Origin of the sequence: Neorhizobium sp. NPDC001467 (assembly GCF_050275975.1) — a bacterium.
GTDB lineage: Bacteria > Pseudomonadota > Alphaproteobacteria > Rhizobiales > Rhizobiaceae > Neorhizobium.
The window spans coordinates 1-57,671 of the sequence record NZ_JBNNPS010000009.1; the positions used below are offsets into that span (position 1 = coordinate 1).

Here is a 57,671-nt window from a genome sequence, read left to right on the forward strand (position 1 = left end):
CGCACGGCCGGGCCGCCACTCATCCGCACCGTGGCGGGGCGGCTCAGCACCGCGGCGCAGGGCATCAGCGGCATGCTGGCCGGCGACGAGGTCATGCCGGTGATGCCGTTGAAGGCGAGTGCGCCCAGAACCAGGTGACGCGGCGGCGCGTCGCTTTCGACCACCGCGATCATCTCCTCGCCGGCCCGTACCGGATCGCCGGGCTGCTGGCCGCTGTAGCCGGCGGTCGTTGTCATGCGCTCACCGGCGGTCTGCTGATAATCGGCGATTGCGACCGGGGTCTGCTTCAAGGACCGGCCCGCCCAATCGGTCCTGAACGGACCCGGCGCCACGCAGGTGACATGGATACCGAGTGGCGCAGCCTCTGCGGCCAGCGCATCGGAAAACCCTTCAACCGCATGTTTGCTGGCCGCGTAGTAGCCGGAACCCGGAAAGCCGATGAAACCGGCCTGCGAGGTGATGTTGAGCACATGGCCCTTCCGACGCGCGCGCATGCCCGGCAGCACCGCCCGCGTCATCGCGAACAGGCCGAACACATTAGCATCGAACATGGCGCGGATTTCCGCATCCTCGCCTTCCTCGATCGAGGCCTGGTAACCATAGCCGGCATTGTTGACGAGAACATCGATCCGGCCAAAGCGGTCTTCGGCCGCCTTCACCGCGGCATCGATCTGCCCCTGATCGGTGACATCGAGATCGAGCGCCAGAACATTGTCCTTGTCCTTCGCCAGGTCACCGAGACGGGACTTGTCACGAGCGGTGACCACGGTCGGCCAGCCGCGAGCGATGGTGAGCTTGGCCAGTTCGTGGCCGAAACCGGTCGAGCAGCCGGTGATGAACCAGACGGGTTGGGAAAGTGCGGTCATGAAAAACTCCGTGTGAAACCAATGGCGGCGATCGCCAATGTCGACAGCAGAACACTGCCGGCACGATGGAGAGGTCGTTCGAAGGGAACACGAAACAGATAGGGTCAACGAAAACGGGCGGCAAGGAAAACCCCGCCGCCCGTTTCAAAATGTCCCGGATGGGGCGAAAGCTTATTCGCTGACGCGCTCGACCACCGCGCCGCAGCGGGTGAGCTTTTCTTCCAGACGCTCGAAACCGCGATCGAGATGGTAGACGCGGTTGACCATGGTTTCGCCTTCGGCGGCCAGACCCGCGATGACCAGCGACACCGACGCGCGCAGGTCGGTCGCCATGACCGGAGCGCCCTTCAGCTTGGACACGCCTTCGATGCGTGCCATCTGGCCCGACAGCGAGATCTTCGCACCCAGACGCGCCAGCTCCTGCACGTGCATGAAGCGGTTTTCAAAAATGGTCTCGGTGATATGCGCCACGCCCGAGGAACGCGTCATTAGCGCCATGAACTGTGCCTGAAGGTCGGTCGGGAAACCGGGGAAAGGTTCGGTAACGACATCGACCGGCTGGATGCCGTTGCCATTGCGCACGACGCGCAGGCCGGTCTCCGTTTCGGTGATCGTCGCGCCGGCCTGACGAAGGGCGTCGAGCGCGTTTTCGAGCAGCGCGCCATTGGTGCCTTCGAGCGTGACGTCGCCACCGGTCATGGCAACGGCCATGGCATAGGTGCCGGTCTCGATGCGGTCGGGCAGGACGCGGTGACGGGCGCCATGTAGCGAATCCACGCCTTCGATGGTGATGGTCTTCGTGCCGGCGCCTTCGATCTTGGCACCCATGGCCGTGAGGCAGGCGGCGAGATCGACGACTTCAGGCTCGCGCGCAGCGTTTTCGATGACCGTCGTGCCCTTGGCGAGCGTTGCCGCCATCAGCATGACATGGGTGGCGCCGACCGACACTTTCGGGAACGTATAATGCGCGCCGACCAGGCCGCCCTGCGGTGCCGTCACCTCGACATAACCGCCATCGATCTCGATCGTGGCGCCGAGCGCCTGCAGGCTTTCGAGAAAGAGATCGACCGGACGCGTGCCGATGGCGCATCCGCCCGGCAGCGAAACGCGAGCCTTGCCTTCACGCGCCAGAAGCGGGCCGATGACCCAGAACGAGGCGCGCATCTTCGAGACCAGCTCATAAGGCGCCACCGTATCGACGATGGTGCGGCAGGTGAACTGGATGGTGCGGGCATAGGTCTCGGCCTGGCCTTCGCGGCGGCCATTGACGGAAAGATCAACGCCGTGATTGCCGAGAATGCGCATGAGCTGCTCGACATCGGCAAGATGCGGCACGTTTTCGAGCGTCAGCGTATCGCTGGTCAGGAGCGATGCGATCATCAGCGGCAGCGCCGCATTCTTGGCGCCCGAAATCGGGATGATGCCGTTAAGCTGATTGCCGCCGATAACTCTGATGCGATCCATCTTTTATAACGGGCCGGGCCCGCCTTTCTTTTAATGCGCGAAAGCGGGCGTCTTAGACGATATCCCGCGCGGCTTCAATTCGGTTGCAAGAAGTGCCGGAGAACCCGGCAAATGAGAACGATCGACACAATCACGACGATTCGTCCGTTTTTGCGGCAGGCAGGCCGATCGTCGCATCTTCCTCGCCGGCACGCCTTGCGCGCGCCTGCTGCTTGCGGCGCTGCAGATTTTCACGCAGTTTCGCCGCCGCACGCATTTTGCGCTCTGCCTCGCTTTTTTCGCCCCGCTTGATGCGCGGCTCCCGCGCCTCCTGCGCAAGGCCTTGGGGGCGGTCCGTCTCGTCGTTTTCATTCATGTCAATCGACATAGAACAAAAGCCGCCCGACCGGAAGCCACCCGAACTTTTCCATGCAAATGTCACGAAGACGTTTTTTGCGGCTTGCGCTTGCGAAAAACCTATGGCAATAGGCCGCCATCCCAACGCGCCGGGGACATCGCCCGGCTGCCAGATGCTGCTATAGCTCAGGGGTAGAGCACTCCCTTGGTAAGGGAGAGGCCGAGAGTTCAAATCTCTCTAGCAGCACCATTTTTCCCTTCCGATCGACAAACGACACGCCGCCTGAGGCTAAGTCCGGTTTTCGGCCATGCCGGCATTTGGCCCCTGTGTCGGTTCCTTCGGAACCTTGGGGTCGCCTTGCGCATTATCGGGTCCGCCAACCATAACGCATTCCCGAGGATCCATGAAAAATCTCGTTTTCGCCGCTGCCATCGCGGTGTCTTCCATCCTGCCGTTCGCAACGGTTTCCGAGGCCGCGAACGTCGCCGTGCGGACGGTCGAGCGTATCGATCACCGTCACGGCCATCATGCAGGTCCGCGTCACCACCGTGAAAAATGCTTCACGAAAAAGGTACGCACCACGCATCACGGTCGCACCGTGGTGCGCACGACGCGCGTCTGCCGTTGATGCCATGAATGACGCGGTCGCGCGCTCCGGCGTTGCGGCCGCCTCCTGCTCTGCCGGACACGTCACGGTCAGCCGGTCAGGGTGAGGCACCGCCCGTTTGTTTACGGTCCTCCCTGTCCGGCTCGGTTCCAGCTTCGCCCGAGATTTCCGACCTGACCGCGATGAAATTGAAACGTGTTTCGTCATTGCCTTCGGCGCGAAACGTCATGTGGTAATCGCCGATATTGGTGCGGAACGGCTGCCGCTCAGCCATCCTCGTCCGCAAATAGCGCGCCTCGTCTTCGCTGATCGGTGTCAGTATCTCTCGCGCGATGGCGGCGGCGTCGGCTGCCAGCGCCGCCTCCCTGCCGTCCTTGCCGACATTGAGTTTCATGCGCAGACTGGAAATCAGGCCGCCCGATGACCGGATCTGCAGAAACAGGGCGCTTGCGGTTGTCTCCTGGCCATATGCGATCAGTATCGTGCATTCCGCGCGGCCATCCGGCGTGGCAAGGAAAACCGGTTTCTCGCCCGTTGCGCCCGGTTTCAAAGCCTCGCAGCCCTGCTGCGGCAGCCAGGCCGGCACCGGTGGGGCAAGACGGGTCGCAGGGCTGGAAAGGGCTGGCATCGGGATAGGCCGATGCCGCGCCTGCGCCGCCCGCTCCGACACGTCCGTGCCCGAAGGTCGTGACGGCTGCGGGAGGGGCACACGCTCGGTTCTTCCGCCCGCTCCGGCCTGCGTTTTCTGGCCGGCAGGGTTGCCGAGCCAGTCGACGACGACGTCCAGATTGCGACCGTTATTGGCCAGCAGTACCGGCGCAAGGACACCGGCCACGGCCACGCCCAGGAAAAGCATCATTACTACAGGATGCGCCCGACGGCGCTGCGGATAGCGCTCTGCCCCACCGTTGACGACCGGGCTGTCCTGTTGTTCGTTCTTGCGGATGGGAGCCATGATGGGCCTATCCTGCCGATCGCGGATAACGGGCCGCCGGCGTGCTTTGCTCGCTGCAGGCGGCCCGCCTCAAGCGGGGATCACTTGTTGTCCTGATAATATTCGGAATAGCGCGAATAATAATATTCGCTCGATCCATAGGTCCGGTAGAGTTTCATCTTCTCGTGGTCCACCTTGTTGAGGATCACGCCCAAGGTCTTTTCCCGCACCTGCGGTTCGTTCCCGATCGTTTGGCGCACGGCGCGCCGCGCCGTCTTTCCCCATTCCACCACGTAGAAGAAACCGTCGATGCGGTTGGCGGCGGCGCGGGCATCCACGACCGCGCCCAGCGGCGGCAGGTCGACGACGATGTAATCGGCCTCGGCGGACAGGCTGGTGAGAATATCACGCATGGCAAGCGAGCCGATCAGTTCGGCCGAATGCGGCACCCGCCGCTTGATCACGGCCGGCAGGAAGGCGAGCTTGGTCTGCGGATTGTAGAGAAGCAGGTCGCCGACCGGCTTCTTCTCGAGAATGGCTTCGAGAATGCCCTCTTCGGCATGCAGGGCGATGGCGCGCGTGGCGCCGGGATTGCGCAGGTCGCCGTCGATCAGAACCGTACGCGCCCCCTGGCTGGCCAGAAGCTCGGCGAAATTGATCGCGGTCGTGGATTTCCCCTCGCCCGGCAAGGTCGAGACGATCCCGATCACCTTGCAGTCCTTGCCGGCCAGCGTCAGGTCGGCGGCGATCTTGGCGCTGCGCAACGTTTCGGCAAAGGACGACAGCGGGTGGTCGATGACGTAATTGGAAGCGACATTGCTCTTGCGCAGGGCCCGCGGGCTCTGGCCGGGCGCGACTTCCGGCACCTTGCCGGCCTTTTCGTCGATCATCGGCGCGGTTCCGATGAATTCGAGGTCGAGCACGTCGCGCACCTGGTCGCCGGTGCGGAAGAAGCGGTCGCGGAACTCGCGAAAGGCACCGATACCGGCTCCGGCAAAGCCGCCGAGAAAGCAGAAGGCCAGAAGCATGATCAGCTTTTTCGGATGGCTGGCGCTGTCCGGCTCGGTCGCCTTGGTGATGACGCGGGCTTCGGTGAGCGGAAAGCTCTGCTGCTGCAGGGCTTCCTGATGCTTCTGCAGAAAATTCTGGTAGAGGTTCTTGTAGGTGTCGGCTTCGCGTTCGAGCTCGCGCAGCTGCACCTGCGTTTCGTTGGCGCTGAACGTGACGTTCATGGCCTTGTCGACGCTTTCCTGCAGGCTTTTTTCCCGCGCCTGCGCGACCTCGAGTTCGCTCTGATAGCTCTGGGCGATGCGGCTCAATTCCTCGAACATCTGGCGGCGATATTCGGCCATCTCACCGCGCAGGCGCACCGCCTGCACGTGATCGGCGCCGAGACGGGCGGAAATGTCGGCTTCGGTCTTGGCAGCCTCGAGATATTTCTGGCGCAGATCGTTGGAGATCGAACTGTCGAGCACGTCGTTGACGATCGCATCGCCCTGCCCGGCATCGAGGATCTTCTGGATACGCTCGTGTTTGGCACGCGCCTGCGCCGTTTCGGACTGGGCGACGATGAGGGCACTGTTGAGCTCGGTCAGCTGCTGGTCGGACATCAGCGTCTGTCCGGCGGAAACCAGGCCGTGCTCGGCGCGGAATTTCTGAACCGCGAGATCGGCCTCAAGCGCCTTTTGCCGCAGTTCGGCGATGCGTCCCTCGAGCCAGTTGCCGGCGCGGCGCGTCGCCTCGTAGCGCGATTCCAGCTTGTCGTCGAGATAGGCATCGCCGACGGCGTTGGCGACGCGGGCCGAAAGGGCGGCGGAGGGCGAGGTATAGGCGACACCGATGACGTAGCTGCGCCCGGCGCGCGCGACCGTCATGCCGCGGCCGACCTGCTCGATCGCGGCCTGCCGGCGGGCCGCGCTGTCTTCTTGGATGTCCTCCCGCGAAGAGAGGCCGGCCAGACCGAGCACGGACTTGATGCCGCTCTTGATCTTTGAAACCGCCGAAGCCTGACCGACGAATTCCGGATCATTGGTCAGATCGAGCTTGTCCACGACCGCGCCGATGACGGCCTGCGATTGCAGAAGCGCGATCTGGCTGACGATCATCGCCTCCTCCTCGCCCGGCGCGGGGCCGGCGGTGGAAAGCTGGGCAACGACCTGGCTGGTATCGCCGCGATCGATCATCACGCTGGTGCCGGCCGTATAAAGCGGCGTCGCGGTCATCACATAGGCGATGCCGAGCATGGCCCCGATTGTGGCGCACAGGACAACGACGAGCCATTGACGCCGCACGATGCCCATGATGGCCTCGACATCGATCAACTGGCGTCGGGCTGCGGGCGCACTGAGCTTTTCCAGCAAGGCACCGCTCGGCAAATCCCTATTATACAGCTGCAAATCCATACCTCGACGTCGGGAGCGAAACGTTAAGCACTTCGGGTGCCCGCAGCACAGATAGCGCGGGGCATAGGGCTGTCGAGTATCGGGCAAGCGCCCGATGATCGTCTCAACCTCCTCCCAAGGCATGATATGAAACGGCAAGGTTTCGACCTGCCGCCAAGACGTGGCACATTATCGGACAATGTTCAAGTTCAACGCGTCGAGAGGCGCAGGCCGCACCTCTCGACGCAAGCGCCCTTACAGGTCGCGGATCGCGTTGCGCGTATCGAGAACGTCGTTGCTGACGCCCGAGGCGGTCGAGGTCACGTTGTTGAGGATATCCAGGAACTTGGTCAGTTCGACGGACTTGGAATTCGTCACGTAGAGAATGTCCTTGTCCTGCATCGGGAATTTCTGGACTGCGAAGAACATCGCCGGATCACGCAGGTTGGCGCGGAAGATCACGGGGACATTCTGGCCCTTGAAGCGGGATGTATCGACGCCGAGCTTGACCAGAAGATCGCGGCTGACGGTGCGATAGAGCAGCACCTGCTGCGGATCGGCCTTGCCGTCGAGCAGGCCACCGGCCTGACCCAGCGCTTCACCCAGTGTCAGCGAGGATTCCTCGAAGTTGAAGCGGCCATTGAGGCCCGATGCGCCGAAGGCCAGATAGGTCCGGCGCTCGCGCTTGACGACGACGGTATCACCGGGTGCCACGAAGATGTTTTCCCGCGGGTTCTTGATCAGATCCTCGTAATACACCTTGCCGGTGCGGCTGCCGCGCTGGAGCGTGATATAGGTCTCCTCGCCCGGCACGCTGAGGCCGCCGGCCTGCGACACGACATCGAGGATGCGGTCGCCGGCTTCGGTGAGCTCGATCTTGGTCGGTTCGTTGACGTCGCCGAGGACCGCCACCTGGGCAGAGCGGCTGTTGATCTTGGTGATGATCGCCTGCGGCTCGATGGCGCGGTTGGCAAGCTTTTCCTCGATTTCGCGCTGGACCTGTTCGACCGTGCGGCCATTGGCACGGATACGGCCGGCATAAGGCACGCTGATCATGCCGTCGCGGCCGATCGTGTAATTGGGCAGGGACACGAAATTACCGGAACGGCTGCCGGCATCGGCCGGAATGAACAGACCGCCGGACTGTGATTCAAAGACCGTGACCTGCACGACATCGCCGACGCCCAGCGGCAGGCTTGGTGCGCCGCCCCGGCCTGTGCCGAAACCGCTGGCGAAGGACGGCGTGACCGTATCCCCAACGTAGGCGAGCAGTGTCTTGTTGAGATCCACCAGGGCATAATCGATCCCGGCCGTCTTGGTCGCGGACGCTGAGGTGACCTTGACCGCCGCCTGGGATTCGACCGCCTCCGACAACGGGCCGGAATTGGGAAGCGCCGTGCAACCAGCCAAGCCCAGGGCGGTTACTGTCAGCAGCATTACGGAGCAACGCATGATCACTCGGATCTCCTTCAGTCGTGCAGACATATGCTGCAATGCGATAGACAAAAAATGCCGGGCGTTCCACCCACTGTATCAGAAACGCTACTCCCGCGAGTCATCTGGCCCGCCATGTGTTGCGTTTCTAGCACAAGCTCGCAACCGGCCTGAACCACCACTGATTGCATTGCATTTTTTCGGCCATTCGCACAAAAACATGGTAAACATGCCCTTAAAGTCAACGGAAACCGAAACCTGACGGGACTTTGTTAAAATTGATTCTTTTTCAGTTTTTGGCGGGCTCTTCGGTCGCGCTGCGAGGGACGGAAGCGCCGTTTACGCAAATACAATCCCGGCGCGAGTATGGCGACACCATGGCGGACGCGTCCATATTCCCTCTTTGGTTGAAAGTCTGCCGAATTTAAGTGGCTACAGTTCTCGCTGCGGCGCGATACGAGAAATTGTCGAGGAACAGCCTCACATGGCCCGCCGACAGCAGCGAACCGTAATTTGTCCGACTGCTATTACGCATTTCGGCCGATGACGACTTATTGCGTGGATCACGCCAAGATGCCGGTAGACTGGAAACCATGAAAGCCCCATTCTTGGCCCCGTTCTCGGCCTCAGGCGCGCGGGCTCTCCCGCACCCGGCAGGCTCATTTTGAAAAGCATGACCGCATGAAATCTATCCTGCAACGGTTGTTCCGGCAGGGCGGGGCCAGGCCAGCGTCGCCGCCGCGCCGCCGGTTCAGGCTCGGCGAGCCGGGATCGGACTACCCGCTCTATGCGATCGGAGACGTTCACGGCTGTCTGGACCAGTTGCTGGATGCGGAGCGGCGCATCCGCGCCGATGCCCGCCAGTATGAAAAGCAGGGACTGACGATCCTTCTGGGCGATTATGTCGACCGGGGTCCGCGCTCGGCCGCTGTGCTGGAACATCTGGCGCGCCCGGCCGATAAGACACTCAAACGCGTGCCGCTCTGCGGCAATCATGACGATGTCTTCCTGCAGTTCCTGCGCAATCCCGGCCAGATCGACAAATGGCTGGAATTCGGCGGTCGGCAGACCTTGCTGTCTTATGGCATGGACGCCGAACATCTGGTCAGCCGCAGTGGTGGCGATGCCACGCTGATGCGTACAATGCTCAGGGAAATCGTGCCGGCGCACCATGTCGAATTTCTGGAAAGCCTGCCGGTTCTTCTGGAAGTGGGGGACTATGTGTTCGTCCATGCAGGCCTGCGGCCGGAAATCCCCATGGAAGAGCAGCGGGACGAGGATCTGATGTGGATCCGCCAGCCCTTTCTCTCAAAAGGACCGATGCTGCCGAAAATCGTCATCCATGGGCATACGCCGGTGGACAAACCGCAATTTATGGCAGGCCGTATCGGCATCGATACCGGAGCCTATTACAGCGGCCATCTGGCCGTGTTGAAGATCATCGATGGCAAGGCGAGCATTCTCTAGTCCGGAAAGCCTGGCTCAAAACCCCTTGCCGCCGCGCAGTTCGGATACGACCGTGCCGACCATGATGCGCAGATCGAACCAGACGGAAAAATTGTCTATATAATGCAGGTCGCAGGCGATGCGGGCGCGGGCCTTGCCGGGGCGATCAGTCGGACCGCGCAGGCCGCGCATCTGGGCCAGGCCCGTCATGCCCGGCTTGACCAGGTGGCGGCGATGATAATCGGGCACCAGATCCTCGTAAGGAATGCCGGCCGCCAGCATGCCGATCGCGTGGCAGCGCGGGCCGACCAGCGACATGTCGCCTTTGAGCACGTTAAGGAGCTGCGGCAATTCATCGATATTGGTCTTGCGCAGGATGGCGCCGATTTTTGTGATCCGCGGATCGTTCCTGATGGTCTGGGCCACACCGGTGGCATCGCCCAAATCGGTGCGCATCGATCGGAACTTGTAGACCTTGATCTTGCTGCAATCCTTGCCCCAGCGGGTCTGTCGGAACAGGACCGGACCGGGACTGTCGAGCCGGATCAAAAGCGCAACCGCAAGAAGCAGCGGCGCCAGCGCAATCAGCGCCATCAGCGAGACCGAGATATCGACCGCGCGCTTGGCGGCGAGATGTCCCTTTGCATGCCGCACGTTCGGCATGGCGGGATGGGCACCGGCGGGGTCGACCGCGAACGGGAACGGCATCTGCCCGCTTGCCACTTCCTGCAATGCGTCGAACTGGCGTCCGGATCCCGTCATGTCATCACCCGCATCTGTTCAAGACATGCCACGCATTGACCAGCTGCGACCGGCGCAGCATGCGCTCGACCGCGATCCGCATCGTCAACGGTGCGTTAACGACCAGAGCGGATGATCAGGGATGATACATGTTGCAGTGCGGGAGCTTGTCAAGGCTCGACAAGCACCGCTGCTTTTACCACGCGACGGGAGCATGCCGCCCGCCGCGTGTCGATCCCAGCTTACAGCTTGAGAATATATTCGGCCAGGCGACCGGCTGCCTCGCGCACCTGAATGGGGTCGCGCAGGAAACAGGCGCGCAGAAAGGGTGCTCCGCCCACACCGAATGCGGTGCCTGGCGCAAGTCCCACCAGCGTCTTGTCGACGATATCGAAGGCGGCGGCGCGACTGTCCCTGATGCCGTCTACTTTCAGGAAGGCATAGAGCGCGCCATCCGGCTTGCGTGTTTCGACGCGGTTGGTGGCAATCAGCGTGTCGCAGAGAATGTCACGCGAGATGGTGGCACGCTCGATATTCTGCCGTACGAAATCATCCCCCTCGTTCAACGCCACGACCGCGCCGCGCTGCATGAACTGCGCGAGACCGGAACTGGAATACTGGATGAGATTGCCGATGACGTTGCCGATCTCGGCAGGCGCCACGATCCAGCCAACGCGCCAGCCGGTCATCGACCAGTTTTTCGAAAAGGAATTGGCAAACAGGATGCGATCGCCCGCCTCCATCGCATCGAAGAAGGACGGCGCCCGCCCACCCGGATAATGGTAAAGGGCATAGATCTCGTCGGCGATGATCCACAGATCGTGCTTGCGCGCCAGCGAAAGGATATCGGCGAGATCCTGCCTGGTGGCGACCCAGCCTGTCGGGTTGGAGGGCGTGTTGATAAACAGCGCCCGGGTGCGCGGCGTGATCAGCGCTTCCAGCTTGTTGATATCGACCTTGAAGCCGCCATCGACGAAATCGAGCGGCAGGCCGATCGGGGTGGCCCCGCCTATGCCGGCGGCCGAGACGATATTGGGCCATGTCGGTGTCAGGTAGATCAGTTCGTCGCCCGGCGCCGTCACCGCCTGAACGCAGAGCGTGATGGCGTGCATGCCGGAACTGGTGACGGAGAAATGGTCGATCGGCAACGAGACCTGGAAATGACGGCGGTAGAAATCGGCAAGCGCCTCGCGCAGTTCAGGGATGCCGCGCTGCCAGGTATAGAAGGTTTCGCCGGCGATCAACGCGTCGCTGGCCGCCTTGTTGATGAAATCGGGGCTGGGCAGATCGCCCTCGCCCGCCCAAAGCGGGATCAGGCCCTCGCGACCACGCGCGTACTGAACGACTTCGATAATGCCGCTCGCGGGAGCGGAAAGAGCCCGACTGCTGAGGCTTTCAAGAACCGACATGCGAAATGATTTCCCTCGTTTTTTGAGAGTCATATCGCAGTTGCGCCGACGAATCCCACCAGAATCCGCCGGCTTTCGAGCGAATTTCCTGACGCGTTGCCGATCAGCGGCTTTTCAGAAGATCGCGGATTTCGGCAAGCAGCTGGACATCGGCCGGCGGCGGCGCCGGCGCGGCGGATGCGGGCTTCTTCTCCTCAACCGCGCGCATCCTGTTTACGCCCTTGACCATCAGGAAGATGATCCAGGCGAGGATGAGAAAATTGATGATGACGGTGAGAAACTTGCCATAGGCGAAGACGGCTCCCTGTTCCTTGGCGGCATCCAGCGTCGTGGCGGTGACGGCGGAGTTCAGCGGCAGGAAGTAGTTGGAAAAGTCGATGCCGCCGATGACGACGCTCACCACCGGCATGACGACGTCGTTGACAAGCGAGTTGACGATACCGGTAAAGGCGCCGCCAATAATGATGCCTACCGCCAGATCCACGACATTGCCCTTGGCAATGAAGGAGCGGAATTCGCTGAAAAACGACATGGTTACCCTCTGTAAATATCTCACCGTGACGGGCAACATAGTGCATTCGCAAACACTGAAAAGGTGCGGCGAACTATTCCTCGCTTCGCCGCAGATCTTCAACTTTTTGACGAGACGCCGCTGATTTTCAAGCCTCGGTTTTTGCTCTAGACTTGCCCGCAAAGGACGGCCGGTCTGCCGGTCGCGGAGACGAGATGCTTCCAGGCTGGGCCATTTTGCTGGCGGCATGCGCCTATATTCTGTTGCTGTTTGCGGTCGCGACCTATGGCGACCGCCGCAGCGGCGGCGTGGGCCGGAACGGACGACCCATCGTCTACGGCCTCAGCCTTGCCGTCTACTGTACGTCATGGACCTATTTCGGCGGCGTCGGGCTCGCCTCCAGCCATGGCCTCGAATTTGCCGGCATCTATGTCGGCCCGATCATCGCCTTTACCTTCGGCCTGCCGATCATCCGCCGCATTATCGAGATCGCAAAGGCGGAACGGCTGGTCTCGGTCGCCGATTTCGTCGCCGCCCGCTACGGCAAGAACCAGACGGTGGCGCTGATCGTGGCGATCATCTCGCTTGTCGGCGTCATTCCCTATATCGCGCTGCAACTGCGCGCGGTCTCCGGGTCCGTCGCCGCCATGCTCGATCCCGGGCGCTTCGGCGGCATCGGCTTCGACGGCAATGCCTTCATCGGCGGCGCGATCCTGCCAGGACCGATCGACCTGGCGCTGATCGTGACGCTGATGATGGCATGTTTTTCGGTGATGTTCGGGACCCGCCACACCGATGCCACCGAGCATCAGGACGGGCTGATCCTGGCGATCGGGGCGGAATCGCTGGTCAAGCTGGTGGCCTTCTGTACCGCCGGCATCGCCGTTCTGTTCTTCCTGTTCGACGGACCGGCCGATCTGTGGGTGCAGGCAAGCGCCCACCCCGATGTTACCGCCGCGATGCAACACCGCACGCCCGCCAGCCGCTGGGCGGTCCTGGTGCTGTTGTCGGCATTCGCCATCATTCTCCTGCCGCGACAGTTCCATGTGACGGTGGTCGAGAACCGCACGATGCGGGAATTGCGCATGGCCGGCTGGCTGTTGCCGCTTTACCTGATCGCCATCAACCTCTTCGTGCTGCCGGTCGCGGCTGCCGGCGTCATCCTGCTCGGCGGTGCCGGCGAACCAGACCTCTATCTGCTGCTGTTGCCGCTTACCCAGCAATTGCCGGTGGTTTCGCTGATCGTTTTCATCGGCGGCTTTTCTGCAGCGACCGCCATGGTGATCGTCGAATCCGTCGCGCTGTCGATCATGGTTTCGAACGATATCCTGATGCCGGTCCTGCTGCGGCGCAGGTTGACGGGCCCGCATGACCAGCGTGCCGATTTCGCACCGGTTCTGCTGCGCATCCGGCGCCTGGCGATCTTTGCCGTGCTGATCTGCGGTTACGGATATTACCGCCTTTCGGACGGTCAATCCGGCCTTGCCTCGATCGGCCTTCTGTCCTTTGCCGCGATCGCCCAGATGGCACCATCGGTGATGGGCGGGCTGTGGTGGCATCGCGCCAATGCGCGCGGCGCCATTGCCGGCATGACGGTCGGCTTCCTGTCATGGGCCTATCTTCTGTTCGTACCCAGTCTCGGAGGGCCGGACAATGCGCAGCTGGCGTCCGCCGTGCTGGACTTTCTGGTTCCCGGGACGAGCATCTTTTCCGGGCCGCGCGCCGATCCGCTGGTCAATGCCGTCGCACTGAGCCTGCTGCTCAATCTCGCGGCCTTCGTGCTGGGTTCGCTGTCGCGCAATCCCCGCCCGCTCGAGCGGGTGCAGGCGGGAGTCTTCGTGCGGCGCCAGCCGCGTTCGCAACTGGTCAGCCGCGGCTGGAAGACCGCCGTGACGATCGGCATGCTCAAGACCACGATCGGACGCTATCTCGGCGAGGAACGCATGCGCCGTTCCTTTGCCAGCCACGAGCGCGTGACCGGTCGCAAGCTTTCCGATGCGGACGCAGCCGACATGGCGGTCATCCATTTTTCCGAACAGTTGCTCGGCAGCGCCATCGGCTCGGCGTCCGCCCGTCTGGTTCTGTCGCTGGTCCTGCAAAAGGCCGAGGACGCGGGGCCGGACACCGCCTGGCTGCTCGACCAGGCCAGCGAAGCGTTGCAGCACAATCAGGATATGTTGCAGACCGCTCTTTCCAAGATGGATCAGGGCATTGCCGTGTTCGACAGCGACGGCCGGCTGACCGTCTGGAACAGACGGTTCCGCACCCTGCTCGATCTGCCGGAAGAGGTGGGACAGGTCGGTTATCCGCTGGCAAGCGCGATCTCCATTCTCGTCGACCGCGGCGATCTCGATCCGGGCGAGCACGCGGCGCTGATCGCCCGCTTCAAGACGCTCGACATCCCATTCTCGCTGGCGCTCGGCAAGACGCGGCGCATCGTCGAGATACGATCCAACGCCATGCCGGATCATGGTTTCGTCGCGACCTTCACCGACATGACCGACCGGGTATCGGCGGCACGGGCCCTGCAGGAGGCCAACGAGACGCTGGAGCTGCGCGTGAGCCAGCGCACCGCCGAACTGACCCATGTCAACGACGCGCTGACAGCGGCCCGTGCCGCCGCCGACGACGCCAATCTCGGCAAGACCCGTTTCTTTGCCGCAGCCGGTCACGATATCCTTCAGCCCCTCAACGCGGCGCGGCTTTATGCTTCCGCGCTGGTCGGACGGCTTGGACAAACGGAAAACAGCGAGCTGGCGGGCAATATCGATTCCGCGCTGGAATCGGTGGAAACCATTTTGGGTGCCGTCCTCGACATTTCGCGGCTCGATACCGGTGCCATGAAACCGCAACTGGCCCCGGTCGCGCTGGGGGATCTCCTGCACCGGATCGAAACCGATTTTGCGCCGCTGGCGCGCGAGAAGAACCTAACCTTCACGGTGATGCCAACGACCCTTTGCGTCCGTTCCGACGCCAATCTGTTGCGGCGTCTGGTGCAGAACCTCGTATCCAACGCGATCAAGTATACCGTTACCGGCAAGGTTCTGGTGGGTGTGCGCCGACGCGGCGGCGACGTGGTGATCGAGGTGGCCGACAGCGGCATCGGCATCCCGCAAGGCAGTTTCGAGATGATCTTTCAGGAGTTCACAAGGCTGGACGAAGGCGCGCGCACGGCAAGCGGCCTGGGCCTTGGCCTTTCGATCGTCGAGCGCATATCGAAGGTCCTTGCGCATCCGGTCGAGATCGTTTCCTCGCCCGGCCGCGGAACGGTTTTCCGGGTACGCGTGCCGAAGACGGATGCGGCCACTTCCGCCGCGCCGGCGCCCGTCGTCGCCTCACCGCAATCGCTTGGCGGCATCACCGTCCTGTGCATCGACAACGATCCACGCATTCTCGCGGGCATGAATATCCTGATTTCCAGCTGGGGCTGCACCGTAATTCAGGCAGGTTCCGTCGCACAGGCGATGGCGCTTGTGGATGATGTACACAGCGCCGCCGGCGCGCCCGTTCCCGATCTCGTGATCGCGGATTATCACCTTGACGACGGAACCGGGATTGCGGCAATTCTCGGGCTGAGGGCACGATTCGACCGCGACATCCCCGCCCTCGTCCTTACCGCCGACCGCAGCCAAGAGGTTCGTGACGAGACAAAAACACACGGCCTGGGATTGCAGAACAAGCCCGTCAAACCGGCGGCGCTACGTGCCTACATCGCCCAGATTGCCAGTCATCGTCGCGCGGCCGCCGAGTAGGTTCCCGTTTCGGCAAGCACGTTTTCTTGATCGCATCTTGATCGCGCGTGGGTTGCAAAAACCGACCGACTTCGGAACCGCACGCCTTTTTGCCGCGTTTAGGCGCGTATCTTCCACCGGCCCGCAGAGGCAGCAAGGCATCGATCGCGCCCGCGTTCGGCACCTGAAAGACGGAGAACGCGACCGATGAAACGCTTTGAAATCATTGATGGATTGCGGGGATACTTCCTCGTCTTCATGCTCATCAACCACCTGGTTTTCGCCGGCGGCTACTGGTTGGTGAAGGTTAACCACAACCAGCTCGCCTTCGTCGAGGACGCGCAAGGGTTCGTTTTCCTATCCGGCCTGCTGATCGGCATGGTCTATGTGCGCAAGATGGCCAAGAACGGCTATGAGGCCGGACGCGCGGCGATCTATTCGCGCGCCTTCGAACTCTACCGCTACGCCATTGGCATCGTCATCGTCGCGCTCGCCGCGCAGATGGTCCTGCCGGGCGCCTATTACATCTGGTATAACTGGCTGGGCTATACGACGTTCGACGATCCGATCCGTCTGGCAGCCATCGCGACCTTCTTCTTCCAGCCGACTTTCATGGACATCCTGCCGCAATATATCGTCTACATGATCTTTGCGCCGATGCTGGTGAAGCTCGTGATCGACGGCAAATGGGCCTATGTGATGATCGGTTCGCTGATCGTCTGGATGGCCGGCCAGGTCGGTGTGCAGAAGATGATTACGGACCCGATCAACGCCCTCCTGATGCGCCCGGATGATCAGGGCATGCGCACATCCTTCAACCTGTTCGGCTGGCAGATCGTGTTCTACTCTGCCCTGGTTCTCGGCGCACTGACCTCGCTCAACCGCATTCCGTGGGGAAAAATCTTTTCGCCGGAAAACAGCTTCATTCCGCTGGCTGCCGCCTCGGTCTGCCTGTTCTTCCTGCCGCTGCGCATCATGACCGCCTATGGTCTCATGCCGCCGGAACTGGCTGCCAAGTTCGCGACGCTGGAAATCCGTACCGACTTCAGCGTTGTCTACCTGCTGAACTTCCTGGCCGCCGCCTCACTGACGACCTGGATGCTGATCGCCGGCCCGAAACATCCGGCCGCCTGGGTGCGCAAGATCGCCAATGCCCTGGTCTGGGTGTTCTCCATCCGCTTCCTGCAGTTGCTTGGCCGCCATTCGCTGCACGTCTATGTCTGGCATGTGGCCATCGTGTATGCCGTCTATTATTTCGACGGCCGTTCGCCGGAACTGTCGCAGTTCACCAAGGCGATGATTGCGGTGGTCGGCGTGGCGCTTCTGGCCCTTCCCGCACTGTGGCGCGAACGCGACAAGTTCTTCGGCACCGCTGAGGACAATGCACCGGCACCACGCGGCCCGAACGGCCAGGCCGCCGTACCAGCCAAGGCGGCCGCCAAGGCCAGCGTCCCGGCAACGCGTCCGCGCACCGCCTGAACGAACTCAGTCCGACATCCGAGAGGGCGGCTCCAGAGCGGGCCGCCCTTTCTGCTTTCCGGGACCCTGTCCGGCCCTCTTGGCGGCACGAAAGCCGGCCTTATCTTCTGCTCCATCGTGAAGACAGGAGCAGGTCGATGACCAAGCCGCATCCCTCCAGAACGCATATAGGCAACCACGCGCTTCACCCGGAAACGCAGATGCTCAACTACGGGTACGATCCCGAATTGTCCGAGGGTGCTGTCAAACCGCCGGTGTTCCTCACCTCCACCTTCGTTTTCAAATCGGCCGAGGAAGGCCGCGATTTCTTCGATTACGTCTCCGGGCGCAAGGAGCCGCCGGAGGGAAGCGGCGCCGGTCTCGTCTATTCCCGCTTCAACCATCCCAATAGCGAGATCGTCGAGGACCGACTGGCGATTTACGAGCGCGCGGAAAGCGGCGTGCTGTTCTCCTCCGGCATGGCGGCGATTGCCACGGTGCTGCTGTCCTTTGTCAGACCCGGCGACAGCATTTTGCATTCGCAACCCCTTTACGGCGGCACCGAAACCTTGCTTTCGAAAAAGTTCGCGGATCTCGATGTCGCCGCGATCGGCTTTTCTGATGCGGTGGACGAAGCCTCGGTCACCGAGGCCGCCAAGGCGGCTATGGCGAAGGGCCGGGTGTCGGTGATCCTCGTCGAGACGCCGGCCAATCCCACCAACAGCCTTGTGGATCTCGACCTGATGCGCCGCACGGCCAACGCGATCGGCAGCCAGCAGGGCCATACGCCGATCGTGGTGTGCGACAATACGCTGCTCGGTCCCGTCTTCCAGCGGCCGATAGAGCACGGTGCCAACATCTCGCTTTATTCGCTGACGAAATATGTTGGTGGCCATTCGGACCTGATCGCCGGTGCAGCGCTTGGCGCGAAAGCAGTAATGCGCCCCGTCAAGGCTCTGCGCGGCGCGATCGGAACCCAACTCGACCCGCACTCCTGCTGGATGCTCGGACGATCGCTCGAAACCCTGTCGATCCGCATGGAAAAGGCAAATGCCAACGCCCGCGTCGTCGCGGATTTCCTCAAAGACCATCCGGCCGTCGAAAGCCTTCATTACCTGCCCTATCACGACCCGCAATCGCCGACCGGCAAGGTGTTTGCGCGGCAATGCAGCGGCGCGGGCTCGACCTTCTCCTTCGACATCCGGGGCGGTCAACCCGCCTCCTTCCGGTTTCTCAACGCCCTGTCGATCTTCAAACTGGCGGTAAGCCTCGGCGGCACGGAATCGCTTGCCAGCCATCCGGCATCGATGACGCATTCCGGCGTGCCGGCCGATGTGCGCCAACGGATCGGCGTCCTGGAAAGCACGATCCGCCTTTCGATCGGCATCGAGCACCCGGACGATCTGATTGCCGATCTCGATGCAGCACTCGAAAAGGCCGTCACGCACGCCTGAACAAGGACTGATGCGGGGCCGATATCCGCGCGCGCTTGGATTTGGGTCCGAACCCAGGCGCGAGAATGACCGGCCCACGCCTCGCCGAGCGCTTGAACAGACGCGAACGCAATTCGCAAGCGCGCCATGCGAGACCTGCCTGCGGAGACGGGCAGCCCTGCGCCGGTGCGCTTTGACATTTGCGGTCGAAGCCAGTAGAGACGCGCCCATGTTCGGCTGCGAGCCTTGCAGCCAGGGCGCCCCGGAAACGTGGGCGCGTTTGATCCGAAAGACAGACATTCATGACCGCATATGACGGCGCGATCCCGCCGATCGCCAAGGCGTTGGAAAAACGCGGCTACACGACGCTGACCCCGGTTCAGCAGGCCATGCTCGACCCTGCCCTTATCCATTCCGACGCGCTGGTATCCGCGCAGACCGGTTCCGGCAAGACTGTCGCTTTCGGCATAGCCATGGCGCCGACGCTTCTTGAGGAAGCCGAGCGTTTTGACCAGGCGCAAGCGCCACTGGCGCTGGTGATCGCCCCCACCCGCGAACTTGCCCTGCAGGTGAAGCGCGAGCTGGACTGGCTCTATGCCGAGGCCGGGGCCGTCATCACGTCCTGCGTCGGCGGCATGGATATCCGTTCCGAGCGCCGGGCGCTGGAACGCGGCGCCCATATCGTCGTCGGCACGCCGGGTCGTATCTGCGACCATATCCGCCGTAACGCGCTCGACATGTCGGAGCTGCGCGTCGCCGTGCTGGACGAAGCCGACGAAATGCTCGATCTCGGTTTCCGCGAGGACCTCGAGTTCATTCTCGAAAGTGCGCCGGATGACCGCCGCACGCTGATGTTTTCCGCCACCGTGCCGGCCGCGATTGCCAAGCTCGCCAAGAGCTACCAGCGCGATGCAGTGCGTATCGCCACCGCCGCCGAGCAGAAGCAGCATGTCGATATCGAGCAGCGCGCCCTTCTGGTTACCCCGCAGGACCGCGAAAACGCCATCGTCAACGTGCTGCGTTACTACGAGGCACCCAATGCGATCGTGTTCTGCTCGACCCGCGCGGCCGTCAACCACCTCACCGCCCGCCTTTCCAACCGCGGCTTTTCGGTCGTGGCCCTGTCGGGCGAACTGACCCAGAACGAGCGCACCCACGCGCTGCAGGCCATGCGTGACGGCCGGGCGCGCGTCTGCATTGCCACCGACGTCGCTGCCCGCGGCATCGACCTGCCGGGTCTCGAACTGGTCATCCATGCCGACCTGCCGACCAATTCGGAAACCCTTCTGCACCGTTCGGGCCGCACGGGCCGCGCCGGCCGCAAGGGTATCAGCGCCCTGATCGTGCCGGTGAACCAGCGCCGCAAGGCCGAGCGCCTTCTGTTCGGTGCCAAGATCGAGCCGACCTGGGCGAACCCACCCTCTGCCGAAGCCGTGACCGAGCGCGACGAGGAAAGGCTGTTTGCCGATCCCATCTTCGTCGAACCGGCCCGCGATGAGGACGAACAGGCGCTGATCGCCAAGCTCATCGAGCGGTTCGACGCACAGAAGCTCGCGACCGCATTCGTCTCGATCTATCGCGGCAAAAATTCCGCGCCGGAAGAGATCACCGAGGTTTCGCTGCAGCCGGGTGCGCGCAAAGTCCGCGACGGCCAGGGCGGCGATCCGGCCTCACGTCCGCTGACCCCGCGCGGCGATTTCGGCCCGGCCGTATGGTTCTCGCTGTCGGTTGGCCGCAAGCAGCGCGCCGAACCGCGCTGGCTGATCCCCACCCTGTGCCGCAGCGGCGATCTGACCAAGAACCAGATTGGCGCCATCAAGATGCAGGCGGACGAGACTTTTGTCGAAATCGCCGCCGACCATGCCGATGCTTTCCTGGGGAAACTGGGCAAGGACAGGATGATGGACCGCGGCATTCGCGTGACCAGGCTGGACGGCGCACCGGACTTCAGCAAGTTTTCGCGCGGCACCGATGAGGAAGGCTTTACCCGGCGCGAGGGCCCGCGCATGGACAAGCCGTGGAAGGACAAACCTTTCAAGAAAGATGAACCCCGCGGCGACAAGCCGTTCCGCGACAAACCTTTCCGGGACAAGCCCTTCAAGGAAAAGTCCTTCGATGGCGATGCGCCACGGAAGGACTGGAAGCCCAAGGGCAAGACCAACGATGGCTTCAAGTCCGAAGGTCACAAGTCTGAAGGTTACAAGTCTGAAGGTTACAAGGGCGACAAGATCCAGTCCGACCGCTCTGGCGACGACAGGGCTTGGCGCGACGGCCCGAAGGACAAACCCTGGAAGAAGAAGACTAATGACGCCCCGGCCGGCGAAGGCAAGCCGTTCAAGAAGGGCAAGGACGGCGGCAAGCCGGGCTTCGCCAAGCCGAATGTCGGCAAGAGCGGCTTCGGCAAGGATGCGCCGAAGGGTGCTGGCAAATCCGGCAAATCCGGCAAGCGCGACTGACAGGTCGCTTACGATATCGTTATGAAAAGGGCCGGGAGACCGGCCTTTTTTTTATACGCTTCTGTTCGCATTGCCGCCTGTCGCACCGCTTGCGTCCGCCTCCACTGCCTTCAACCTGTCATTCGCACAGGGTTTCCTCTTCGCAGCGGCCCTGTCTCAATGCCTGTTGATGCGCATCATTTCAGGCTCTTTCCGCTCTATTCGCCGGCCTGTCGGGGCTCGTTTCCGTGCTCGTGCCGGAACCCGCGGCACGGTTGGTGTTTCGCAATCCCCGCATCACTCGCCGCGACGGCGTGCTGCGCCGATCCGGCGGCTTCCGCAGCATCAATATCTTATTTAGATAATCATCATATACAGAAGGATGGTCGGATCAAAGCCGTCCAAGATCCTCGCACCGGTGCCCCATGTTGAAACTGCCTTTCCCGAATTTTCTTCTTCGCAGCCGCATCGTCATTGCTGTCACCGCCTTCTTCATGGCCGTCGCCGCCATCCTGGCGGTTCTGATCGCGATTGCGGTACGCGACATGACCGGATCCGCCACCGCTATCGACGACGACCGCGCCCGCCATGCGGCGTCCGCAGCCGTGGCGGCGCTGCAGGGAAACTTGAGCGCAACGGTGCGCGACAATGGCGTCTGGGATGATGGCTACGAACATATCACTTCCGATGAAGCGCAGGTCTTTGCCGAGACCACCTGGGGCAAAAGCAGCGTCGACAACCCGCTCTTCGACGCCGCAGTCGTGCTGACGCCCCAGGGCAGCCCCATGATCAGCCATCACAAGGGTGCGCCCTTCGATCCATTCGTTAAATTCGGTCCCTCTTTCGTCAACCTCGTGGCCCGAGCGCAGACTGCCGGACGCATCCCTGCCGTCGGCTTTACGCGTACCCCGAGCGGCCTTGCAGTGCTGGCTGCGGTGACGATCCAGCCTTACGACCAGACGGTGGTGATCCGGGAGCCGCTGAACACGCTGGTCCTCGCCAAATTTCTGTCCGCAGAGACGCTGGGCGAGATGAAGGAGGCCTTTGATCTTGAAGACCTGAGCGTGGGCGACCAGCCGGATACGGGCATGCTTTCGGTGCCGCTCAGGGATTCCGCGGGCGCGCCGCTTGCCTATCTGCAGTGGGAAAGCCGCGATCCGGGCACGATGATCTACAATCGCGCCTTCGGCTATCTGGTGACCGCAGCCTTGGTTCTGTGCGCCTTTCTCGTGGCGGTTCTGGTGACCGGCATCGTGTCGGCGCGCCTTTTGCAGCGCTCTGCCGAAAGCGCCCGCCACCGCGCTACCCATGACGTTTTGAGCGGTCTCCTGAACCGCGCAGGCATTCTGGAACGGCTGGACGTGGCCATCGCGGCGGGCAAGGCCGAACTTGTTCTGCACCTCATCGATCTCGACGGGTTCAAGGGTGTCAACGATGCATGGGGCCATGCCGTGGGCGACCAACTGATCAAGCTCGTGGCGGCGCGTGTGAAGGCGCAGCTTCCTCCCGATGCGCTGTTCGCACGGCTGGGCGGCGACGAGTTTGCCATCGCAACGCCTCTCGACGCTGCGCCGGACCTTGCGCAGCGGATCGTTGATTGCATGGCCGAACCCTTCATGATCGGTGGCCGCACGATCGAGATCGGCGCCAGCATCGGCACGGTCAGGGCTGAGAACGACGTGCCCGACGCGCTGGAACTCCTGCGCCGCGCCGACATGGCGCTTTATACCGCCAAGGAGGCCGGACGCGGACAGGCGGTCGCCTTTACCGCCGCGCTCGACAATGATCGGCTGATGGCGGCCGAATTGGAGGATCGGCTGCGCAAGGCGCTGGAACGGGGCGAAATACATGTGGTCTATCAGCCGCTGTTCGACGCAAAGGCCGGCCGGGTGGTGGGCGTGGAGGCGCTGGCGCAATGGGTGCCGATTACCGGCCGCGTCAGCCCCGAAATCTTCATCCCGATCGCCGAACGTTCCGGCCTGATCGACCAGCTGGGCATGCAGGTTCTGAAAGCCGCGATCGAACAGGCGAAAGCCTGGAAAACGCTGGCGCTTTCGGTGAACGTCTCGCCGATCCAGCTGCGCAACCCCAATTTTCCGACCGACGTGATCCGCCTTCTCGAAAAGACGGGTTTCGATCCGCACCGGCTGACGCTGGAAATCACCGAGGGCGTGCTGATGTCAAACCCCGACCAGGCGCGCCGGGCCATCGAAGCCTTGCGCAGGGTCGGCGTAAAATTCGCGCTCGACGATTTCGGCTGCGGCTATGCCAGCATCGGCGCCCTGCGCACCTTCGGTTTCGACCGGATGAAGATCGACCGCTCGCTGGTCAGCGGGCTGAAAAGCCGCAAGGGAGCGGAAGTTTTGACCGCCACGATTTCGCTGGCAAATGCGCTCAACATTCCGGTGACGGCGGAAGGGGTGGAGACGACGGAACAGATGGCGGCGCTGAAACAGACCGACTGCGATCAACTGCAGGGATTTCTGCTGGGTAAGCCGATGAGCGGCGCGGATATTGCAGCACTTGTGCGGGTGAGCGCGGCTTGAGGGCATGACGATAGACACGAGGCGGAAAGGTCTTCCCTCCCCGCCTCCTATTGCGTTTCACCTTCTACTTTGAATGGTCTCGCGCCCCTTACGCAGCGGTTTTGGCCTTGCCATAGGGATCGAACCGTCCATAAAACGTCTCGCCCTTGGCCGCCATGTCCTTCAACAGCGGCGTCGGCGCAAAATGGTCGCCGTAGTCAGCCGCCAGCTTTTCCGCCAGCGCCACGAACGCCTTCACGCCCATGCCGTCGATATAGCTCAGCGTGCCGCCCGTATACGGCGCGAAACCGAAGCCGAGAATCGAGCCGACATCGGCTTCGCGCGGATCGGTGACGATGCCCTCTTCCACCGTGCGGGCCGCCTCCAGAGCGATCGTCACGAGGAAGCGCTGTTTCAGCACTGTGACGTCCACCTCGGATGCCGGCTTCTGCGGATAAAGGTCCTTCAGGCCCGGCCAGAGCGACTTTTTCGCAGGTTTTGGCGGGTAATCGTAAAAACCCTGACCGTTCTTGCGGCCGCGACGGTCCAGATCGTTGACCAGCTTGTCGATGAGCGTCATGTGGCTGGGCTTGACCGAAGCCTCGCCAAGATCGGCAATCGATGCCTTCATGATCTTCTGGCTGAGATCAACGGCGACCTCGTCGTTGAGCGAGAGCGGGCCGACCGGCATGCCGGCCATTTTTGCCGCATTCTCGACCATCGCTGCCGGCACGCCTTCGGCCAGCATGTCATAGGCCTCGTTGATATACCGGAAGACGCAGCGGTTGACGAAGAAACCGCGCGTGTCGTTGACGACGATAGGTGTCTTCCTGATCTTGGCGACAAAATCGAGCGCGGTGGCCAGTGCCTTGTCGCCCGTCTTTTCCCCGAGAATGACTTCGGTCAGCATCATCTTTTCGACCGGGGAGAAGAAATGCACGCCGACGAACTGGTCCGGGCGTTTCGAGTTTTCCGCCAGACCCGAGATCGGCAGGGTGGAGGTGTTGGAGGCAAAGATGGTCGTGGCGGGGATGACGGCTTGGACCTGTTCGATGACAGCCTTCTTGACGGCGCGATCCTCGAACACGGCTTCGATGACGAGATCAGCATCCGAAAGCGTCGCATAATCCGGTGTCGGGGTGACGAGCGAGAGCAGCTTTTCGCCCTCTTCCTTGGTCAGGCGACCCTTGGACACGCTTTCCGCCACCAGCTTTTCCGAGACGGCCTTGCCCTTGTCCGCAGCTTCCTGATCGCGATCGATCAGCACGACCGGGATGCCGGCAGCGGCCGTGACATAAGCAATCGACGCGCCCATGAAACCCGCGCCGACGACACCGACCTTCTTGAACTCGCTCTTTGGCACACCGGCCGGACGGCGGGCGCCTTTGCCCAGTTCCTGCATGGAGATGAACAGCGAACGGATCATCGAAAATGCTTCGGTCGTGCCGAGGATCTGCGTGAAATAGCGTTGCTCGACCTTGAGCGCCGTATCGAAGGGAAGCTGCAGGCCTTCGTAAACGCATTTCAGAATGGCAAGCGCGCCCGGATAATTGCCGGCGGTTTCGCGGCGCAGGATGGCAGGGGCGGCCGGGAAAAGCTGCGCGGCTGCCGGGGTCCAGACACCGCCGCCGGGGGCTTTGAAGCCTTTTTCGTCCCAAGGGGCGACGGGTTTCAGGCCGTCCTTGATCATCTGTTTGGCGGCATTCACCAGTTCGGCCGGTTCGACCACCTGGTGCACGAGGCCCATCGCCTTGGCGCGGCTCGGGGTGAGCGACTGGCCTGTCGTCATCATCTGCAAGGCGGACTGGGCATCGGTGAGGCGCGACACCCTCTGGGTTCCGCCGGCACCCGGAAAGATGCCGACCTTCACCTCGGGGAGTGCCAGCTTGACCGATTTGCCATTGGCGGCAACGCGGCCGTGGCAGGCAAGCGACAGTTCGAAGGCGCCGCCCATGCAGGTGCCGTTGATGGCCGACACCCAAGGCTTGCCATTGGTCTCGATGGCGCGAAACAGCCAGGTCATGCGGCCGGCGACTTCGAACAGTTTTTGCTTGGCGGTTTCGGGATCCTTGGCCGTGGCTTCCTGCAGCATGGAGAACATGCCGCGGATCATGGTGAGATCCGCACCGCCGGAGAAGGAGGATTTGCCGCTGGTGAACACGACGCCCTTGATGGCGGCGTCTTCCACCGTCTGTTTCAACAGGGCTTCGAGTTCGTCCATCACCTCGACGGTGAAGACGTTCATCGACTTGTCCGGCATGTCCCAGGTGATGAGGGCGATGCCGTCGGCGTCGGTTTCGATCGTGAAGTTCTTGTAGGTGCTCATGTCGGGATTTCCTCTTCCCTGAAATTCTTACGCAACCGCTTCTTTTTCCGCCGTCGTCCTCGGGCTTGTCCCGAGGATCTATCCACCGTGGTTAGATGGTCGGGACAGGCCCGACCATGACGACCGAGAAAACGGCGCTCTCCTCAGACCCGCTCGATAACCGTCGCTGTGCCCATGCCGGCACCGATGCACAGCGTGACCAGCGCAGTGTTCAGATCGCGGCGTTCCAGCTCGTCCAGAACGGTGCCCAAGATCATCGCACCGGTGGCGCCGAGCGGGTGACCCATGGCAATCGCGCCGCCATTGACGTTCATGATGTCGTGAGAAATATCGAAAGCCTGCATATAGCGCAGCACGACGGCGGCGAAGGCTTCGTTGAGCTCGAACAGGTCGATATCGGCAATCGTCATGCCGGTGCGGGTAAGCAGCTTTTCGGTGACATCGACCGGGCCGGTCAGCATCAGCGCCGGATCGGAGCCGATATTGGCGAAGGCGCGGATACGAGCACGGGGCTTCAGGCCCATCGATTCACCGCCCGCCTTCGAGCCGATCAGCACGGCGGCGGCGCCATCGACGATGCCGGACGAATTGCCGGCATGGTGGACGTAGTTGATCTTTTCGATTTCCGGATGCGCCTGAATGCCGACGGCTTCGAAACCGCCCATTTCACCCGGCATCTGGAAGGAGGCGTTGAGCGAGGCCAGCGCTTGCATGTCCGTGGTCGGGCGCATGTGCTCGTCGCGGTCGAGGATGGTCAGACCATTCTGGTCCTTGACCGGAATGACCGAGTTCTTGAAGTAGCCCGCATCCCAGGCTTTTCCTGCACGCTTCTGGCTTTCGACGGCATAGGCATCGACGTCATCGCGGGAAAACCCGTATTTCGTGGCGATCAGATCGGCCGAGACGCCCTGCGGCATGAAATAGGCCGGAAAATTGACCGATGGGTCCATGTACCAGGCGCCGCCGGACATGCCCATGCCGACACGCGACATGCTCTCCACACCGCCGGCGATGACGATATCATCCGAGCCTGCGGCGATCTTGCCCGCGCCAAAATTGATGGCGTCGAGGCCGGAGGCGCAGAAACGGGAGATCTGCATGCCGGGCGCCTTGGTCGAATAGCCGGCCTCGAAGGCGGCGGCCTTGGGGATGACGGCGCCACTATCCATCACCGGATCGACGCAGCCCATGATGATGTCATCGACCGTCTGGGTGTTGAGGCCGTTGCGATCGCGGATGGCCTCCAGCGTCTTGGCCGCGAGGCGGACGGAGGGCACCTCGTGCAGGCTGCCATCCTTCTTGCCGCGACCGCGCGGCGTGCGCACGTGGTCGTAAATGAAGACTTCGGTCATGGTGTTGTCTCCCAATATCCCATGAGGGTAGCACACGAGGCGCCCCCTAATTTTAGTTCATTCAAACAGCGATGAAACGCGCGCCAACACGTCATCGATAATGAAGTCAGGCACTTTTTCGACGAAACGGCCACCTCGTGCCTTGATGTCAACCGCCCGGATCTGATGGCAAAGAATGACACCGGTCGCCTGCGTGCCTGCCCCCGTAAGCGAAACCGCATAACCTGCAGTTCGTGCGAATTGTCCGCCTCCGGTGATCGGGGCCACAATCTGCGTCCCATGCTGATTGATGATACGTGGCGAAAGCACCAGCGCGTATCGTGCCTTTGCCTGCTCGCGACCGCGCGTCGGCTCAAGATCGACAAACCAGATGTCGCCACGGTCCATCAGTCGATCACCTCGTTGCCGACCGAAGGCATATCCAGCCACTCCTGCTCTTCGTCAGATCTTTCGGGCCAAGGTGTCCATTCCGCAACGAGTTCCTCGACGGTATATTTCGGACGGGCGCGCGGTTTCGCAACCAAAGCGCCTCCCTCAACAGAAACATCCACTTTGGTATTGGCCGAAAGACCAAGCTCTTCAGAGACAGGCTTGGGAATCGTCATCATCAACGAGCCGCCGACAGTGCGTAATGTGGACGTCGCCATTTTCGCCTCCGTGAAAGTTATATTCTTATATAACTTTTCCGCTCAGCCAGCAATCAAAACGCCTCGGCCGCCAGTTCCATCACGCTGTCCGCGCCCGCCTCGATGCGCACCTTGCGCAAAGCCGTTTCCGGCATGATCTTTTCCATAAAGAATTTCGCCGTCGCCAGCTTGTTCTTGAGATACTCCTCGCGAGCGTCGCCCGCTGCAAGCTTTTCCTGCGCGGTCTTGGCGATTCTTGCCCACATGTAGCCGAGCGTAACCAGGCCGAAGAGGTGCATGTAGTCGGTGGAGCCGGCGCCGGCATTGTCGGGCTTGGCCATGGCGTTCTGCATGAACCACATGGTCGAGGCCTGCACGTCGTTCAGGCCCTTTTTCAAGGCCTTGGTGAAAGGCGCCATCGCCTCGTCGGCGCGGTTTTCCTCGCAGAAATCGCCGATTTCCTTGAACATCGCCATGACGGCACGGCCGCCGTTGAGCGCCAGCTTGCGGCCGACCAGATCGAGCGCCTGGATGCCGTTCGCGCCTTCATAGATCATGGCGATACGGGCATCGCGGACATACTGGCTCATGCCGTGTTCCTCGATATAGCCGTGGCCGCCGAACACTTGCTGCGCCATCACGGCGTGGTCAAAACCCTTGTCGGTCAGGACACCTTTCAGGATCGGCGTGGCGAGGCCCAAGAGGTCGTCGGCATTCTGGCGCTCCGTCTCGTCCGGCGACCGGTGGGCGATGTCGGATTTCAGTGCGGTCCAGAGAAGGAAGGCGCGACCGGCCTCGTTGAACGACTTGATCGTCATCAGCGAGCGGCGAATGTCCGGGTGGACGATGATCGGATCGGCCTTTTTGTCCGGTGCCTTGGCGCCCGAAAGCGAACGGCCCTGGATGCGCTCGTTGGCATAGGCGACGGCGTTCTGATAGGCCGTTTCGGCAATCGAAAGACCCTGCAGGCCGACGCCGAGGCGGGCTTCGTTCATCATCACGAACATGGCCGAGAGGCCCTTGTTTTCCGCACCGATGAGATAACCGGTCGCCTCGTCATAGTTCATGACGCAGGTAGAATTGCCGTGGATGCCCATCTTTTCTTCGAGCGCGCCACAGGTGACGCCGTTGCGGGCACCGAGCGAACCATCCTCGCCCACCATGAACTTTGGCACGATGAACAGCGAAATGCCCTTGGTGCCTTCCGGTGCGCCCTCGATGCGGGCGAGCACGAGGTGGATGATGTTATCCGTCATGCCGTGTTCGCCGGCGGAGATGAAAATCTTCTGGCCGGAAATCTTGTAGGAACCATCGCCCTGTGGCACGGCCTTGGTGCGCAACAGACCGAGATCGGTGCCGCAATGGGGTTCCGTCAGGTTCATGGTGCCCGACCATGTGCCGCCCACCATGTTGGGCAGATAGGTGGCCTTCTGCTCATCCGAGCCGTGCACGAGGATGGCAGCGATGGCGCCCTGTGTCAGGCCCGGATACATCATCAGCGACATGTTGGCGGACGACATGTATTCGCCGACGGCGGCATGCAGCGTATAGGGAAGCCCCTGCCCGCCAAACTCCTCCGGCACGGCGAGACCGATCCAGCCGCCCTGACAATACTGGTCGTAGGCTTCCTTGAAACCCTTCGGTACGGTGACGGAGCCATCGTCCTTGCGGGTGCAGCCCTCCTGATCGCCAGACAGATTGAGCGGGAAAAGCGCTTCTTCCGCCACTTTCGAGGCCTCGCCGAGAATAGCCTCGATCATGTCGGGCGTTGCATCGGAAAAGCCGGGCAAATTGCCGAAACGTTCGAGACCGAGCACGTCGTTCAGGATGAACAGCGTATCTTCAACGGGGGCCTTGTAGACGGGCATGCGCAAACTCCTCCTCTGCGCGCCGGCCGGAACCGGCGAAACTCCATCGCTAAAATATTGACGTTTGCGTAAACGTCAATCCCGTGACGATGCTGTTTTTCGGACGCATGGGCATGCGATATGAAACCCGCCCGGTTGGTAGGCGAGATCGTCAGTCTTGCACGGGCATGGGTGCGTCCTCGGGGTGGCGGTGCGCGCGCGAATTGGCCAATGCTCGATGCCTGTGCGAGGGTAAGCGCGGCACATGCCGCCCACCCGTCGGGACAGTGAAGGCCCAACGTTGCAGCACGAGTGACGTGGTTGAGGCAGGTCCTTCATCGCCGGAACGGTGCCGCCCTGCCTGCCTGTCAAACAGCGCCATAATCCGTCGCGCAGCAAGAAGCGGACAACCTATTAAAGCTGGTCGTGAAAAACCCGGGCAAGGTTAACCGGCTGTTTACCACGTTTGATGGATTGTGCGTACTGAACTGATCTTGGCGCACCTCATTCTTTTGTCTCGCGTTGTGTTGTGAGGCGCCAAAACCACTCAAGGTTGAGGAAAGTCTTGTACGGCATTCTTCGCGAGGGGTGGCCTGCGATGCCCGTGGATGGGTGATCGCGGGTGAATACCAATCAGCGGATTGCCGATCCGCGCTGTTGAAGCGAGCGAGACCATGAACGGATCACGACCCACGCCATCCCCTCGCGGCGAGACGTCCTCCCTGGACGCGCTTAACCGCACGATCGAGGGGCTGGAGGCTCGGATCGAGGGGCTGATGAATTCCGCCGGCCGCGAACGGTCGGCCGCCGACGAGCGCGCGCCCCATCACATGCCGGGCGGTCAGTCGGCCACGGCGTCCCGGCAGGAACAGGCAGCCGCTCAGTCCCGGACGCAGGGCTCTGTCGAAGGTGCCCACCGTGCTCCCCATCGTGCTTCAAGTCATCCTCGGCAAGAGCACAGCGCCGCAGCAAGATCAGCGCCGCAGGCCGCCTCCTCGGCGCAGGAGATGCCGCATTCCACGTCCGGCTACGCGCTCAACCCGCTCGACGAGATCCGTCGCCGTCAGCGCGCACTCGATGCCGCCCGTCATACCGACCATTCTTTCGGCCGCCCTTCGCGTGTTTCGGACGTTCGCACCGTAGCCGAACCCGACGCACGTGCCGCGATTGCCGACAACCGCCCCTCCCGGATGCCGGCAGCCGCCGCTCACACAGCGGTCCTGCCAGAGGCGATCATGAACGATATCGCCGAGGCACTGGTCAGCCTGCGCCAGGACCTGAAACAGGATATCTCGCAAGGGGTCGCCCGCGAGATGGACGGGCTGCGCTCGGAAATCCGCTCGATCCGGGCGATTGCCGAGGATCGCCATTTCGCCGACGACATGCGCCAGGATCTGGCGCGACTGGCCGACAGTATCGGCAAGCTGGGACCACGCGGCACGCCGGAGGCGGACGACCTACGCGAGGAATTCGAGGGGCTGCGCACCGTCATGCAGGGGCTTGCCCGGGAAGACACCGTGCAGAAGATGGGCAGCCGGGTGCGCGGTCTCGAAGAGCGCGTGCTCGATGCCGACCCGGGCGTTCTGCGCGAGGAACTTGTGGCGCTCGCCTACAGGATCGACGACATCAAGAAACAGCTGGGCGCAAGCGACAACGGTGCCATTTCGGCCCTGGAAGACAAGCTGCTGACGCTTGCCGGCGCGGTGGAACAGCTGGGCAACCGCATGGTGCCGCATAACGATCCGATGATCGTGGAGCAGTTTTCCGTGCTCGACCGGCGGCTTGACGAAATCGCCCGGGCGCTGACGGCAAGCAGCCGTGCTTCGGCCGCAGCGACGCTGGACCATGGTCTGATCGGCCGGCTGGAAAGCCGGCTCGAGGGGCTGGCCGACCAGATCGACGCCATGCACCGCGACACGCTGCAATCGGCACTGCCTCAAAGCGCCGGCGCGGACGACGACATGGCCGGCCGCATCGAGGCGCTGGCCCGCAAGATCGACGACTTTTCCCGTGAACAGGGGGCGATGCGGCTCGACGAGCGTCTGGAAGACCTCGCCATCCTGATGGAGCGGGTGCAGCAACCGGCCCGACCGGACGAGCTGACTGGCTACCTTTCCGACATTTCCCGCAAGATCGATGCGCTGGAACGCGGTTCCGTCAACGACGCGCTTGCCTCTCGGCTTGACCATATTTCGCGCCGGATCGAGGAAATCGAGATCGCGCAGCCGGCATCGCCGCTCGATACCGCGCTGATCGGTCGGCTGGAGGGCCGTCTGAGCGATATCGCCGCACGCCTCGACGATGCCGCAACCGCACCCGCCGGCGACGCCGACGCGCTACGCAATCTCGAAGATCAGATCGCCAATCTTTCGCGGCTGATCAGCGAGCCCAAGCCCGCTTCCGCCTTCGAACTGCCGCCCGCCTTCGAGGAGCGCATGACGGCGATCGAAGGCTATATGGCGACCAGCGACGAATATGTGATCGAGGCGGCCCGCCAGGCTGCCGAAGCGGTGGTCGAGGCTTATGCCCGCAATGGCGCCGTGGCCGGCGGCGCAACGCCCGACATGGGCGCGCTGACGGCACTGGCCGAGGACCTGCGGCACCTGGAAGATCTGACGCGCGGCTCGGAAGAGCGCACCCAGCAGACATTCGAAATGCTGCACCGGACGCTGGTCAGCATTGCCGACCGGCTGGACACGATGGAAGGCAGCCTGACACGGCAGGCAATAGCCGAACCGGGTCGTGCTGCCGCCTTGTCGGCTCCTGCTGCCCCCGGTTTTTCGCCGGCTTCGGGCGGCTCGGCTGCGCCGTCTTCGCTTGCCATGCCCGCCATGCCGAAGGCCGAGCCGGCAATGGCGCAGACGGCAGCACCAATGTTTGCCGGCGGCAGCGATCTGCACAATTCGGTTGCCCTGCCCGCCGACGAGCGTATGGACGAGCGCGCGCTGTTTGCCGACGACCTGGAAACCCGCCTTCTCGAACAGGACGCGACCGGCGAACGTCCTTCGGAGGCGCAGCGCGGCGACGATACCAAGGCACGCGGCGGCCTTCTGGGCGGTCTGTCGCGCTTTCTACCCGGCCACAAGGATACCGGTGCAAAGAGCGGCGGTCGCGCCGTGGTGGAACCAACACCGTCGATCGATCCGGTCGACATGCTGCCGCCCGAGCAGCAGAACGAATTGCTTGAACCCGGTTCGGGCATGCCCGACGTCAAGCGTATCCTCGAGCGCGTGCGCGCCAGCCAGTCCGGTCAAGCGAGCCGGTCTGGCCAGGCGGGCGATGCCGCATCGGGCGAAGGCGAGAGCGTCGATTACATTGCCGCTGCCCGCCGCGCCGCGAAGGCCGCAGCGATGGAAGTCGACCCGGCGCTTGCCACATCCACCGCTTCGCGCGGCAAAAACCGGTCATCGAAAGACGCGGCAGTGAAGGCCGGCCGCGCGGCTGCGTTGAAGACACGGACGTCGGGCGGCGTGACGGGCAATCTTGCCGGCACGTTTTCCCGCCATCGCAAGCCGATCATGCTTGCTGTCGGCGCCATTCTTCTGGCGCTGATGGCGATGCCGCTGGTCAATACGCTGACGCGTGGCGACGCTCCGCCGACTTCGGATGTCGGGGCGCTTGAGCCGAGCCGTACGCAGAACGAGAACCCGGCCGATACCGGTATCGCGGCTGCGGAAACGCCCGTATCGCCGCAGGCGACTGACGATGCCGGCACGACGGCGCAGGCACCGGCCGACCATATGGATCCCGCGCCTTCGCAGGCAGCGGCGCCAATAGCAGATGCGCCGCAAGCTGCATCTGGCGCCGGGTCCCAGGAAACGACAGCAGCGCTTGGGGCGGATGTTGCAAGCGCGCCGGTGGCCGACGCAAACCCAGCGCCGGCAGCGCCGCAGGCCACGATCGACGTGCCGGCGACGATGGGCCCGAAATCGCTGGCCGATGCGGCAGCGGCCGGCGATCCGCAGGCGCTGTTTGAAATCGGCGCCCGCTATCAGGACGGTCGCGGCGTTGCGGCAAACCTGCCGGAAGCGGCGCGCTGGTATGAAATGGCCGCAACGCGGGGCCTCGCCCCGGCGCAGTACCGCGTCGCCAATCTCTACGAAAAGGGTACCGGCGTCCCGCGTGACTTCGCCAAGGCAATGGCCTTTTACGAGCAGGCCGCCAATGCCGGCAATGCCAGCGCCATGCACAATCTCGCCGTGCTTTACGCCTCCGGCGCCGCCGGCACGCCGGATTACGCCAAGGCTGTCGACTGGTTCGAAAAGGCTGCCGATCTCGGCGTCTCCGACAGCCAGTTCAATCTCGCGATCCTCTATGCGCGCGGCAATGGCGTGACGCAGAACATCGATGCGTCCTACAAATGGTTCGCGGTCGCTGCCCGCGGCGGCGATCAGGATGCGGCGCAAAAGCGCGACGAGGTGGGCAATGCGATGGGGCCGGCACAGCTGGACGCTGCCAAGGCGGCCGCCGACCAGTGGCAGGTCAAGCCGCTCGACCCCGACGCCAACAGTGTCAACCTGCCCGACGAATGGGTCGGCAAGGGTGAGAAGACCGCTTCCATCGACATGGAAAAGGCGATCCGCAACATCCAGGCCATTTTGAGCAAGAACGGTTTCGACGCCGGCGTGCCTGACGGCAAGATGGGCGCCAAGACGACCGCTGCGATCCGCGCGTTCCAGAAGGCCAACGGCATGCAGCCCGACGGACAGGTCAACGAGGCGCTGGTGCGCAAGCTGCTCGCCGCCAACAAAGGCTGAGCGGCGCCGGCGGCACGACAGACACACGGATATAGACAAGCGCGCGCACGAAAGTTCGCGCGCTTTTCTGGTTGCGACGCACAGCTGACAGCCGAGGTTTGCGCACCGAAAATTGCCGCATTAATCCAAGCTTATGAATTGACTCGTCTAATGCGCGGGCGCATGACGATCGGGTCCGGCCGCGTTGTTCAAACGCCTGGCCGGCATTGTTTTTCATCGCCGCAACGGGCGGATATCGAGCGCGACCGCCGCCCGCGACGGCGAAGCCGTTTCGAGGTCGACCGTGACTGTCTATCTGCCGATCGCAGAGCTTTCGGTGAACATCTTCATCATTCTCGGCATGGGTGCGGCGGTCGGCTTTCTGTCGGGCATGTTCGGGGTTGGCGGCGGCTTTCTGATCACCCCTCTGCTGATCTTCTACAACATTCCGCCGGTCGTGGCGGTTGCCACCGGCGCCAATCAGGTCGTGGCGTCGTCCGTTTCCGGCGCCATCACCCATTTCCGGCGCGGGACGCTGGACGTCAAGCTCGGCACCGTCCTTCTGGTCGGCGGTCTTGTGGGGGCGACAGCCGGTATCTGGGTTTTTTCCTGGCTGCGCAGCATCGGACAGCTCGATCTCTTCATCGCCATTCTCTACGTGCTGCTGCTTGGCACGGTCGGCACACTGATGCTCAACGAAAGCATTCGCGCCTTGCGCCGCGCCGCAAACAACCAGCCGCCCACGCTGAAACGGCCCGGCCACCATACCTGGGTGCATCGCCTTCCCTTCAAGATGCGCTTCAAGAAATCCAAGATCTATCTCTCGGCCATCCCCGTCGTGGCGCTGGGTTTCGCCATCGGCGTGCTGACCTCGGTCATGGGTGTGGGCGGCGGCTTCATCATGGTGCCGGCGATGATCTATCTGTTGCGTATCCCGACCAATGTCGTCGTCGGCACATCGCTGTTCCAGATCATTTTCGTCACCGCCTATACAACCATGGTCCAGGCGGCGACCAACTATTCCGTCGATATCGTGCTCGCCACGATCCTGATGATCGCCGGCGTGATCGGCGCGCAATACGGCGTGCGCGTCGGCCAGAAACTGCGCGGCGAGCAGTTGCGCGCGCTGCTGGCGCTGCTGGTTCTGGCCGTGGCTCTGCGCCTTGCCGTGACGCTGGTGGTGACGCCGGCCGACCTCTATTCCGTCAGCATCGGGAGTTTCTGATGCGGGTCGCTGGTCCCCTTCGTCGTCTTGCCTTCGTCGCCGCGCTCGCCTTCATCGCCCAGCCGAGCGCAGCCCAGGTGCCGTTCGGCGAGGCGGTAACCGCAAGGGAAGGGTTGGAGATCGGCACTTCCACCAGCGAAATCGCCATTGCCTCGGATTTTCGCGGCGCCGACCTGACGATTTTCGGGGCGCTCACCAATGCCGACGAGCTGCTTCTGGCGATCGGCCAATATGATGTGGTGGTGACGCTGGAAGGGCCGCTGGACTATGCCACGGTGCGCAAGAAGAGCCGCGTTCTGGGCATCTGGATCAACACCGAATCGATGACGTTCGAACAGGTGCCCGCCTCCTATTCGGTTGCGGCGACGCGACAGATCGACGACATTCTTTCGAGCGAAGGCGGCCTGCCGATCGGCACCGACCACATGCGCCTGTCACCGACCGGCTATGTCGGCAATGCCGACAACCTGACCGAATTCCGCGAGGCCTATCGTCGCCTGAAACTGGCGAGCGGGCTTTATCAGCACGATTTCGGCGGCGTCCGTTTCGTCTCGTCCAGCCTGTTTCGCGCCAGCCTGCGGTTGCCGGCCAGCGTGCCGGACGGCGTGCATATGGTGCGCGCCTATCTGTTCAAGAGCGGCACTCTTCTGGCCGAACGCGAACTGCCGTTACGCGTCAACAAGACCGGCATCGAACAGCAGATCACCGACGCGGCCCATAACCAACCGATCGCCTACGGCATCCTGTGCGTGCTGATCGCGCTGGTGACGGGCTGGGGTGCGAGTTTGATGTTCCGCAAGAAGTGAGTGGTGGCGGGATGGCGGCTTGTGGCTTTGCGCCAACTGCGGACATTTATGTCAGCTATGCCGTGGCCTACTCAAGGCCAAAAACGCAGACAGCAGCGCAGTAAAATCGAGTAGCAAGTTGACGCAACTCTAAGCTGCATTTTATTAATTTTCCCGTCAAAGGATTTTTGATAGCTCGTACCGATTTAACACGCAACTGACAACTGCTCAATAGATGGCAAAACACCATCCTTGCGTGCAAAATCGCCAATATGCAGCGAATCCGAATCGCGCAGCTGCGAGAATTCGATCAAAAATAGGGTCAAGACAGGGGGCAAACTTGGTGTTGAATATCACACGCTACAAAGCCGATATTGAAAAGCTAGTTGAGGATGCCGGTAAGCTCGAATTGGCGCTACTTGTAAAAGTGCATGGCGCTGAGGAAATTTCACAGACCCTAAAAAAGGGTGCGGACGAAGAAACACAAAAGAAAATAATCACCAACCTGAAGAAACTACCTTCGTTTAGTGTGTCATATGAGTCGTGGTATTCCGAGTGCCTCGCCCTAATCCGTCAGGTTCTTCCTGATCGGTTGGTTGATTTCAAAGAGCATTTTGAGAGTCCCAAGAACCGAAAGGACATCACCTACGCCTCGTATCGCATTCAGGATGCGTTGAAGGGCCTGCGAGTGACCCGCCCCCCGTACGACGACGTAATCGTAGATGAGAAAGCAGGAATTCCTCATTTTCAACAGCAAATAGCTATTCTCAAAGCGGCGCAAAAACGGTTTGAAAGCTCCCTATTCGAGATACGTCAGCTCGTCCAAGCTGACCTGTTTGATAGCGAGATTGAATCCGCACGACACCTTCTAAAAAACAAATTCCTTCGCGCTGGCGGCGCTATCGCTGGGGTAGTTTTGGAAAAGCACCTTCTTCAAGTCTGCGATGACCACAAGGTGAAAGTCACAAAGAAAAATCCGGGCATCAACGATCTAAATCAACTTCTAAAGGACGCAGGAGTGATTGATGTTCCACAATGGCGGCACATCACGCTACTTGGTGACATTCGGAATATCTGTGATCACAACAAGCAAAAAGAGCCCACAGACCAACAAGTTGCCGACCTGATCGACGGCACAGACAAGGTGCTGAAGACGATCGCCTAGCCCATAACCTGCAATGCGGCGCACTTCGTCAAACGTGTGCTAAGTCGGCATCCTAGAGCCACATGCGACTTGCCTGAAGGGCAGTTATGAGGGTGCAAAACCGCCGCGGTGCAATCCGATGCAATGACCGCTTAACGCCGACATCACCCATCCGCAACGTCGCCGCTGCGGATGGGCATCTTAGCCGAAATCACATCGCCGGCAGAATGGCGATGTCGCGGATTTCGTTATCCGTACCCATGATCGCACCGACTTCGGTTGCCGCACCGGTTTCCAGATTGACCGTGTAGAGCATCTTGCCGGCGGCAAGGTAAGCGGTGTTCTTCCCTCCGTCCTCACCCTGGATATCGAAGGCGTAGGTGGCCGGCTTGTCCTTGAGGCCGAGCTTGCCGATCGCCTTCAGCGTGCCGTCATTCGGCTTGGTCTGCTGGATGAGCGCGCCGATCGTGGCGTCGATATTGTACATGGCCGTCTTTTCCGGCTTGCCGATCGAGTTGGTATAGGCGGCTGCGACAATGTTCGGGGTTTCGCCCTTGTGCATGTCGCCTTCCTCGTAGGCGAGCGTGCCATCGACCGTAACGGCACCGGTATCGGGGTGCACGCGGTGGTTGGTGGTGCCGGTCATGAAACGCAGGCGGTCGGCCATCGGGTTGAAGTCGACGACGACGGGTGCTTCCGTCATGGTCAGCATCTTGTCCATCTTTGCGACTTCGGTGGCGGCGCCGGTTTCCAGATTGATGGAGACGATCGCATGTTCCGGCGTGACGCCGATCACGGTCTTGGTTCCGGGGCGGAAATCGATGCCGACCAGTTTATCGACGCCGGTGACGTCCATCGTTTTGGTGACTTCCGGCTTTGCCGTGTCGAACATGACCAGCGTCTTGTCCCCGGCAAGGCCGAGCACGGGTGCTGCGGATGCGGTGACGGCAGAGGCTGCAAGCATGGTGGATGCGATCAGAGCGGTGCGAGCGATGTTCATGGCTTTCTCCCGTTGGTTTCGATCTCTTCGAGAGCGCTTTCGGCACATGGCCTTTTCAGGTCTCTCGACGGGGTGACACATGGCGTCATGCCTCTGGATGCAGAGACGACAAATATTTTTCGCGGCGCATCCATTTCCTGTTTCCTGGTGTCTTCCATATGCGGCCCGTAACGGCTGTGTGAAACCGCGATGACTGGACGAGCCCATGCCGGCCGTGGCAACAGCAGAGACGGAATATTTGCGACCGCGCGAATGTGCATTAAGGGAGAGCGGCTTGGCCTTGGCATCAGACCGATCGACGGATCTCGAAGCCGCGCTCGCGGCCTGCGTAAAGGGTGACCGCGGCGGCTTGCGGTTGATCTTCGACCTCGAAGGCGGGCGGCTGGTGGCGGTGGCGCAGCGGATCCTGCGGCGGCGCGAACTGGCGGAAGAGGTGGTGCAGGAAGCCTTCATCCGCATCTGGACGCATGCGCATCAGTTTTCGCCGGGTCGTGGTTCGGCGCGCGGCTGGATCTATGCCGTGGTGCGCAACCGGGCGCTTAACATGCTGCGCGACGGCAAACGCGAGGACCTGGTGGCCGACGACCGGCTGGAAACGCTGCGCGATGCGCAACAGATGGACGAGATCATGTCGGCCTGGCACAAGCTTGACCGCGACAGTCGCCTCAGGGAATGCCTGGGCGGACTGGAAGAGGTCAGGCGACGCGGCATTCTGATGGCCTATGTCGGCGGTTTCACCCATGGTGAAATTGCCGGCCGGCTGAAACTTCCGCTGGGCACGGCCAAATCCTGGATCAGGCGCGGACTTCTGTCGCTGCGGGAGTGCATGGCATGACGATCGCGCGAGACGATTTCGCGGCCATTGCCGACGAATACGTGCTGGGCCTGCTGGACGAGGCCGACGCCACCAGGCTGGAAACACAGCTTGAGCACGATGCCGGGCTGGCGGACGCCGTGGCGCAGGCCCGCGAGCGATTTCTGCCGCTCGATACCGGGATCGAGCCGGCGAGCGTGACGCCTGCATTGTGGAATGCCATCGAGGCTCGGCTGGCGAAGACGGAAGCGCCTTCGATCGCCGCCATGTCGTCACGGCGCCCTGCCGCCGGCAATGACAACGCCCGGTCGGGCTGGCGGGCGGCCGCGATCTCGGCAATGGCCGCATCGCTGATTTTGGCAGGCGGGCTGGTCTGGAGCGTGACCCGCACGGTGGAGCCGCTGGTGGTGGCAGTGCTGGTGAACGAGGCGGGCGATGTGCAGGCCGTGGTCGAGGATTTCGGTAATGACACGGCGAGCGTGAAGCTGCTCGCAGACTTTACCGTGCCGGAGGACAAGACGATGCAGGTCTGGACCCTGCCATCACGCGAAATGGGACCGATGTCGCTTGGTCTCCTTGAGGACAGGCATTCGGCAAGATTGAGCGGCTCGAGCCTGCCCAAACCGCAGGATACGCAGCTTTACGAGATCACGCTGGAACAGGCGGGCGGCTCGCCCACCGGACGGCCGACCGGGCCGATCCTTGCAAAGGGATTTGCCAAGCTGGCGCGTTGACGTCGGTGGCAATCGGCCTCACCATGCAACCTGGTGCGGATGGGGGAGGATGGCATGCGCAAGCTGGTGGTGTGGAACCTGATGACGCTGGACGGATATTTCGAGGGCGAAACCCCTTGGGACCTTTCCTTTCATGCCCATGCCTGGGGGCCGGAACTGGAAAAGTTCTCCGAAAGGTTCGGAACGGAAGGCGATCTGCTCGTTTTCGGCCGCAAGACCTATGAGGGCATGGCCGCCTATTGGCCAACGGCGGATGAAAACGTCAGCGTCAAGGGCATGATGAACTCTATCGCCAAGCTGGCCGTTTCGAAAACGCTGAATGAGGTTGCCTGGAACAACACCCGTATCGTCAGCGATCCGGTGGCCGAACTGGCGCGGTTGAAACGGGAAGACGGCAAGACGATCTTCATCTTCGGCAGCGCCGAGCTGGTGGCCTCCATGCTGGAGGCGGGGCTTGTGGATGAATACCGGCTGTGCATCACGCCGGTTCTGCTTGGCAAGGGCAATCCGCTGTTCAAGCGAGCGGACGCGCTGCGGCAACTGACGCTTGTCTCCTCCGACAGAACGGAAAAGGGCGCGGTGATCCTAACCTACGCGATCGTCGGCAAGACGTAATGAGTTCAAGTCAGACCGGGCATATAGCTGCATCCTCTGCGATCCGATCGCCATCGGTCGCGCCGGCGTACATGCATTCAACTCGGGGCAGCGTCGCGCTGAAAATGCTGCGCTGACAAGGCGCGGGTTGGGGTTTGTCAGTGGAAGTTACGCCTTGCGCAGCCCTTCGCTTTTGGCTCAGGGCGTTCGGCAATCGATCCACGGGATCGATTGCCCAAGTTTGACCTGAACGTGCCTCAACCCAGAAGCGCGCCATAACGCACCGAATAGATGCGGTCGCGGCCGAGCAGGTGCGCGACCAGCGTTTCGCGTGCAAAAATGCCCTGCATGGCCTTGTGATTAAGATCCAGCCCGCCGGCCAGCACGCCGAAGGCGGGCATCAGCAGCCGGTGGCCGTCAGTGGCGAAACAGGGGCGCCGGACGGTTTTTTCGCGACGGCGGACGGTGGCCGAGGGATGAAGGTGGCCGGCGATCTCGCCTCGACCCGATACGAGGCTCGGCTCGTGGCGAAAGACGAGGCCGCCATAGACCAGTTCGTCGGTGCTGATACCTGGAAGATCGGTCGTGCCGTCGGGATCGTGGTTGCCGTTGATCCAGATCCAGTCGCGGCCGCGCGCCAGATCGGCGATCATCGCACGCAGATCGGCGGGAAGGAATTCGGAGCCCCGACGATCGTGGAAATTGTCGCCCAGTGAAACGACCACCTTTGGATCATACCGGGCGATGACGGCGGCGAGGATGTTCAGCGTGGCGATCGTGTCATAGGGCGGCAGCATCATGCCACGCCGGGCAAAGGCCGCGCCCTTTTCCAGATGCAGGTCGGAGACGACGAGCGTACCGGTTTCCGGCAGGTAGAGGCCGCCGAGCGGATCGCAGACGGCGGCAACGCCATGGACGAGGGTTTCCTCGGACCCTGTCGGGCAAAGTGCGGACAATGTGCGGGCGGCAAGCCCGATGCGATGCATCAAGTCGTTTTGTCTTTCTGTTGGGGCGGTCGCTCCATGGCGTTGCCCGCGTTCTGCCTGTCTTGCCGGTTGCGTGCGGTATCGCGGCGCCCCTGTCATGCGACGGCCGACGCTTACGACATGGCCTCGGCGATCAGCTCGTCCGCGGCCTCGGCCAGCACCGCATCCTGCGCTTCGCCCGGCACCGTTTCGCGACCGATTTCGAGCATGATCGGCACGGCGAGCGGCGACACGCGGGAAAGTGGCCGATGAACGATATGGCCTTTGATTCGCGCCAGCATATCGCCTAACCGGCCAATATCCAAAAGCCCCGTCGCCGCATCGCGCCGGGTTGCCTCCAGAAGAACATGGTCCGGTTCGTGGCTGCACAGCACGTCGTAGATCAGATCGGTCGAGACCGTCACTTGCCGTCCGGTCTTTTCCTTGCCCGGATGGCGGCGCTCGATCAAGCCGGAAATCACGGCGCAATTGCGGAAGGTGCGCTTCAACAGGTAACTTTCCCCCAGCCAGGCCTCGAGATCGTCGCCCAGCATGTCCTCGTCGAACAGATCGGTGAGATTGAGGGCGCCGGCATCGATCATCGCGCCCATGTCGTTCATGGCGTAGACGGCAAGCGAATAATCGGTGGCGACGAAGCCCAGCGGGCGGGCGCCGGCGCGCTCCAGCCGGCGGGTCAAGAGCATGCCGAGCGTCTGGTGCGCGAGCCGCCCCTCGAAACAATAGGCGATCAGGAAGAACCGCTTGCCGCGGGGAAAGGTCTCGATCAGCAGTTCGTCACGCTTCGGCAGCATCGAGCGTTCCTGCTGTATGGCCAGCCAGTCGCGCACCTGATCGGGCAAAACGTGCCAGCGTTCCGGGTCGGCCAGCATGGAGCGGACCTGGTCGGCAAGATAGGTGGTGAGCGGGAATTTTGCGCCGGCATAGGTCGGGATCATCGGATCGGTGGAATAGGTGTTGGACACCAGGCATTCGTTCTCGCGGATGGTCTCAAAACGCAGCACCTTTCCGGCAAACAGGAAAGTGTCGCCGGGCGTCAGCTGTTCAAGGAACTGTTCCTCGACCTTGCCGAGCGACAGGCCGCCGCGCCCGAGCGAGCCCTTGGCATTGCGTTTGACGAGGCGGACATTGAGCTCGGTCGCCTCGACGATGGTGCCGATGTTGAGGCGGTATTGCTGCGCTACCTGTTGGTTCGAGACGCGCCAGTGGCCCTCCGACGTGCGGCGGATTTTCGCATAGCGTTCATAGGCGCGCAGCGCATAGCCGCCGGTGGCGACGAAATCGATGATCCGCTCGAACATTTCCCAGGACAGCATGGCATAGGGCGAGGCCGAGGTGATCTCGTCGTAGAGCTGGAGCGGATCGAAAGGTTCGGCGCAAGCCATGCCGAGCACGTGCTGGGCGAGCACGTCGAGCGCGCCCTCGCCGACCGGCGGCGTGTCCTGCGCGCCGAGATAATTGGCATCGAGTGCGGCCTGGCATTCCATCACCTCGAACCGGTTGCCCGGCACGAGGATCGCCTTGGACGGCTCGTCCATGCGATGATTGGCGCGGCCGATGCGCTGCGCCAGCCGGGAGGCTCCCTTCGGCGCCCCGATATGAAGGACGAGGTCGATATCGCCCCAGTCGATGCCCATGTCGAGCGTCGAGGTGGCGACCACCGCCCGCAGCTTGTTCTCCGCCATCGCGGCCTCGACACGGCGACGCTGGTTGACGTCGAGCGAGCCGTGATGGAGCGCGATCGGCAGGTTGTCGTCGTTGATCGTCCACAGCGCCTGGAACAGGAATTCCGCCTGAAACCGGGTGTTGACGAAGATCAGCGTGGTGCCGTGTTTGTTGATCTCGCGGTAGACGTCCTTGATTGCATAGGCCGAGACATGGCCGCCCCAGGGAATGCGGGTTTCCGTCTGCAGGATCGAGATGTCGGGGGCTGCGCCGCCGATGACATGCACGAGGCCGGCCGGCGGCCCCGGGCTCCGTGCAGGCTCGGCTTCGCCCGCCTCATCCACCCCGGGACCGGCCTGCGGCACCAGCCATCGCTGCAGATCCATCGGATCGGCCACCGTGGCTGACAGGCCGATCGTCTGCATCCCCGGGGCCAGCGTGCGCAGTCTTGCCAGACCGAGCGACAGGAGATGGCCGCGCTTCGACGTGACCAGCGAATGCAGTTCGTCGAGGACCACATATTTGAGATCCTTGAAGAAACGGCGGGCCTCGCCATTGGCCAGCAGCAGCGCCACCTGTTCGGGCGTCGTCAGCAGGATATCGGGGGGATTGAGCTTCTGGCGCTGGCGCTTGGATTGCGGCGTGTCGCCGGTGCGGTTTTCCACCGTCACGGCAAGCCCCATCTCCTCGACCGGCTTCATCAGGTTGCGCTCGATATCGACCGTCAGCGCCTTCAGGGGCGAGATGTAGAGCGTGTGAATGCCCTGGAATGCCGAGCCCGGCGGGATCTTCCCGCGCTGGACGAGGTCGGTAAGAGAAGGCAGGAACCCGGCAAGCGTCTTGCCCGCACCGGTCGGGGCGATCAGCAGCATGTTTTCGCCACCTTGCGCACGGGCAAGCAGTTCCAGCTGGTGGGCGCGCGGAGCCCAGCCCTTTTCCGCGAACCATTTGACGAACGGCCGGGGCAGCGTGACGGCCTGACGGCCGGAAGATGGGGTTTCGACAAGATCCACGCCTACAGAGATAAGCGCGGCGGACGGAAAATGAAGAGGCGCGTCGCTGGCTTAGCGAACGATGTAACGGTCGGTGCGGTGGTTGATGGCGAGCGTCAGGTTCAGGGTCAGCGCCGCAACGACCGAGCAGGCGATAACAAACGGATCGGCTACCAGGAAGGAAAGTGCCAGAACCACGCAATCCAGGCCAAGCTGGACGAAACCGGCACGCCAGCCGAAACGATCCTGCAGGTAGAGCGCAAGGATGCCGAAACCGCCGAGCGAAGCCCGGTGACGAAAGAGGACAAGCATCCCGCAGCCGAGCAGCAACCCACCGAACAGGGCGGCGGTAACCGCCTCCATACGTGCGAACACGACGAGCTGCGGCAGGATCTCGGTCAGCACCGACGTGATGGCCACCGCAGCAAACGTCTTGACCGTGAATAGCAATCCCAGCCGCCGGTAGGCGATCCAGTAGAATGGCAGGTTGATGCAGAAAAAGACGACGCCGAAGCTCAGACCCGTTGCGTAACGGGTCAGGAAACCCAGGCCGGCGGTGCCGCCGATCAGAAGCGACGCCGCCTGCAGCATGACAACACCGAGGGCCGCCAGCATGGAGCCGGCGACGATGCCCTGAATATCCTCAAGCAGCGAATGCCTTTCGGAACTGGAGGCCCATAGGCCGATGGGGCTTCTGGATGGGTCGGCCATGGTCAGCGCACCGCGATATAACGGTCGGAGCGGTGATTGATGGTGAGCAGCAGGTTGAGCACTACGGCGCTCAGGAGCGACCACAACATCGTCGTCGGGCTGACCACGAAGAAGGCGGCCGCCATGACACAAAGGTCGAAACCAAGCTGCACGAGGCCGGCGGGGATCTTGAAGCGGTCCTGGATATAGATGGCGAGAATGCCGATACCGCCGAGAGAGGCGCGGTGACGGTAAAGGCCCAGCAGACCGAAACCGATGAGAATACCGCCGAGCAGTGCCGCCCAGAACGTATCGAGATGCTGGATGACCAGGAACTGCCGCTCCAGTTCGGTGATCAGTGACACCATCAGGATGGCTATAAAGGTCTTGAACGAGAAGCCGATGCCGAGCCGCTTGAAGGACAGGTAGTAGAAGGGCAGGTTGACGACAAAGAACAGCACGCCGAAGGGGATGTCGAAGGCGTAGTGCAAAAGGAATGCGACGCCGGCCGTGCCACTGGTGAGAAGTCCTGCCTGGCTAAGGAAATAAAGGCCCAGCGCCGCCACCATGGCACTGATGAACAGGCCCTGCGCATCCTCGAGCTTCGTATGGCGTGCCGGATCGAGGCTGTAGAAACCCAACCGGCGCTTCTGTGCGCTCCGTTCGTCGGACACGTGATCCCCTGTCTGGCCAGTTTCAGGCCGCTCTTTTTCGATGGTTGTCTACCGCGATAACGCCTCTCGCAAGCGCCAACAATGGGCAGTTGGCGACGGCCGTCAAAAAGCAATAAACCGGCGTTCAGCCGGGTCTGCGCGACAGAAACAGAATGCCATGAATGGCGGTTCCGCCATCCATGCGAATGACGGTCTTGTCGCTGGCGACGAGATCGAGACCATGGGTATCCAGAAGCCCGAGGATATAATCTTCGGAATGGGCGTAGCGCATTGAGGGACGCAGCACGAATCCGCGGTCTTCGCCGGCGTCCTCCACCGAGAAGGCGAACAGCCCGCGCGGTGCCAGAAGCTTGGTCACCAGCGGAAAGACGGTTTCGAGCGAACCGAGATACATCAGCACATCGGCCGCCGATACGAGATCGGCCCGGTGCGGCTCGCATCCGTCGAACAGGCCGGACTGCCGCGCCGGCAACGTCAGGTCGGACTGGCCGAGATGATCGTAGAGCTGCTTGCGCGCAGCCCGCGCCAGCATATTTGCCGAAATGTCGAACCCTTCGAGCCGTTGCGTGGCATCGCGGATTTCCGCGCCGAACAGGCCGGTCCCGCAACCGAGATCGACCGTCGCGACGAAAGGTGCGTGGGGCATGACCAGCGCGGCGAGCTTGCCGGGCACGGAATAGTCGAGCTTTTCCACCAGGGCCGTATCGAAGCGGTCGGCGTAATCGTCGAACAGGCTTTCGACATAGCGGCTGGGCGGCTGCTCCGGCACGTCCTTGGCGCCGAGAAGCGCCAATTTCAGGCTGGCGGCGAACACGTCCTGCGGGTCGAGCCGCAGGGTCTCGCGATAGGCGGCAATGGCTGTCTCGCCAAGACCGGCCTTCTCGCGATATTCGCCGAGCCGGAACCAGCCCGCCGCCCATCCCGGCGCCAGTTCCAGCGCCTGTTCCATCAGTTCGGCAGCGGCGGCGAACTCCTCGCTCTCGCCCAGCATGCGGGCATAATCGGCGCGGCGGTCGGCGATGACGTCGCCGGAGGAGAACTGGTTCGCGCTCATGGCGTGATGGCTTTCATTGCGGTTGCGCCATCTCGCGCAAGCCACAAAAAAACTCAAGTTCTATCTGAGGAGGCGCAGGCACAGTTTCGAACACGCTTGCGATGCAGCAAGGGCATCGTTATGCCATTCGTGCCATCGAAGATTGAAAAGGATGACCGCTTCCGTGAACAGGTTCCTCGGCGATTCCCCCGGCCGCACGCTTATCAAGCTGATTGTCGTCTGCCTCGTTGTTGGCTTCGTTCTAGCCTTCTTCGGCTACACGCCCGACAACATCATCGGAAGCATCCGCTACCACTTCCTCGACATCTGGTACAACGGCTTCGAGGCGGTGGGCGACCTCGGCAACTATCTGGTGCTCGGAGCGATCGTGGTCATCCCGGTCTTCCTCGTCCTGCGGCTGATGAGTTACCGGCGCTGAGATGACGACATCCTTCACGCTTTCGCGGCGGGGTTTCCTCGTCCTGTCCGGCATGGGCCTGATGCTCGCCGGCTGCTCCACCGTCGGCATCCTGACGCCGACGCCAGGCGCCACCGACCAGACGGAGGCGGCCCTGCCCATTGTCAATGAACTGCGCAGGAGAAATGGTCTGTCCGCCCTGTCTGCCGTCAACCCTGCCCGCAAGGCGGCGGCCGTGCAGGCGGTGCGCATGGCGAAGGCCGGGGAGATGCAGCACCTGATCGGGCTCGGTGACAGTTTCTACAATCGCATGAAGGACAGCGACGTGACGCTGCCGGCGGCGGAAAACATCGCCAGCGGTCAGCACGAGGTCGACCGCGCCGTACAGGCCTGGATCGACAGCCCCAAGCATCTGAAGAACATGCTGGGTTCCTATAGCGGGCTTGGCGTCGCGGTCGCGCAGGCTTCGGATGGTCGCCCCTACTGGTCGATGATCCTTTCGAGCTGAGACCGATGAACGAGCGGGGGGCGCTGAAAGACGATGGCCCATCAGGCAACCGGCAATCGCCCGGCAGGGGCCGGCGAGGCGGTACGACCCTTCGCGGTGACGCATGCAAGCGTGCTGTCGATCGCCGTCCCGATGACGATCGGCTATTTGACGACTCCGCTCCTCGGGTTGACCGCCACCGCCGTCGTCGGCCGGCTCGGCAATCCCGCAGCACTGGCGGGACTGGCCATCGGCGCCATTCTGTTCGACCTCATTTTCGGCAGCCTCAGCTTCTTTCGCACATCCACCACCGGCCTGACGGCGCAGGCCTTCGGGCGCGGTGATGCCCGCGAGCAGCAGGCGGTGTTCTGGCGTGCCTTCATCAGCGCGATCGGGCTCGGCTTCCTGATGCTGATGGCGACGCCGCTGATCCTCGCCTATGCGCCCGGCCTGATGACGGGCGATACCTCCGTGGCCGACGTCACCCGGCACTACTTCGGCATCCGCGTGCTGAGCAGCCCGGCAACCTTCATCAACTTCGCCATTCTCGGCTATGTTCTGGGACGCGGCCAGGGCACGCTCGCGCTGTTTCTGCAGATCGTTATCAACGGCAGCAATATCATCCTGTCGATTTTCCTCGGCCTCCATCTGGGCTGGGGCGTGGACGGCGTCGCCTGGGGCACGGTGTCTGCGGAGGTCATCGGTGCGATGGTCGGGATGATCGTCGTCTTCCGGCAGTTCCGCACCATGCCGAGCGAGCGGCCTGGCCTTGCCGACATTCTTGACCGCGCCCGGCTGGTGGCGCTGTTCCAGCTCAACGCAGATATCCTGATCCGGTCGCTGGTGCTGAACTGCGCCTATGCGATCATGACCCGGGTCGGCTCGAGCTTCGGCGCGGTGACGCTGGCGGCCAATGCCGTGCTGATGAACGTCTTCCTGTTGTGTTCCTTTTTTCTCGACGGCTTGGCAGGCGCCGCGGAGCAACTGGCGGGACGCTCGCTCGGTGCCCGCTACCGACCGGCTTTCGACCGCGCGCTGAAACTCACGGCACTCTGGTCTTTTGCCATGGCCGGTGGGCTGGCGCTGTTCTTTCTCGCTTTCGGCGCCTCGATGATCGATCTTCTGACCACCTCGCCGGAGGTGCGCGCAGAAGCGCTGTCGCATCTGGGCTGGGCCGCCGTAACGGGCCTGACCGGCGCGCTCGCCTTCCAGCTCGACGGCGTCTATATCGGCGCGACCTGGTCGCGCACGATGCGCAACATGATGCTGGCCTCGCTCGCCGGATTCTGCCTGGCAGTGGCGGTGCTGGTACCGGCCTTCGGCAATCACGGCCTTTGGCTGGCGATCAACCTGTTCCTGGGGCTGCGCGGCCTTCTTCTCTTGGCCATGCTGCCGTCACGGACGCATCAGAGCTTCGCTGCCGCCCAGTGATCGGTGCGGTTGTCGCGCAGGTCGCGGATCGATGCCGCCCCTTCCCGCTGCACGAGGCCTGACAGACCGGCGACGATACGGCCGGCAAGGCCCGGACCTTCATAGACCATGCCGGAATAGAGCTGCACCAGATCGGCGCCCGCCTTGATCTTTTCCAGCGCGGTTTCGGCGGAGGAGACTCCGCCGACGCCGATGATCGGCAGCTGTGCGCCGACCCGCTTGCGCATACGCGCCAGAACGGCGGTGGAGCGTGCGAACAGCGGCTTGCCCGAAAGGCCGCCCGCCTCGCCCGCCTGGGCCTGGTCGCGCAGGCCATCGCGCGACAGCGTGGTGTTGGAGACGATCAGGCCATCCAGCGCATGCGCGAGCACCTCGGCAGCGATGTCGTCCATCCCCTCTTCCGTCAGGTCCGGCGCGATCTTCAGGAACACCGGGACCGTGCGGCCGGACTTTCGGGCCTCCTCGTCGCGCGCGGCGATCACGGCCGACAGCAGTGCTGCAAGACTTTCACGCGCCTGCAGGTCCCGCAGGCCGGGTGTATTGGGCGAGGAAATGTTGGCGGTAAAATAGGACGCGACCGGGGCGAAGCGGCGGATGCCGGCAACGTAATCGGCGATGCGATCGGCGCTGTCCTTGTTGGCGCCGATATTGACACCGATGATGCCGCCGCGCCGGATCGACGACAGGCGGGCAAAAGCCGGGTCGTGGCCTTCGTTGTTGAAACCGAAGCGGTTGATGACCGCTTCATCCTCGACGAGCCGGAACAGGCGCGGTTTGGGATTGCCGGGCTGTGCCTTCGGTGTGAGCGTTCCGACTTCGACATGGCCGAAACCTAGTTTCAGCAGGGCCTGCGGCACTTCCGCATTCTTGTCGTAACCCGCGGCCAGACCGAGCGGATTTGGAAATTCGAGACCGGCGAGACTGACGCGCAGGCGCGGATCGGGCCGCGCCGCGCATGCGGGTACAAGACCCGACTTCAGCGCCGAGATGGACAATCCGTGAGCGACTTCAGGATCGAGCAGGAACAGACCGCGGCGGGTGACGCTTTTCAGAAGGTCGATCATCGTCACAACTCCGGAAACTGGTGTCGGCCGTCGGCGCCGAGGGTCAGCGGCTTTTCCCAGATCACGGCATCAAGGGCGAGCGGGGCATAAAGATGCGGGAAGAGCGCGCCACCTCGCGATGGCTCCCAGACCAGGCTGTCGCCCAGCCGGTCGGCATCCACTGCCAGGAGCACGAGATCGGTCTGGCCGGCAAAATGTCGGCTCGCGGTTTCCTGCACTTGGTCAGCGGCGGAGAAATGGATGTAACCATCGGCAAGATCGACCGCCGCGCCATCAAAAACGCCTTTTCCCCTGGCATCGAGCCAGAGGGCCTGCGTCACGATCTTGTAGATTACATCGCTCATTGTCGGTCCCGGTGGTGGTTGTCGAGCGAGGATGTGCCGCAAAGGCATCGGTTTGTCCATGGCGAAGGTCGCCCTTGAGCCACACGGTTTTCATAAGACAGGAGATGGACATGGTCCTACGCATCCCGACACTTGCAGCCCTTGCGGGCGTGACGGCGGTTCTTGTAATGCCATCTGCCGTTTTCGCCCAGGAAGGCAGCCAGAATAGGTTTCAGCTGGAAAAGACGGAAAGCGGTTTCGTGCGCCTCGACACGCAAAGCGGTGCGCTGACCCTGTGCCGCGACGAAGGCGGGCAACTGGCCTGCCGCATGGCCGCGGACGAGCGCGCGGCTTACGAAAAAGAACTCGAACTGCTGGAGAAACGCGTGACCGCGTTGGAGAGCCGGCAGAGCACCGCTGCCGCCAAGCCCGGCCTGCCATCGGAGGACGAGATCGAGACCACGCTGTCGATCATGGAGCGGTTCATGCGACGCTTCTTCGGCCTTGTCGAGGAATTCCGGCAGGAGGAACGTCAGGCATCGCCGGATCGGACATGAACGGACCGGACCTGAGCCGGCCCCATATGCAACCCTGCCAGCAAGCGTGAGCGTTGAAGATCCTCCGCGCTTCGGGGACTTGTGCTGAACAGCCGGCAGTATTAGAAATATCGGTATGAGACGAGGCAGACTATGCTGTTGGGAGGCGGCGTGGGCATGCAGACACTCACCATCATCATTGCGGATGATCACCCGCTGTTTCGCGGTGCGCTCCGGCAAGCGGTCAACGATATCGGCGAGGCCCCGACCATCATCGAGGCGGGCGATTTCCTGACGGCGCGCCAGGCGGCCAGCGATCATCTCGATATCGACCTCATGCTGCTCGATCTCAACATGCCCGGTGTTTCCGGCTTTTCCGGACTGACGGCGCTGCGCCGCGAATTCCCAAGCCTGCCGGTCATCGTGGTATCCGCCAGCGACGACCATGCCACGATCAGCCGGGCGCTCGACATCGGCGCTTCGGGCTTCATTTCCAAATCCGCCGGGTTGGAAGACATCCGCAGGGCCATCGATACCGTGCTGGCCGGCGGTCTGTGGACCGGCCTGCAGGACGAAGACGCACGTAACCAGGCGACCGCGGATCCGGCCATGACGGAACTGATGGAACGGATGAAGACGCTGACGCCGCAGCAGAGCAAGGTTCTGACCATGCTCGGAAGGGGGCTGTTGAACAAGCAGATCGCCTTTGCGCTCGGCGTATCGGAAGCGACGATCAAGGCGCATGTCTCGGCCATCCTCCTCAAACTGAATGTCGACAGCAGGACCCAAGCGGTGATCAAGCTCGGGCAGGTAAATCTCGCGCTGGTCGCCTGAGACATAAGCCGGAGACGACAATGCAGGATTTTATTCCTTTCCGTCTTTACTCTGTCACCGGTTTTGGCTAGCTTCGGACCCGTATGGATGCGGTGCGCGGGTAGCAGGGCGCAACCCGACAAGTCCCGGACAGGACCGGGTTTGACGGCGACCGGCCGCCTCTCCCGGGCGCGCCAATGAGGACAGGCCATCGCGACGTTGCGCTGCCGCCGCCTACGGCGGGTGCCGATGCGCGGCAGGATTTTGAAAACGATGTTGTCACACGAGACGATCTGGAGCGCGCTCGATGCGCTCGCCGAACGCCACCAGTTGACCCCGTCGGGCCTTGCCCGCCGGGCCGGCCTCGATCCGACGTCGTTCAACAAGTCCAAGCGCCAGGGGCCGGACGGACGGATGCGCTGGCCCTCGACGGAATCGATCGCCAAGGTTCTGGAGGCGACGGGGTCCAGTATCGATCAGTTCCTGTCCTATCTCGGACCGGATCAGGCGAGCCGCCCGGTCCTTGAAGCATTGCCAACGGATCGCCGGGCAGCCTATTCAAACGGCGTCCCCCTGCTTGGTTTCGCGCAGGCAGGCGCCGGCGGTTTCTTCGATGACGGCGGCTTTCCGGCCGGACAGGGCTGGGACGTGGTCGATTTCCCGGCAGCGCCTGCCAGCGGCGCCGTCTACGCGCTGGAAGTGCAGGGCGATTCCATGCTGCCGCTTTACCGGGACGGCGACCGGCTGATCGTGGAGCCTGGCGCGCAGGTCAGGCGCGGCGACCGCGTTGTGGTGAAGACCCGTGAGGGCGAGGTCATGGCCAAGGTGCTGTTGCGCCAGAGCGCCAAATCCATCGAACTCAATTCGCTCAACCCGGCCCATCCCAACCGGATATTCGATATCAGCGAGATCGAGTGGATCGCCCGCATCATCTGGGCCAGCCAGTAGGCTCAACCGCGCTTCAATAAAGTCCGTTGGGGAAATAGCGCAGATAGATTTCCTGAAGCCGGCCGCTGCGCGACAGGGCTGCAACGGCGCTGTCGAAAGCGGCGGGCAGGATCGTGTCATTGCCACGAAACATGGCCGACAGACCTTCGCCAAGAAAGCGTTGCGACAGGTAGGGCCCATCGAAAAGCCTGCAGCAGCCAGCCGATGCCTCGCTGGCGACCCAGAAAGGCAGACGCAGGCCATCGGCAAAGACGGCATCGAGCTCACCCCTTTTCAGGGCTTCCAGCATGGCTTCCGGTGTTTCGAACGGGCGCGCCGACAATTTTGGGAAAAAGCCCTTCAGCATGGCCTCGTGCACGGTGCCGGCAACGACCCCTACCGGACGGCCGGACAGGGCGGAACCGGCATGGCCAGTGACGGCGATCTTGCTATTGACGGCGAAACGGGCCGGCAAAACGAGATAGGGTCGCGAGAACGCGAAGGTCTGTCGCAACGCCGGCGTTACGGAAACGCCGGCTAGCACGACCTCGGCTGCGCCCTTTTCCAGCGTTGGTGCAAGCTCTGCATAGGGAAGCGCCTGGATCTGGCATTTCGCCTCCACCTTCAGCTCGGCGCAGATCTCTCGGATGAAATCCATGTGAAAACCGGTCAGCCGGCCGGTCTGATCGACGAAGCTGAAGGGCGGGAAATCGACAGTCAGGAGAACGCGTATGCGCGCGACGCCGGAAAGATCCGGCCGCGGCAGGCGCTCGCGCGCGTCGGACAGGACCGGCAGGTCGTTTTCACTGCCGGCAGGCGATATCGCGGGCATCTGGGCCTGGGCGGACGTGACCAATACGGGCGCCGTCAGCACAAGGGCAGCAAGGGCAAACGAAGCTTGGACAAGCGCTGCGCAAAGCACCTTGAACATGGCAGGGCGTTCCGTCCTAGCCCCCCGTCTTTTGAGGGATGTAACCAATGCGTGCATCTCTATGATCTCAAACAGGACGGCCGGACATATTCTGAAGTGGGGTTTAGCAGAACCATGCGCACGGGGGAATATTTTGATGGGTCGGCGGCGTCCAACACCAATACTATCAGCGCCAATGCCGCACCCGCACCCCTACAGCAAACCGACGAGAGCAGGGCCATGGCGGGCCTTGGGTTCGGAAAACCGCTGATCGAACGGTTTGCCAAGAGGGCGGATGCGAACGGGACCTGTATCGAAGCCGAGTTGCTGGTCGATGGCACGATCCGCGAACAAGCCTATTTTGCGGCCATGGCGCGCTACCTCCGCCTCCCCTTCATCGACCGTATCGGCGCCTGCGCCGTGGCGGACAGCGACACGCTTGACGTGCAATTGCTGCGGCCGAACCAAATCCGGCTGCAGCATGCCAGGCATTCACCACAGGTGGCCATCGCGCCCGAGGCGGCGCGGCTTGCGGATCTTGCCGCATTGCTCGATCGGCTGCCGGCCCTGCGTCAGGGGCTGGTGATCGCCGCGCCGTCGCAGATCCGCGCCGCCGTATGGCAGGCCGGTGCGGCGCGACGTGTCAGGGCGACCGTTGCCCACCTGTTCGAGACCCATCGCCATTCCTCCGCCCGCATCGTTCTGTCGGGAACCCAGGGGTTCATGGCGGGCTGTATCGTCGTCCTGCTCGCCATGGCGTTGCTGATCGGCCAGAACACCACGCTGATCTATCTGCACCTTACCCTGTCGCTGCTGTATCTTTCGTCTCTCGCGATACGGATCGCCGCCCTCGCCCACGACAAACGCATTCTGCGGCCACCATTGGTTCCGGCACGGACGGACAACCTGGTCGGCAGGCAGCCCGACCTGCCGGTCTATACGGTGATGGTGGCGCTTTACCGCGAGGCAGCGGTTGCCGAACAGCTGGTTCGAAGCCTGGAGCGGCTGGACTGGCCAGCCTCGCTGCTCGACATCAAGCTTGTCTGCGAAGGCGACGATGAGGAAACGATTGCCGCGCTCAATGCCCTTTCGCTTCGGCCGCATTTCGAAATCGTCAGCGTCCCGCCTTGCCAGCCGCGCACCAAGCCAAAGGCGCTGACCTATGCGCTAAGCGGTGCGCGCGGCCAATATCTCGTTATTTACGACGCCGAGGACCGGCCGCATCCGCAGCAGCTGCGCGAGGCGCATGCCCGTTTCTGCCGCGATGGCGGGGATCTTGCCTGCCTGCAGGCGCCATTGGTCATCACCAATGCACGGGCATCCTTCTTGAGCGCGCTGTTTGCGGTCGAGTACGCAGCGCTATTTCGCGCCATGTTGCCCATGCTCGCCGCCTATCGGCTGCCGATGCCGCTTGGCGGCACATCCAATCACTTCCGCACCTCGGCCCTGATCGCCGTCGGCGGCTGGGATCCGTTCAACATGACCGAGGATGCCGATCTCGGCGTGCGGCTCTACCGTCACGGCTATCGGTCTGCGACCCTTTTCCGACACACGCTGGAGGATGCGCCGACCACCGCAGCCGAATGGCTCAACCAGCGTACCCGCTGGTACAAGGGCTGGGTCCAGACCTGGCTCGTTGCCACCCGTCATCCCCGCACCCACATTGCCGAAATGGGAGGTATGGGTGCACTGGTCTTCCATCTGATGGTCGGCGGCATGCTGGTATCGGCACTTCTGCATCCGCTTCTCCTCCTCTCGGTCCTGCAGGGCATTATTGCCATCAGCGGCGATGCGGCAGCGGCCAAAGCTTTCATTACCCAGCCGCTCTTCGCCCTTGATCTCCTCAATATTCTGGGAAGCTACGGCCTCTTCGTCCTGCTTGGCTTCCGTTCGATGACCGGGCTCGAAAAGCGTCTGGTCGGCTGGCGGTGCGTGGCGGTACCGCTCTACTGGATGATGACCTCTCTGGCCGCCTGGCGCGCAGTCAACGAATTGAGGATAAAACCTTTTTTCTGGAACAAAACGCCGCATCGTCCCGTTGATGCCCCCATCGGGACGGCGAAGTAGACCCGGCTCACTTTCCCATCGTGACGGAGGGAATGAGTTCCACCGCGGCGCTATCGAAACCTCCCGCGTCACCCGCTGGGACAGGCGGGTTTAAAATGGAGAGAGAAAGTTCATGTCGGTTCTCATCAGTATTCTGATCACATTCCTCGTCATCGTTCTGGTGCTTTATCTGCTGCAGCGCCTGCCGATCGACGGCCGCGCAAAGCAGATCGTGCAGGTCATTGTCATCCTGATCGGCATCATCTCGCTGCTGCGCTATCTGGCGGTATTCTGATCCGCGACCGCGGCTTACGCTGAGGCTGCTATGCCCAGCTGACAATTCAAAGCAACAAAAAAGGCCGGGGCGAAACCGCACCGACCTTCCTCATCATCGCTTACCAACCCTGCCAGTACATCCGTGGTCAAATGTCTTGAGCGACGCGGCAATTGCGAGCGGCGAACATGTTTCAGCGCTCATCAGCAATGCCGATGCAGAGACATATAGATGCGGATTGTGTCAGGAAGACGACGGCGCAGACGCTGGAGCGGGTGAAGGGAATCGAACCCTCGTATTCAGCTTGGGAAGCTGCTGCTCTACCATTGAGCTACACCCGCCTGCAGCATCTAGCCTTCCAACAGATGAGCCGGACTGTCAAGCCGCTTCGCTGCAGCATCAGCTGCGGAAATGTTTCGACAATTTCAGCCCCTGCGCCTGATAGTTCGAGCCCAGTCCCGCGCCGTAAAGGCCTTGCGGCGCTTCCAGCATGTGTTCATACACCAGCCGGCCGACGATCTGTGCGTCTTCGAGGATGAACGGCACTTCGTGGCTGCGCACTTCGAGCACGGCGCGACTGCCGCGACCGCCGGCGGCTTCATGGCCGAAGCCCGGATCGAAGAAACCGGCATAATGGACGCGGAATTCGCCGACCAGGGGATCGAAAGGCGTCATTTCAGCGGCGTAGAGCGGCGGCACATGCACGGCCTCACGCGACACGAGGATATAGAACTCGTCCGGATCGAGGATCAGTTCGTTTCGGCCGCGGCTGTAGAGCGGCTCCCAGAAATCGAAGATGTCGTGCTGGGCCTTCTTGTCGACATCGACCACGGCCGTATGGTGCTTGCCGCGATAGCCGATCAGGCCTTGTCCATCGCCGCGCAGGTCGATCGACAGCGCGATGCCGCCGCCTGACACGTTCGGCTGCTGCGAGGCGACCAAGGTTTCGTCATTGTGCAGCGTCAGCAGTTCCGGTTCGCCGAGCAGCGCATTGCCGATGCGGAAGCGGATCTGCGACAGGCGCGAGCCCCGGCGCACGACGATCGGGAAGGTGCGCGGCGAGATTTCTAGATAGAGCGGCCCGGAATAACCGGCAGGGATCTTGTCGAATTCCTGGGCATAATCGGTGATGACGCGGGTGAAGATGTCGAGCCGGCCGGTCGAACTCTTTGGATTGGCCGAAGCGGACATGTCGGACGGTAGATCGAGACGCTCCATCAACGGCACGATATAGACACAGCCGGTTTCCAGAACGGCACCTTCGGACAGATCCACGACATGCAGGCTCAACCGGTCGAGCTTGTCGGACACAAGGCTGTTGGGACCCGGCATGAAGGACGCGCGGACCCGGAAGGCCTTGGCGCCAAGCCGCAGATCGAGGCTGGCTGGCTGGATCTGATCGCTGTCGAGCGGGCGCTCGGAGACAAGACGTCTCGTCTCGAACAGCGCCGAGATTGCGCGGTCAGCCAGAATTCCGGTCGTCCTGATCATTGTCAAAAAGCCCTTCGCC

At 62.4% G+C, this 57,671-nt stretch carries 46 protein-coding genes and 2 tRNA genes; 23 read left to right on the forward strand and 25 right to left on the reverse strand.

What is annotated here, in order from left to right:
* The 3 genes from ACQKKX_RS16395 to ACQKKX_RS16405 all read right to left on the reverse strand — a co-directional run.
* On the reverse strand, positions 1-866 hold an 866-nt coding region (locus ACQKKX_RS16395; RefSeq protein WP_427572105.1), incomplete at its 3' end, for an oxidoreductase.
* A 171-nt stretch (positions 867-1,037) separates the two neighbouring features.
* A complete protein-coding gene (murA, locus tag ACQKKX_RS16400; RefSeq protein WP_427572107.1) occupies positions 1,038-2,330 on the reverse strand; it encodes a UDP-N-acetylglucosamine 1-carboxyvinyltransferase in 1,293 nt (430 codons plus the stop codon).
* A gap of 130 nt (positions 2,331-2,460) precedes the next feature.
* Positions 2,461-2,697 carry a hypothetical protein gene (locus ACQKKX_RS16405; RefSeq protein WP_427572108.1) on the reverse strand — a complete coding sequence of 79 codons (237 nt, stop codon included), beginning with the start codon at positions 2,695-2,697 and terminating at the stop codon, positions 2,461-2,463.
* 144 nt (positions 2,698-2,841) lie between these two features.
* Here ACQKKX_RS16405 and ACQKKX_RS16410 point away from each other — a divergent pair.
* Together ACQKKX_RS16410 and ACQKKX_RS16415 are read left to right on the forward strand one after the other, a co-directional pair.
* Positions 2,842-2,916, forward strand: a tRNA-Thr gene (locus ACQKKX_RS16410).
* A 154-nt stretch (positions 2,917-3,070) separates the two neighbouring features.
* Positions 3,071-3,295 carry a hypothetical protein gene (locus tag ACQKKX_RS16415; RefSeq protein WP_427572109.1) on the forward strand — a complete coding sequence of 75 codons (225 nt, stop codon included), beginning with the start codon at positions 3,071-3,073 and terminating at the stop codon, positions 3,293-3,295.
* Positions 3,296-3,371: 76 nt separating this feature from the next.
* Here ACQKKX_RS16415 and ACQKKX_RS16420 read toward each other — a convergent pair whose 3' ends face one another.
* The 3 genes from ACQKKX_RS16420 to ACQKKX_RS16430 form a co-directional block, all read right to left on the reverse strand.
* Positions 3,372-4,229, reverse strand: a complete 858-nt coding sequence (locus ACQKKX_RS16420; RefSeq protein WP_427572110.1) for a DUF6030 family protein — start codon at positions 4,227-4,229, stop codon at positions 3,372-3,374.
* 80 nt (positions 4,230-4,309) lie between these two features.
* Positions 4,310-6,565: a polysaccharide biosynthesis tyrosine autokinase gene (locus ACQKKX_RS16425; RefSeq protein WP_427572294.1), complete on the reverse strand. Its 2,256-nt coding sequence runs from the start codon at positions 6,563-6,565 to the stop codon at positions 4,310-4,312.
* Positions 6,566-6,844: 279 nt separating this feature from the next.
* Complete coding sequence (locus ACQKKX_RS16430) at positions 6,845-8,041, reverse strand: polysaccharide biosynthesis/export family protein (RefSeq protein ID WP_427572111.1); 1,197 nt, start codon at positions 8,039-8,041, stop codon at positions 6,845-6,847.
* Positions 8,042-8,704: 663 nt separating this feature from the next.
* Between ACQKKX_RS16430 and ACQKKX_RS16435 the strand changes: the two genes are divergently transcribed.
* On the forward strand, positions 8,705-9,490 hold the full coding sequence (locus ACQKKX_RS16435; protein ID WP_427572113.1) for a metallophosphoesterase family protein: 786 nt from the start codon (positions 8,705-8,707) through the stop codon (positions 9,488-9,490).
* Positions 9,491-9,505: 15 nt separating this feature from the next.
* Here the strand turns inward: ACQKKX_RS16435 and ACQKKX_RS16440 are convergent, their stop codons facing one another.
* The 3 genes from ACQKKX_RS16440 to mscL all read right to left on the reverse strand — a co-directional run bounded on the left by ACQKKX_RS16440 (position 9,506) and on the right by mscL (position 12,151).
* Entirely contained in the window at positions 9,506-10,132 is a 627-nt protein-coding gene (locus tag ACQKKX_RS16440) for a sugar transferase (RefSeq protein ID WP_427572296.1), read from the reverse strand.
* 320 nt (positions 10,133-10,452) lie between these two features.
* On the reverse strand, positions 10,453-11,619 hold the full coding sequence (locus ACQKKX_RS16445; RefSeq protein WP_427572114.1) for a pyridoxal phosphate-dependent aminotransferase: 1,167 nt from the start codon (positions 11,617-11,619) through the stop codon (positions 10,453-10,455).
* Positions 11,620-11,722: 103 nt separating this feature from the next.
* Positions 11,723-12,151, reverse strand: coding sequence for a large conductance mechanosensitive channel protein MscL (gene mscL, locus ACQKKX_RS16450; protein WP_427572117.1), 429 nt, complete (start codon positions 12,149-12,151; stop codon positions 11,723-11,725).
* A gap of 194 nt (positions 12,152-12,345) precedes the next feature.
* Between mscL and ACQKKX_RS16455 the strand changes: the two genes are divergently transcribed.
* The 5 genes from ACQKKX_RS16455 (at position 12,346) to ACQKKX_RS16475 (ending at position 23,733) form a co-directional block, all read left to right on the forward strand.
* Positions 12,346-15,882: a PAS domain-containing hybrid sensor histidine kinase/response regulator gene (locus ACQKKX_RS16455; protein WP_427572119.1), complete on the forward strand. Its 3,537-nt coding sequence runs from the start codon at positions 12,346-12,348 to the stop codon at positions 15,880-15,882.
* A 186-nt stretch (positions 15,883-16,068) separates the two neighbouring features.
* Positions 16,069-17,340, forward strand: coding sequence for an OpgC family protein (locus ACQKKX_RS16460; RefSeq protein ID WP_427572120.1), 1,272 nt, complete (start codon positions 16,069-16,071; stop codon positions 17,338-17,340).
* A gap of 137 nt (positions 17,341-17,477) precedes the next feature.
* A complete protein-coding gene (locus tag ACQKKX_RS16465) occupies positions 17,478-18,773 on the forward strand; it encodes a cystathionine gamma-synthase family protein (RefSeq protein ID WP_427572122.1) in 1,296 nt (431 codons plus the stop codon).
* Between the two features lie 281 nt (positions 18,774-19,054).
* Entirely contained in the window at positions 19,055-21,208 is a 2,154-nt protein-coding gene (locus tag ACQKKX_RS16470; protein WP_427572124.1) for a DEAD/DEAH box helicase, read from the forward strand.
* Between the two features lie 404 nt (positions 21,209-21,612).
* A complete protein-coding gene (locus ACQKKX_RS16475) occupies positions 21,613-23,733 on the forward strand; it encodes a putative bifunctional diguanylate cyclase/phosphodiesterase (protein ID WP_427572125.1) in 2,121 nt (706 codons plus the stop codon).
* 88 nt (positions 23,734-23,821) lie between these two features.
* Here ACQKKX_RS16475 and ACQKKX_RS16480 read toward each other — a convergent pair whose 3' ends face one another.
* The 5 genes from ACQKKX_RS16480 to ACQKKX_RS16500 all read right to left on the reverse strand — a co-directional run bounded on the left by ACQKKX_RS16480 (position 23,822) and on the right by ACQKKX_RS16500 (position 29,884).
* The gene (locus ACQKKX_RS16480) at positions 23,822-26,038 is read right to left on the reverse strand and encodes a 3-hydroxyacyl-CoA dehydrogenase NAD-binding domain-containing protein (RefSeq protein ID WP_427572127.1); all 2,217 of its coding nucleotides are present in this window, start codon (positions 26,036-26,038) and stop codon (positions 23,822-23,824) included.
* Between the two features lie 143 nt (positions 26,039-26,181).
* A complete protein-coding gene (locus ACQKKX_RS16485) occupies positions 26,182-27,390 on the reverse strand; it encodes an acetyl-CoA C-acetyltransferase (protein ID WP_427572128.1) in 1,209 nt (402 codons plus the stop codon).
* 57 nt (positions 27,391-27,447) lie between these two features.
* Positions 27,448-27,777 carry a type II toxin-antitoxin system PemK/MazF family toxin gene (locus ACQKKX_RS16490; protein WP_427572129.1) on the reverse strand — a complete coding sequence of 110 codons (330 nt, stop codon included), beginning with the start codon at positions 27,775-27,777 and terminating at the stop codon, positions 27,448-27,450.
* A complete protein-coding gene (locus ACQKKX_RS16495; RefSeq protein ID WP_427572130.1) occupies positions 27,777-28,037 on the reverse strand; it encodes an AbrB/MazE/SpoVT family DNA-binding domain-containing protein in 261 nt (86 codons plus the stop codon). The genes ACQKKX_RS16490 and ACQKKX_RS16495 overlap by 1 nt, the downstream gene beginning before the upstream one ends.
* Before the next feature lie 53 nt (positions 28,038-28,090).
* The gene (locus ACQKKX_RS16500; protein ID WP_427572132.1) at positions 28,091-29,884 is read right to left on the reverse strand and encodes an acyl-CoA dehydrogenase C-terminal domain-containing protein; all 1,794 of its coding nucleotides are present in this window, start codon (positions 29,882-29,884) and stop codon (positions 28,091-28,093) included.
* Positions 29,885-30,537: 653 nt separating this feature from the next.
* On the opposite strand from ACQKKX_RS16500, the gene ACQKKX_RS16505 reads away from it, so the two are divergent.
* The 4 genes from ACQKKX_RS16505 (at position 30,538) to ACQKKX_RS16520 (ending at position 37,774) form a co-directional block, all read left to right on the forward strand.
* The gene (locus tag ACQKKX_RS16505; RefSeq protein WP_427572134.1) at positions 30,538-34,620 is read left to right on the forward strand and encodes a peptidoglycan-binding protein; all 4,083 of its coding nucleotides are present in this window, start codon (positions 30,538-30,540) and stop codon (positions 34,618-34,620) included.
* Between the two features lie 283 nt (positions 34,621-34,903).
* Positions 34,904-35,824: a sulfite exporter TauE/SafE family protein gene (locus ACQKKX_RS16510; protein ID WP_427572136.1), complete on the forward strand. Its 921-nt coding sequence runs from the start codon at positions 34,904-34,906 to the stop codon at positions 35,822-35,824.
* Positions 35,824-36,630: a TIGR02186 family protein gene (locus ACQKKX_RS16515; RefSeq protein ID WP_427572137.1), complete on the forward strand. Its 807-nt coding sequence runs from the start codon at positions 35,824-35,826 to the stop codon at positions 36,628-36,630. Before ACQKKX_RS16510 ends, ACQKKX_RS16515 begins: the two co-directional genes overlap by 1 nt.
* A gap of 322 nt (positions 36,631-36,952) precedes the next feature.
* Complete coding sequence (locus ACQKKX_RS16520) at positions 36,953-37,774, forward strand: hypothetical protein (protein WP_427572297.1); 822 nt, start codon at positions 36,953-36,955, stop codon at positions 37,772-37,774.
* Between the two features lie 190 nt (positions 37,775-37,964).
* Here the strand turns inward: ACQKKX_RS16520 and ACQKKX_RS16525 are convergent, their stop codons facing one another.
* Positions 37,965-38,753 carry a DUF4394 domain-containing protein gene (locus ACQKKX_RS16525; protein ID WP_427572139.1) on the reverse strand — a complete coding sequence of 263 codons (789 nt, stop codon included), beginning with the start codon at positions 38,751-38,753 and terminating at the stop codon, positions 37,965-37,967.
* Positions 38,754-39,033: 280 nt separating this feature from the next.
* Between ACQKKX_RS16525 and ACQKKX_RS16530 the strand changes: the two genes are divergently transcribed.
* From ACQKKX_RS16530 to ACQKKX_RS16540, 3 genes are read left to right on the forward strand one after another with little or no spacing between them, the layout of a single operon-like run.
* A complete protein-coding gene (locus tag ACQKKX_RS16530; RefSeq protein WP_427572140.1) occupies positions 39,034-39,588 on the forward strand; it encodes a sigma-70 family RNA polymerase sigma factor in 555 nt (184 codons plus the stop codon).
* Complete coding sequence (locus ACQKKX_RS16535) at positions 39,585-40,301, forward strand: anti-sigma factor (RefSeq protein ID WP_427572141.1); 717 nt, start codon at positions 39,585-39,587, stop codon at positions 40,299-40,301. The genes ACQKKX_RS16530 and ACQKKX_RS16535 overlap by 4 nt, the downstream gene beginning before the upstream one ends.
* Positions 40,302-40,355: 54 nt before the next feature.
* Positions 40,356-40,916: a dihydrofolate reductase family protein gene (locus tag ACQKKX_RS16540; RefSeq protein ID WP_427572143.1), complete on the forward strand. Its 561-nt coding sequence runs from the start codon at positions 40,356-40,358 to the stop codon at positions 40,914-40,916.
* Positions 40,917-41,152: 236 nt separating this feature from the next.
* On the opposite strand, the gene pdeM is transcribed toward ACQKKX_RS16540, so the two are convergent.
* The 5 genes from pdeM to ACQKKX_RS16565 form a co-directional block, all read right to left on the reverse strand.
* Complete coding sequence (gene pdeM, locus ACQKKX_RS16545) at positions 41,153-41,884, reverse strand: ligase-associated DNA damage response endonuclease PdeM (protein ID WP_427572145.1); 732 nt, start codon at positions 41,882-41,884, stop codon at positions 41,153-41,155.
* 110 nt (positions 41,885-41,994) lie between these two features.
* The gene (locus ACQKKX_RS16550) at positions 41,995-44,556 is read right to left on the reverse strand and encodes a ligase-associated DNA damage response DEXH box helicase (protein ID WP_427572146.1); all 2,562 of its coding nucleotides are present in this window, start codon (positions 44,554-44,556) and stop codon (positions 41,995-41,997) included.
* A 51-nt stretch (positions 44,557-44,607) separates the two neighbouring features.
* Positions 44,608-45,246 (reverse strand): YitT family protein, encoded by a 639-nt coding sequence (locus ACQKKX_RS16555; protein WP_427572147.1) that lies wholly within the window; start codon positions 45,244-45,246, stop codon positions 44,608-44,610.
* A gap of 2 nt (positions 45,247-45,248) precedes the next feature.
* Positions 45,249-45,899: a YitT family protein gene (locus ACQKKX_RS16560; RefSeq protein ID WP_427572148.1), complete on the reverse strand. Its 651-nt coding sequence runs from the start codon at positions 45,897-45,899 to the stop codon at positions 45,249-45,251.
* Positions 45,900-46,023: 124 nt separating this feature from the next.
* Positions 46,024-46,953 (reverse strand): methyltransferase, encoded by a 930-nt coding sequence (locus ACQKKX_RS16565; RefSeq protein ID WP_427572149.1) that lies wholly within the window; start codon positions 46,951-46,953, stop codon positions 46,024-46,026.
* A 151-nt stretch (positions 46,954-47,104) separates the two neighbouring features.
* On the opposite strand from ACQKKX_RS16565, the gene ACQKKX_RS16570 reads away from it, so the two are divergent.
* From ACQKKX_RS16570 to ACQKKX_RS16580, 3 genes are read left to right on the forward strand one after another with little or no spacing between them, the layout of a single operon-like run.
* Positions 47,105-47,371 (forward strand): DUF6460 domain-containing protein, encoded by a 267-nt coding sequence (locus tag ACQKKX_RS16570; protein WP_427572150.1) that lies wholly within the window; start codon positions 47,105-47,107, stop codon positions 47,369-47,371.
* A 1-nt stretch (position 47,372) separates the two neighbouring features.
* Positions 47,373-47,858 carry a CAP domain-containing protein gene (locus ACQKKX_RS16575; RefSeq protein WP_427572151.1) on the forward strand — a complete coding sequence of 162 codons (486 nt, stop codon included), beginning with the start codon at positions 47,373-47,375 and terminating at the stop codon, positions 47,856-47,858.
* Positions 47,859-47,891: 33 nt separating this feature from the next.
* On the forward strand, positions 47,892-49,268 hold the full coding sequence (locus ACQKKX_RS16580; protein ID WP_427572152.1) for an MATE family efflux transporter: 1,377 nt from the start codon (positions 47,892-47,894) through the stop codon (positions 49,266-49,268).
* Here the strand turns inward: ACQKKX_RS16580 and ACQKKX_RS16585 are convergent.
* Both ACQKKX_RS16585 and ACQKKX_RS16590 read right to left on the reverse strand, forming a co-directional pair.
* Positions 49,244-50,332: a quinone-dependent dihydroorotate dehydrogenase gene (locus ACQKKX_RS16585; RefSeq protein ID WP_427572154.1), complete on the reverse strand. Its 1,089-nt coding sequence runs from the start codon at positions 50,330-50,332 to the stop codon at positions 49,244-49,246. The two genes, ACQKKX_RS16580 and ACQKKX_RS16585, sit on opposite strands and share 25 nt — an antisense overlap.
* 2 nt (positions 50,333-50,334) lie before the next feature.
* Positions 50,335-50,676, reverse strand: a complete 342-nt coding sequence (locus ACQKKX_RS16590) for a DUF952 domain-containing protein (RefSeq protein WP_427572156.1) — start codon at positions 50,674-50,676, stop codon at positions 50,335-50,337.
* Between the two features lie 110 nt (positions 50,677-50,786).
* On the opposite strand from ACQKKX_RS16590, the gene ACQKKX_RS16595 reads away from it, so the two are divergent.
* From ACQKKX_RS16595 to ACQKKX_RS16605, 3 genes are all read left to right on the forward strand, one after another.
* Entirely contained in the window at positions 50,787-51,212 is a 426-nt protein-coding gene (locus ACQKKX_RS16595) for a hypothetical protein (protein ID WP_427572157.1), read from the forward strand.
* A 156-nt stretch (positions 51,213-51,368) separates the two neighbouring features.
* Positions 51,369-52,025, forward strand: coding sequence for a response regulator (locus tag ACQKKX_RS16600; protein ID WP_427572158.1), 657 nt, complete (start codon positions 51,369-51,371; stop codon positions 52,023-52,025).
* Between the two features lie 252 nt (positions 52,026-52,277).
* A complete protein-coding gene (locus ACQKKX_RS16605) occupies positions 52,278-52,952 on the forward strand; it encodes a LexA family transcriptional regulator (RefSeq protein ID WP_427572160.1) in 675 nt (224 codons plus the stop codon).
* A gap of 13 nt (positions 52,953-52,965) precedes the next feature.
* Here the strand turns inward: ACQKKX_RS16605 and ACQKKX_RS16610 are convergent, their stop codons facing one another.
* Positions 52,966-53,763: a transporter substrate-binding domain-containing protein gene (locus ACQKKX_RS16610; protein ID WP_427572299.1), complete on the reverse strand. Its 798-nt coding sequence runs from the start codon at positions 53,761-53,763 to the stop codon at positions 52,966-52,968.
* 213 nt (positions 53,764-53,976) lie between these two features.
* On the opposite strand from ACQKKX_RS16610, the gene ACQKKX_RS16615 reads away from it, so the two are divergent.
* Entirely contained in the window at positions 53,977-55,908 is a 1,932-nt protein-coding gene (locus ACQKKX_RS16615) for a glycosyltransferase (RefSeq protein WP_427572161.1), read from the forward strand.
* Positions 55,909-56,020: 112 nt separating this feature from the next.
* A complete protein-coding gene (locus ACQKKX_RS16620; protein WP_427572163.1) occupies positions 56,021-56,182 on the forward strand; it encodes a Thivi_2564 family membrane protein in 162 nt (53 codons plus the stop codon).
* 246 nt (positions 56,183-56,428) lie between these two features.
* Here ACQKKX_RS16620 and ACQKKX_RS16625 read toward each other — a convergent pair.
* Both ACQKKX_RS16625 and ACQKKX_RS16630 read right to left on the reverse strand, forming a co-directional pair.
* Positions 56,429-56,502: transfer RNA gene (locus ACQKKX_RS16625), tRNA-Gly, on the reverse strand.
* Between the two features lie 58 nt (positions 56,503-56,560).
* Positions 56,561-57,652, reverse strand: a complete 1,092-nt coding sequence (locus ACQKKX_RS16630) for a 2'-deoxycytidine 5'-triphosphate deaminase (protein WP_427572164.1) — start codon at positions 57,650-57,652, stop codon at positions 56,561-56,563.
* Between the last annotated feature and the right edge of the window lie 19 nt (positions 57,653-57,671).

Coding starts and splice junctions, on each gene's coding strand:
- murA (WP_427572107.1), bottom strand. CDS start 2,330: ATGGATCGCATCAGAGTTATCGGCGGCAATCAGCTTAACGGCATCATC.
- ACQKKX_RS16405 (WP_427572108.1), bottom strand. CDS start 2,697: ATGTCGATTGACATGAATGAAAACGACGAGACGGACCGCCCCCAAGGC.
- ACQKKX_RS16415 (WP_427572109.1), top strand. CDS start 3,071: ATGAAAAATCTCGTTTTCGCCGCTGCCATCGCGGTGTCTTCCATCCTG.
- ACQKKX_RS16420 (WP_427572110.1), bottom strand. CDS start 4,229: ATGGCTCCCATCCGCAAGAACGAACAACAGGACAGCCCGGTCGTCAAC.
- ACQKKX_RS16430 (WP_427572111.1), bottom strand. CDS start 8,041: ATGCGTTGCTCCGTAATGCTGCTGACAGTAACCGCCCTGGGCTTGGCT.
- ACQKKX_RS16435 (WP_427572113.1), top strand. CDS start 8,705: ATGAAATCTATCCTGCAACGGTTGTTCCGGCAGGGCGGGGCCAGGCCA.
- ACQKKX_RS16440 (WP_427572296.1), bottom strand. CDS start 10,132: ATGCCGAACGTGCGGCATGCAAAGGGACATCTCGCCGCCAAGCGCGCG.
- ACQKKX_RS16445 (WP_427572114.1), bottom strand. CDS start 11,619: ATGTCGGTTCTTGAAAGCCTCAGCAGTCGGGCTCTTTCCGCTCCCGCG.
- mscL (WP_427572117.1), bottom strand. CDS start 12,151: ATGTCGTTTTTCAGCGAATTCCGCTCCTTCATTGCCAAGGGCAATGTC.
- ACQKKX_RS16455 (WP_427572119.1), top strand. CDS start 12,346: ATGCTTCCAGGCTGGGCCATTTTGCTGGCGGCATGCGCCTATATTCTG.
- ACQKKX_RS16460 (WP_427572120.1), top strand. CDS start 16,069: ATGAAACGCTTTGAAATCATTGATGGATTGCGGGGATACTTCCTCGTC.
- ACQKKX_RS16465 (WP_427572122.1), top strand. CDS start 17,478: ATGACCAAGCCGCATCCCTCCAGAACGCATATAGGCAACCACGCGCTT.
- ACQKKX_RS16470 (WP_427572124.1), top strand. CDS start 19,055: ATGACCGCATATGACGGCGCGATCCCGCCGATCGCCAAGGCGTTGGAA.
- ACQKKX_RS16475 (WP_427572125.1), top strand. CDS start 21,613: ATGTTGAAACTGCCTTTCCCGAATTTTCTTCTTCGCAGCCGCATCGTC.
- ACQKKX_RS16480 (WP_427572127.1), bottom strand. CDS start 26,038: ATGAGCACCTACAAGAACTTCACGATCGAAACCGACGCCGACGGCATC.
- ACQKKX_RS16485 (WP_427572128.1), bottom strand. CDS start 27,390: ATGACCGAAGTCTTCATTTACGACCACGTGCGCACGCCGCGCGGTCGC.
- ACQKKX_RS16490 (WP_427572129.1), bottom strand. CDS start 27,777: ATGGACCGTGGCGACATCTGGTTTGTCGATCTTGAGCCGACGCGCGGT.
- ACQKKX_RS16495 (WP_427572130.1), bottom strand. CDS start 28,037: ATGGCGACGTCCACATTACGCACTGTCGGCGGCTCGTTGATGATGACG.
- ACQKKX_RS16500 (WP_427572132.1), bottom strand. CDS start 29,884: ATGCCCGTCTACAAGGCCCCCGTTGAAGATACGCTGTTCATCCTGAAC.
- ACQKKX_RS16505 (WP_427572134.1), top strand. CDS start 30,538: ATGAACGGATCACGACCCACGCCATCCCCTCGCGGCGAGACGTCCTCC.
- ACQKKX_RS16515 (WP_427572137.1), top strand. CDS start 35,824: ATGCGGGTCGCTGGTCCCCTTCGTCGTCTTGCCTTCGTCGCCGCGCTC.
- ACQKKX_RS16525 (WP_427572139.1), bottom strand. CDS start 38,753: ATGAACATCGCTCGCACCGCTCTGATCGCATCCACCATGCTTGCAGCC.
- ACQKKX_RS16535 (WP_427572141.1), top strand. CDS start 39,585: ATGACGATCGCGCGAGACGATTTCGCGGCCATTGCCGACGAATACGTG.
- ACQKKX_RS16540 (WP_427572143.1), top strand. CDS start 40,356: ATGCGCAAGCTGGTGGTGTGGAACCTGATGACGCTGGACGGATATTTC.
- ACQKKX_RS16555 (WP_427572147.1), bottom strand. CDS start 45,246: ATGGCCGACCCATCCAGAAGCCCCATCGGCCTATGGGCCTCCAGTTCC.
- ACQKKX_RS16565 (WP_427572149.1), bottom strand. CDS start 46,953: ATGAGCGCGAACCAGTTCTCCTCCGGCGACGTCATCGCCGACCGCCGC.
- ACQKKX_RS16570 (WP_427572150.1), top strand. CDS start 47,105: ATGACCGCTTCCGTGAACAGGTTCCTCGGCGATTCCCCCGGCCGCACG.
- ACQKKX_RS16575 (WP_427572151.1), top strand. CDS start 47,373: ATGACGACATCCTTCACGCTTTCGCGGCGGGGTTTCCTCGTCCTGTCC.
- ACQKKX_RS16580 (WP_427572152.1), top strand. CDS start 47,892: ATGGCCCATCAGGCAACCGGCAATCGCCCGGCAGGGGCCGGCGAGGCG.
- ACQKKX_RS16585 (WP_427572154.1), bottom strand. CDS start 50,332: ATGATCGACCTTCTGAAAAGCGTCACCCGCCGCGGTCTGTTCCTGCTC.
- ACQKKX_RS16590 (WP_427572156.1), bottom strand. CDS start 50,676: ATGAGCGATGTAATCTACAAGATCGTGACGCAGGCCCTCTGGCTCGAT.
- ACQKKX_RS16595 (WP_427572157.1), top strand. CDS start 50,787: ATGGTCCTACGCATCCCGACACTTGCAGCCCTTGCGGGCGTGACGGCG.
- ACQKKX_RS16600 (WP_427572158.1), top strand. CDS start 51,369: ATGCAGACACTCACCATCATCATTGCGGATGATCACCCGCTGTTTCGC.
- ACQKKX_RS16605 (WP_427572160.1), top strand. CDS start 52,278: ATGTTGTCACACGAGACGATCTGGAGCGCGCTCGATGCGCTCGCCGAA.
- ACQKKX_RS16610 (WP_427572299.1), bottom strand. CDS start 53,763: ATGCCCGCGATATCGCCTGCCGGCAGTGAAAACGACCTGCCGGTCCTG.
- ACQKKX_RS16615 (WP_427572161.1), top strand. CDS start 53,977: ATGCGCACGGGGGAATATTTTGATGGGTCGGCGGCGTCCAACACCAAT.
- ACQKKX_RS16620 (WP_427572163.1), top strand. CDS start 56,021: ATGTCGGTTCTCATCAGTATTCTGATCACATTCCTCGTCATCGTTCTG.
- ACQKKX_RS16630 (WP_427572164.1), bottom strand. CDS start 57,652: ATGATCAGGACGACCGGAATTCTGGCTGACCGCGCAATCTCGGCGCTG.